Genomic DNA, 57,408 nt, shown 5'->3' with positions numbered 1-57,408 from the left:
CCGGGTGCGCTCCTGGCACAACTCGGTGATCCGCGCGCTCTCCTCGGACAGGCCCTGCGGGGCGCGGGGACCGGGCCCCAGGACGGTGTCCATGCTGAGCTGGTGACGTGGGCGGGTGCGGCCGTCGGTGAGCGCGTACAGCCGCACGATGCCGGCTGTGTCGTCCGGTAACGGGTCCGGACCGGGGCGGGGATTCATTCGACACCGGCGTCCTGACCATCACGCGTGCGGACCGGGGTGGTCATGAACGGGGCGAAACGCTGCACCAGATGGCCGGCGGCGTAGCCCACGGCGCCCAGATTGGCGTCCGGGCGGGCGAGCACGACCAGGATGGTCGACACGGTCTCACCGGTGTCGTTGAAGGCGCTTCCCGTACCGGCTTCGGTCATGAGGAAGAGGGTGTCGGGCCGTTCGATGATGACCTGGCTCGCCGGCATCGTCTTGTCGGTGGGCCCTTTGGTCCCATGTGCCAGCGATGCCACCCCGGAGAACGCTGCGGCCACCTTGTCCGCCCACTCGTCCTCCATGTGGGAGACGGACGCTTGCTTCAAGCCTTCCCGGGTTACCAACAGCGCGTGGGTGACGCCGGCGGTGTCCTTGACGAATTCGTCCAGCAAGCGTGTCACCTGCCCCTGAACCACCTTGGGGGAGTGCACGGAGACAGCGGTCGAGTCGTGGGTCATGGCGATGGGCTCCGGGGGATTCAGGGCTGGGTAGGGCGTGGGGGCTGGAGTCCGGCCTGGAAGCCGGTGCGCCAGTCGGCCGGCGCTTGGGGGTTCGCGGCCGGGGGCGGGCCTGCGGGCTTCTGCCTGGGGGGCGTTGAGAACTGCCCAGGCGTTCGTTTCGGCAGAAGGTCGGCTTCAGGGGGACCGGCCTGCGGCTGCTCAGGAGCACCCGCGTGTGCCAGTTGACGGGCCGGGTCGGGACCGGCCGGTACAGGGATGCTCGCGATGGCCGGCGCGGTGGGCACGAGGTACTGGTTGGGCACGACCACGTTGGCGGTCGTGCCACCCGTCTCATTCATCGACAGCCAGACCCGAAGACCGTGCTTCTCAGCGATCTTGGCCGCTGTGACCAGGCCCAGACTGCCCCTGCGGACCCGCTCCGCGATGTCTGCGTGACTCGGGTTCTTCAACAGCGCGTTCAGTTTGTCCCGCTCGACGGGGTCCATGGGCAGCAGGGCCCGGTCCTCGACCTCGAAGGCCAGGCCGTGGGCCACCTTCTGCGCCCGCACGATGACCTTGGAGGCCGGGTCGGAGTTGTCCAGGCCGTTGTCGATGAGCTCGGCCAGCAAGTGCGTGACGTCCGGGTGGACGTGGGCAGGCAAGGCGAACGCGGAGCCCACGTCGCCGTCCACGGTCCTCACGCGGGGGTACTTCACGACTTCCGACTTCGCTCCGCGCAGCAGCCTGGAGACCACTACGGGAGACCGGGTCTCGCGCAGTGCCTCGCCGTTCAGGACGACGGAGACGCTCTCGACCATGCGGCGCAACCGCGTCGCGAGATGGTCGATCTTGTAGCTCCCGTCGAGCAGTTCCGCATCCTCGGTGCCCTGCTGCTGACGCGTCAGATGTTCGAGCATCTCGCCGATCAGGACATGCTGGCGCCGCGCCAGCTTCTGCTGCATCGTCACCAGGACGGCGGCCTGCGACTCGTCGTGCACCCGCAGCAACGAGTGAGCGCTCTGCAACTGCAGATTGCTGACCCGCCCCAGCAGCCCGTGGAGTTGGTCGTCGTCCGGCCAGTCCGCCTGGGGCGGGAGCGGAGGACGTGCCCCCCGGCACAGCCCGTCCGCCGTCCAGACCACGCTCTGCTCCGCGGCCTTCACCGCTTCCTCGACGCTCTGCAACTCGGTGTTCCGGTGGCGCCGCAGGGATACCGCCACAGCGCGCACGCGGACGTTGCCCACGATGACCGCGACGAGCACGCTGCCCGCGAGGCCAACGGCGATCGGCACCACAGTGAAGTCGAGGGCCCACGCGGTGAGGACGGTCGTGCACGCCAGAACGGAGAGGCAGGCCAGCGGGGGGAACAGGACGCCGGCGACCTCGTCGAGGAAGTAGGTGTCGATCCGTGCGCGGTCTAACCGGGAACGGCGTCGTCTGCGGCGGTGGTCGGCCGGACGAGCAGCGGGTCGGAGGGAAGGCATGAGGTCCTCGGAGTCGATTCAGGCGTACAGGTGCGGTTCAGGCGGGGAGGATGGCCTGCATGTTCTTGGCCTCGACCACGCCATCAGTTCTGGGTGCACATCGCGCTGCTGGGGTGGTTGGCCGCGCACAAGCCGGCCGCTCTGTAGCCCGAGCCGTCGGCATGGGCCATGAGCGCCTTCGTGGTACTGGTCATGGCCTGTCTCCCGTCCGCAGGCCTTCACGGAGGTAGGCGATCACGTACGGCAGGTCGTCGAAGGCGGGGTCCCAGGGCAGGCCGTGATCCATGACGCCGTACCCGGTAGTGCGCAGGAAGCGGCGGACGCGAGCTATGGCGCTGTCCCAGTCCGCCACGGGGGCAGTACTGGCTCCCCTCCACATGATGACCATGGCGGCTGTGACGTACGGCGGCCACAGATGTGTGTCCAGGGAGCGGACGGTGTAGTTGGTGAGGCGGACTTGCTCCAGCGTGGCCGCGAGGAGATCGCGAGGGGACCGCTCGGGCCACTTGTAGGTGGGGTGCACGGCAAGGTGATCCCATCCGTCGGTGGGGCAGGCGGCCGGCGGTGCACCGCCGGGCCGCTGGCGGGACACGATCAGCGGCTGGTACCGGTGGACGCCCGGGGTTCGGCGCGGACCAGGTGCGCGGACCGTGTAGCCGGCGGACTCCAGTCCGGCGGTGACCGCGGCCAGCCGGGTGCGCCAGTGCTCGGCCTGCTCCGCCGCAGGGACGTTCTGGTCTGCGTGCCAGTCGACCTCGACACACAGATCAGCTGTGGCTGGCCACAGAGCCCGATAGAGACCGGTGGCACGGCACCAGCCGTGCCTGGGCGGGATCCGCCGGTCGACGATCCGTAAACCGTCCTGCTCGCCGGTCTGCACCCAATGCTGACCAAGCCGGAGCTCGTCGAGCTGGTGAGTGACCAGGGCGGCGCCGCTGCGAGAAGGGCCCGCCGGGTCGTACACGATGTTCGTGGGCGAGGTACTGGTCATCGCGGCACCAGCCGGTCGTAGTGCCCGCACAGCGTGCGCACCGAGCGGGCCGTCCGCGACGCGATGGCCCCGCGGAGGGCGTCCGTCTCGGCGGGCTCTGCGCGCAGCAGGATCCGGGCCTTGCTGATACACAACAGCGGCGACATGCGGGCGTGTGACAGTCGGGTGTCCGGGGGCATGGTCAGCGTGGTGTTGGTCATGCCGACCGCTCCAATCCACCGACGGCTGACAAACAGTCTTCAAGCGCAGCCTGGAGTGCACTCGAGCCGGTGATCCAGTCGCTGTCCCCGGGGCAGACTCGCCAGTGCGGGCCTGAACCCTCAGTGCGGCGAGCCGGCGGAATGGTGAGGGTGCCGCCGGCGCCGATGGCCTCAGTGCTCTCAACCTCCCAGTCGGCTGCGGTGCCGCGTCTCGGCGCGAGAGTGGCGGTCGGGGTCATGCCGAGCCCTCCTTCCGTCCGGGAGCTACGGACGATGCGCATCGCGCTACTCGCTCAACGCGGCAACGCTTTGCGGGAGTTGTTATCCACGCCTCCTTCAACGTCTTCACGGGGAGGACCGCGGTGCGCTGCGTCTCTGGCTTCACGGGGAACTCCTGATTGCACGTTCTGTGCCTGGTCGAACACCCTCGGCGGGGTTGGCGATCAGGTTCCTCTCACCTAGCGTGGCCTCGCCATGACCTGAGAGGTGTCCTCTGGAGTGCTCGGGAGGGGCGAACGCGGCGCCGGGGTAGCTTTGAAGTGGCGTCTATGCGAGGACTGTTGCCTTGGCGCGGGGTTGCGGCTTCCCCTGCATGAGAAGGGATCGATCCGAGGGCGCCCAGCAGGACTACCGGCGCCGGAAGACTGGGGGCGGAATGGGAGACGTACCGAGGACATTGCTGAAGTTGCTGTGTGATCGGGACAGGCTTTCCTACCGTCAGTTCGAGAAAAAGTTCACCGACATCGGTAATCGCCTCTTCGGGCCAGACCCCAGCAACCCCACCTGTGGCGAGACACAGTTCCGTCGCTGGACAGGTGGCAAACTCGTGCACCTGCCCGGCTCTGCGACGTGCCAGATCCTCGAAGCCATGTGGCCGGGATACACGGCGGAGCAGCTGTTCGGATCACCACCGGAAATCGATCCCCAGGCACCCGCGTTCGACCTGGAAGAGCGAGTTCGAATGACCGCACGTAAAGCACATGACGGCGCTGACGCAACCGCTGCGGCGTCCATCTCCGACACCACAATCGACGAACTGCGAGACCAGGTGGTGACGCTCGCGCAGAGCTACCACCGACTGCCGGCGGTCATGGCGTATGAGGCAGCCGACAGCCTTCACTCAGAGATTGAACGCCACCGCGACAGGACACAGATCCCCGTCCAGCAACAGGAGTTGATCATTCTCAACGGTCAGACAGCCGCGCTGCTGTCGGTCGCCGCCTTCGACCTCGGCTACTTCAAGAGTGCCCGCAGCTTCGCCCGCACCGCTGCTTTGTACGGCGAGAGCTCACGGTTCGTTCCGCTGCGCGCATTCGCCGACGGCACGCTGGCGTACATCGCCTACCACACTGGCAACACGACGGAAGCGGTCGCAAAGGCGAGCCGTGCGTTGTCGTACGGAGGTCTTGGCCACATCGCCCAGCGGCGTCTGCACGCCATCCAAGCGCGCTCGTACGCCCACCTTGGCGATGTGTCCTCTGCCCAGCACGCCATGCAGTTGTCCGAGGAAGGCAACCGGGACCGACACGACGACCTGCACGATGTCGTAGGCGGAGAATTCGGCTTCTCCGATGAGCGCCTGGCGATGTCCAACAGCACTACCGCTCTGTTGGTCGGTGATCCGATCCAGGCCGAGGCCTCTGCGCGCCGGGCGCTGTCCCTCGTCGAGCAGAAGGCGCACGGGGATCAGTCCGCGCACGTTCGGGCAGGCGCGGCAGCGGACATCGCCCAGGCCCGTCTCCTCGCAGATGATGTCGACGGAGCGGCTGAAGCGCTGACACCCGTCTGGGAGGTGCCTGCCGAACGGCGCAACACAGGCATCGTCCTGCGGACAGCCCGTATCGGCCGGCACTTGGCCCGACCGATCTATCACGGGTCGCCGCTGCCCCGGCAACTGCGGGAACAGATCGAAGAGTTCAACCGTGTCTCACCGCCGTACAGGCTCGGTCCTCCGGTGCCCCTGCTCGCGATCGAGTCCTGATCACAGCGAGGCGAGGATCTTCGCCTCCTTTTCCGGGGCGATCCCGTGTTCCGCCCACCGCGGGTGGTCTACGGGACGCCCGTCAGCCGCCCACCATCGCCACGTGTCGCGGATGGTCTCGGCGATCGGACGACAGCTCAGTCCGGCGTCGACAGCTCGGCTGGAGTCAACTGCCCACACCCCGGCATGGGTACGCCAGAGCGGAAGTTCGGTCCACTGCGCCACGCCGTGCTCCTTGAGGACCTCCGGCTCCACCCAGACCGGCGTACCTGTGCTGTCGGTCGCGGCCAGGCATCCGCTGAGGAACTCCTCGAAGCTCGTTCCGACGGGGTGGGTGACGTTGTATCCGCCGCTGGTCGTGCTCGCGGCCTGGTCCAGCGCGAACTGAGCGACGTCGCGGACGTCGACGGGCTGGATACGCTGCTTGGCCGGAGCCGGCGCGATGAAGCGCCCGCCGCGCTTGGCTCGCTCCAGCCACCACGGGAGTCGTCCTACGTACTCACCGGGTCCCAGAATTACCCCGGGCCGCAGGAAGGCTGCCGAGTCCCCGAAGGCCGCGGTGACCGCACGCTCGCCACCCGCCTTCTGGAATCCGTAAAGGGTCGGGCTGCCGTCCTCGCCTGTGTACCCGTACGTCGCGTCGGCGTCAGGCGGGCACTCCAGCAACGGGGAGCCGTCGGTCAGAGCCTGGTGGGGCCATCCTTCGTACACGGAGACGGTAGAGATGTGGACCCACCGCCCGACCTGATCGCGAAGGGTGGTGGTCGCCAGCAGCACATCGCGCGGTGCGAGCTCAGAACTGGAAGTGTCGATCACAGCGTCCCAAGTGCCGTCCTGGGCAAGGCGCACCAGGTCCGCGTGGACCGTTCGGTCCCCATGCACCGGTTGCACCCCAGCCACGTCCTGGCCTGAGCGCCCCCGGTTGAAGGTGGCGACCTCCCAGCCTCTCGCCAACGCTTGCTCCGCGATGGCCTTGCCCAAGAACCAGGTTCCGCCCAACACCAAAATCCTCATGCCCTGATCCTGCCTGCCGACGGTGGGTTAGCGGAAGCCGAAGCCCGACGTGCGCAGTCCAGCGGCGAGCTCGTGAACTCGGATGAGGAGTCGTCGGTCCCAACCCAGTTCGCGGGACCCCTAGCTGCGCTCTCGAGTTCACGGTCGTAGGCCAGGCTTTGCACCCTGCCGCGCAGGCGCACGGTTCTCTCGGCTGTGCCTTACTCACGGAGACCGCCGGCCAGACCCGGCGGGCCGTTACCGCAGCACTCGCAGAGTCCTACCTGCTCGCGGCTCGCATTGAGTTCTTCGACATACGCGATGCGGACCGTGCCGGACATACTCTGCTGTTCGCGCTCCAAGCCGCTGGTGAAGCCGACGATGCGCTGATGGGCGCCGCATTCGACCTGCGTGAGGTAGCTGTAGGAGTACGGGATGCGGCCAGCGAGCCCCCGCAAGGTCAGCCTGGCCAATCTCCGCTGTTCCCTAATGCGGGCACCCGTGTGGTCGTCGTCCAGGTTGGGCATACAGGTCGCCGTTTTAAGCAGCCACTTGGAACGGTACTCGCGCACCGAGCTGCGAGTCAGGCGTCCGTCCCCGTCTCCACCCGGAACGGGGGCGGTTGCATGTGATCAGATAAGACCATGACGACTCCCTCGCCCGTGCTCTACCTCTTCGGCTCTGCCGCTCCGCCTGTCGTCGACGTGGCCGCGGTGATCGAGAACGCTCAGGGCCGCGGCTTCGATGTGTGTCTCGGCCTCACCCCCACCGCCGCGCGCTGGCTCGGCGACCAACTCGGGGACCTGGAGGCGCTGACCGGGCACCCGGTGCGATCCGAGTACAAGTCGCCCGGCGAACCGGACGTATGGCCGAAGGCCGATGCGATCGTCGTCGCGCCAGCCACCTTCAACACAGTCAACTCGTGGGCGCTGGGGCTGACTCACGACTTCGTGGTGGGGGTGGTCGCCGAGGGCCTCGGCAAGGGGATCCCGATCGTGACGATGCCGTGTGTGAACGCGGCCTACGTGCAGCACCGGCAGTTCGAGCGGAGCGTCGCCGAGTTGCGGGCGATGGGTGTCGAAGTGCTGTACGGCGAGGGCGGTTTCGTGCCGAACCAGCCGGGCCAGGGCAAACCCAAGCAGTACCCGTGGCACCTGGCGCTCGTTGCGGCGGAGCGGATTGTCGGTGCCGCCCCGTAGCCTTGTCCTCTGTCCCCCGACTCTGACCGTCCTGGTTCCGTACGGTCTGCTGACGTGGTCAACGAGCTGATCCGTGCACTGTTCCAGCGCTCCGGTGGTCGGCTGTACGGGGAGGACCGGGCCGAGTACGAACGGCTGGTCGCGGAGTGGACGTTGGCGGTCGCGGCCGAGCGGGTCGAGATCGTCGAAGCGGCGTAGAAGCTCAGGGGCCGTCGGAGGCGGCGCCACGAAGGTGCGACATACGCGCGACGAAGAGCCGTGATGGTGGCGGCATGAATCACGACGACGATGAGCTCACCGGCTATACCGGAGACCGCAACCAACCGCCCACCATGGACCGCATGGCCTACCTCCTCCAGTTGTGGGACGCAACCACCGGCCATCCGCAATCGACGAAGCGTCCCAGCGTCCTGACGGACCCACGGATGCTGCCGAGTGTGCTGCGGCGCGATCTTGCGAGCGACCTTCAGAGCCTCGAAAGCTGCGTCGGCCTGCCCGGCCCACAGCTGCGCACGGGCCATCTCGATGTAGAACCCGGACCGGCGCTCGGCTGGAAGCTTGTGTGGAGGTTTCCACTCGTGTGCGACATCCAAGGCGCGACCAGTGCGATCACTGCCAAGACTCACACGGCGACCGACACTTCATGGATGCGCACAGAGTCCGGGCCCAAGGCCATTCCGCAGTACACATCCTCGCCCACCCCATCCCCGAGCGACTGTGCCTCCGCCAGGTGCAGCTTCGCGGCAGCACCATTACCTACTCAGCCAGCAATGACCGCAGCGCGCATGCGCAAGGCGCCGCGGGCAGCAGCCGCAGGAGCGCAGTCGGGGACCGGCGATCGGTCGATAGCCGCTTCCAGAGCACGCAGCCCGGCGGCGTGGGTGACGGCGGCGAAAAGGTCTCCGTCCGTACATAGGCGACGCTCGACTCCAGCACCGGATCCTGAGCCTCGGGAATGACCCACCGCATCAGGTCGATCATTCGGGCAGACAGGACGCGGGCGCCGATCTTGTACGCTGCCGCATCCGCTGAGCGGGCGGCGCTTACCAGCAGGCCGGCCAGGTCCCGGCGGTCGTCGCCGCCTGCTGAGTGGTAGCCGCGCAGCAGTTCCGACAGCAGGCTCGGCCGCGCCCGGGCGATAGGGGTGTACTGCGCGGCAAGCTTCCAGTCCGCGGCCTTCTCAACGGATGCGCGCAGTGCGGACATCGGACGGACGGGGCCGTCGTCAGGGAGGTCGTAGGCGGAAAGTACCGCCGACAGAGCAGGTAGCGCGGCATGGACCCTGGTTTGGGCGGAACCTCGATCGGTCAGCAGCTGGTTGGGATCGATCCTGAACGCATCCGCTATCGCCTCCAAGGTCCCAGGGCTGGGGCGACGTTCGCCCTGCTCGATCTTGCGGACCGCTCCGAGAGACAGATTCGTCGCATCGGCGAGCTGCTGCTGCGTCATCGGTGAGCGGGCCACACTCCGGTAGTAGGCGACTTGATCCCCCACCGTGCGTGCAGTCATACCGGCCAAGTCAGCGGCAGTTGCGCCCCCGAATCGGGGGTTCAGGCAGAGACGACGCCGACGAGGTCGAGGAGACTGTCGATGCGGTAGTCCGCAACGTCCGCCTGCGCGCTATGGGCCCACAGGTGTCCCCACGGGCCGCGGCGAAGGTGCGCGGCTCGGAGCCCGGCGGCCTGTGCGGGGGTAATGTCGTGGGCTGGATGGTCGCCGACGTACAGGGTGGTCTCGGGCTCAGCCGCTGCTGCGGCCAATACGCGACGAAAGAAGTCTGGAGAGGGCTTGGCTACCCCGAGTTCCTCCGAGGTGGTGATTAGGTCGGCGGGCAGGTCGATTCCCCGAAGCAGTTCACCGGCGCGGGCCGTCTGGTTCCCGGCGACGATGATCCGCACTCCGTGGTCGCGGAGCATGGTGAACGCAGGGCGGACGTCCTCGTACAGATCGCTCTCGTCCAGACTCTCGCCGTGGCCTGCAGCCTCCCTGGCGGCGTATTCGGCGGGGATGTCGATGCCCGGGCGGATGAGCCGGAGGGCTTCGGCATTGTCGTCGCCACGTGCGACGACGGCACCGACGAGCGCTGAGAGGGTGTGCCTAGGGAAGCTGAGCCAGTCGGCCCAGGCAGCCCAGTATCGGTCGTCCCGGGTGATCGTCTCCCCGACATCGAAGACCATTACACGAATCATGGCCGCAGAGTATGCGGCTGTGAAAAATGGCCCCTTCCGCCCGAAAGGCAGAAGGGAGCTGCTCTGTTAGGAAGGAGACATGACAGCCAGCCTGGTCAGCATAGAGCGGTTGGAGCAGGCCGCGCACGGTCTGCGCACTGTCGTGTGACACCTTGTCAGTCAGTGGCGGATGGGGAGTTGAGGGGCGCCATGGCACGACTGGTCCTTTGGGACATCGACCACACCTTGATCGATACACGAGGTGTGGGCCGTGAGATGTCGGCTGCGGCGTTCCAGAAAACCAGGGGTCTGCCCCTGCGTGAGCAGGCGAAGATCGACGGCATCACGGAGGCCGTGATCTTCCGTGAGACCGCGAAGCTCCATGGGCTGACCACGGATCGTACGGACTTCGAGCGCTCCGCCGACGCGTTGACTGAGGAACACCTGAAGCGGGCTGCCAACCTGCGCGAGTGCGGCCACGCGCTGCCAGGTGCGGCTGCTGCTCTTGACGCGCTCGCCGCGTTCGGCGTCGAACAGACGGTGGTCTCCGGCAACATCCGCCCTGTCGCCGAGATCAAACTCCAGGTATTCGGGCTTGATCGGCACATCGTCTGGGATCTCGGCGCCTACGGGGAGGAGAGCGATGTCCGCGCCGACCTGGTGCGTCTGTCCCTCCAACGTGCTAACGCGTCCGCCACGGAAGCTGTACTGATCGGCGATACTCCTGCCGACGTGGACGGGGCACATGCGAACGCCGTACGTGTCATCGCGGTTGCATCCGGTCGCAGTGACCAAGCAGCCTTGCGGCAGGCCAGCGCGGAGGTGGTACTGGCAGACCTCCAGGACACGGAGTTGTTGGTCAGGCTCGTACGAGACCACAATCCATGAGTACGCAACACGCGTCAGCTGGCCTGCTGGTGAACCGCGGCGTGCAGCTCGCGGACGCCCGTCGTGCGGGGGTGCCTCTCTGCCAGTTCGTAGACGATGCTGCGGATCGCGGGCCGATCCCGGACTTCTGCGGGACTGGCCCGGTGCGCCGCGAGAAGTGCTTGGGCGGTCTGCTCGGGCCGTTGCCATGCTCACCACGCTCGCGCCATGTCGGTGCCCAGCCGTGCCTTGCGCTCGGCAGTCGGGAACTGTGCGGGGCGCAGGTCCTTCCCCGCTTCCAGGGCTGCGCCGGCATCTCCGAGTGCCCAGTGCACGCCGACCGCATACAAGTCGACGGCGGCCGGGCTGATGGGGAACAGACGGCCCGCCGGGGCGGTCTCAGGCAGACGGGCGGCGGCGCGGCGGGCTTCCACGGTCATCGCCAGGGCCTCAGTGCGGTGGCCGCCCCGGGCGGCAGTGTAGGCCAGGGTGCAGAGCATCTGGGCATACGCTGATGTCGACGCGTCGGTGCGCAGTCCCTGGAAGGTTTCGCGGTAGTCGCGTCCCTGCGCGATGACCGCGCCGAACATTGCGGCGAATGTGTGGCGGGGGACACCGAGCCAGTCAGCCCAAGTGCCGTACTCCCGCGTCTCGTCAACTAGGCATTCACCGACGTCGAAGACCACTGCACGAATCATCGCCGCAGAGTATCCGGCCGTGGGAAAATGGCCCCTCCCGCCCGCAAGGCAGAAGGGGGAACCGACTCGTCAACGTCCTAATTCCCGTGTAACGAGCTCACCGGCCCTCGCCGGTCGGTGAGGTGGTTCGAACGGGTTCTGGCGCCTGCACTCCGCCTGCACTCCGCTCTCCCCCGTAGCGGCGGGCCGGAGTTCCACTCAGAACCTGTGTCCGGGTCCGTCGGGCTGCCGTTTCAGCGGTGTTGTCCAGTGTGTGACTCCCTGCTGGAGCGGGGTGCCGCGCCGCGGGCGGTGTGCTGCTCGTCGGCGTGTCGGGCCAGGCAGTGGCGGCGGCCACGGCGGATTCGACGCCGGGTCGCGGTTGCCGAACTGCTGCGCACGCGCGTCCTGTTGAACGGGGCAGACGTCCCGCGTACGCCGGAGGAGCTCTCGGACTACTTGAGGATGTCGTAGAGCCGGGCGACCTCCGGCAGGTTGAGCCGGCCATTGTAGAGGATGTACTCGCCATGCGAGCGGGTACGGGCGAGGTCGATCAGGTGGTTGCCGAAGCGCTCGGGCAGGCGGCCGACCATCAGGGTGCGGGCGTGTTCGTCCGCTTTGACGAAGAGCTCGGTGCGTTTCACCTCGATCAGCTTGCCGGTGAGGCTGTCCACCCAGCGGATGGAGAGGGCCTTCGCGGCCCGCGACTCGAACGTGCGCAGCTGCTCGGTGTCCACATGGCCCTTCTTCAGCTCCAGGCGCTGCGACCAGTAGTGACCATGGGTCACTCCGGGATCCGCCTCGTCCTTGATCGTGCAGTACCAGATCGCATCGGTGGCCTGCTTCCACCCCTTGTCGGTCAGGAACTCGACGCTCTCCGCCCGGCGCGGCGCCTCCAGCGTGCTGAGCGACAGCTTGACCTCCACCCCGTCGGCGTTCTTCAGGAGCGCGGTGCCTTCCTCGAGGCTTTTGAGTACGGCCCAGGCGCCGCACGCCGCTGCCGCGTCAAGGGCCGGGCTGATTTCGGGGTGGGTCAGCAGCAGATGCTGCACGAGATACCCGACGAACGCCTGCTTGCGGCCCGCGGACGCCAGCTGGGCGCTGGTGAAGTCGGCGACCCGGGAGGCGGCGTCGCGCGCCCAGCGCTCCATGAGCGTGACGACCTCCGCATGGGTGGAGCGCCCGAAGATCTTCGGGTCGATGTTCAGGTCCTTGAGGATCGCCTCCATAGTGCTGCGGGCACTGATGAGTTCCTGCAGGTCGTGCGAGGCATCCTCGACCAGGGAGATCAGGTCGCGCAGCGCCTCGTGCGGATGCGGAAGCACCACGGGCTTCGGGGGCGGCGGCAGCGGCAGACCGAGGTCGGCGACGAGCTTCTGCTTGGCCGCGAGGGCGTGGTCGAGGGCGTCGGCCGCGGTGTCCAGGGCGGGTGCGACCTTGGGGACCGTGGCGTTCACCGCGCCGGTCCGAGCAGGGTCTTGATGTCCTGCACGTAGCCGTAGCCGCGCACGGCATGACGCGCCGCCGCGAGCCGCGTCCCGATCAGTTCGCCGAGGGCGACGAGACCGATGTCCTTGAGGGCCTCGCCGTACACCGTCAGCCGGAACTGGGCGAGCGCGCCGAGCCCGGCGAGCACTTCGGCGCCCTGCGCTGCGGAACCGCCCACCATCAGGCCGGCGACCACCAGCCGTTTCGCCAGCTGGACCTGGGTGTACAGCTCCACGATCTGGTGTGTGGCGACCACCAGGGCCGCGGCCGCGGCGCCCGTCTCCAGGGCGACGGTGAGCAGCGGGACGGCGCCCCAGGGGAACAGGATCAGAGCGGCGATCGAGAGCCCCGCCGCGATGATCTCCACCCACCGCCAGATCGCGCTCTTCTCCGCAGCCCGAGCCTCGTCGGCCTTCTTCCGCTCCAGGAGGGCAAGCCGGTAGTGGCCGGCCACCGCATAGCCGAAACCACCCTGGACCAGGCCCGGTTCGGCGAGCATCCGGTCCCAGGTCTCCTCGTGCAGGAGCGGCAGCCAGGCCCGGTCGTTCTCTATGCCCTCGGCGGCCTTGGTGAGCAGCCGCACTTCGAGTGAGGGTCTGAAGTCGGCGAGATGGACCCGTCCTTCGGGCAGTCGGGTCGCCGAGGGGCCGACGACACCGGGGGCGCGTTCGCCCAGGGCGGTCTTGCGGACGTCGGTGACCGACTCCGTCAGGAGCTGAAGCACCTGGGCGAGCCTGCCCTCGAACTGCTCCTGCGTCGTGTCCAGGTCGACCAGCCGCACGCCGAGCAGCCCGATCGGGCACTCCTTGGTGAACACCGCCGCCTGCAGGGCCGTCCCGGCCCGCTTGGCGTAGCTTTCGATGCTCTCCTTGAGGTCCTTCTCGTCCTGGCTGCCGGGCTTCGGTACGACGGCCAGATGCCGCTTAAAGGCCGCGACAGCCACGAACTCCTTGGCCACGGCCAGGAGCTGGGTGTGCAGCCGGCCGCAGAGTTCGTGATTCTCCAGGGTGTGCCGGTGGACTGGCTCGCTGGTGTCGGGCTCGTCGTCGACCGGGGCGGGGAACCGCCCGATCTGCTGGGTCTTCAGGCCCAGTTGCTTGCTTCCTTTCTCCAGCTGCTCACTGCTGGACTTGAGGGCGTCGGTCGCCAGCTGCGCCGCTCTGGCCTCCAGGTCGACGAGGGTGCGGCCGATCAGGTGCGAGAGCAGATCGCGGACCGCGGCGAAGAACAGCCCGTCCTCGATCTCCGTCTTGCCGCCCCTCTGCAGGGCGAGCAGCGCATCGCGGGCCTGCTCGATACCGGACCAGCCCTGTGTGCTGTACGACAGGACCATGCGACCCAGCAGGCTGCCGTCAAGGACGAGTTCGGGATGTCCGGGCACGACGACGGCGCTCCTGCGGCGGCGCGCGGTGCCGTACTCGCGGGCCAGGACGCGGAACCTCGCGACCGTCTTCTCCTCCAGGTCCCGGAAGGCGGGGGAGCGCGGATCGGGCCTGGGGCCCTCCAGGGGCGTCGTACCCGTCGGCACCCCCGGATCGAGTGCGATGACGACACTCATGACTCGCCCTCGCGCAGGGCGCGCTCGGCCGCCAGGTCCGGCAGCTTGTCGCCGCTGTCGTGCAGATACACCAGTGTCGTCGGCACGACGAACGTCCACGGCTCGCCCTCGGCCTTGCCGCCGAGTCGGTCGTCCGTCTGCTCCCGCATCTCCTCGTGAAGCGATACGAACAGGTCGTCGCCGATCACCGGGGTGCGCCCGCCGGACCAGGGCGCACGGTTCGCCAGGTAGTAGCAGACGGCCTGGCGGTAGCCCGGGGTCACGGCGACAAGGACGCGCGCCATTCCCGCCCGCAAGAACGCCGTGAACGCGGGATCGGCGTCGTCCTGGCGGTCCATCAGCTCCAGCCAGTCCGGCTGCTCCGCCCAGTAGTACGGATAGAAGAGATACGACAAGTGCTGCCACTCAAATGCCTGTTCGAGGAACTGGACAAGCTTCCCCTTGGCCCTGGCCACCTTCAGATCGATCGCCGGCCAGTCGCTCTCCTTCTCGTCCGGCTCCGTCTTGTAACCGGCCGTCGTGGGCGGCACCGGCACCTTCGCCTTGGGGTCCATCGTCTCGTCCACCTCGAAGCGCGTCGTGACCGGCTTCAGCTTGCGGGTGGCGAGGGCGTCGGTCAGGGGCAGTACGTCGTCCCCGGCGTCGCTGTCGAACTCCTTGGTGATCAGGGTCAGACAGTGCTTCTTGATCTCCTCGTCCATGACCGCCTTGTCCGCGGCGTCCGAGGAACCCGCGAGCGCGTCGGCGACGCTCGTCGCCCTCAACTGGGCTATCTCGTCCCGGTATTGAGAGAGCCTGCGCTCGTACTCCGCCGTGCGTGCCTCGTTGACCGCGGCGGTCTTCTTCAGCTCGGCCTTCTTCACCACGGCGTACACGGCGGCCTGCCACTCGGCGCGCCGCTCGGGGGTCAGCCGCAGATGCAGCACCGTCGAGAACTCGTACCACCAGATCTCTCCCCAGAAAGTCAGTCGTACGGTGGTGTCGTCAGCGGGCAGGACCAGGTCCTCCGGTGGTGGCTCGGGCGAAGTGAAGACCCAGTCTTTTTGGAGGGGATGGGTCTGGTCCCAGACCATGCGGTCGGCGATCTCCAGGGTGAACCGGTTGGTGGCCTCCTTGTGGTGGAGGCAGGCGACACCGAGGAAGTCGACGTGTTCGGCCCGGTACCCGGCGATGCCATCGCCATGGCACTCGAAGACCCGGGTGCCGTCCCGCTCGTCCAGGTCTTTCTCCTTGAAGTAGCGGGCGTTCGTGCCGAGTTGGCGCAACGCCACCACCTTCTCCTCGACCGGCACCGGCAGCTGCTCCAGGTCGTAGTCGACGCGCAGCTTCTGGTACGTGGCCGCGTCGATCGCGTCCTGCTCGTAGGGGAACACGGGCTCGTCGTACACCGGGAGCGCCGGCGGCTGCGGGACGGTGAGGCCCTTCTCGGCGTTCCTCAGCCGGGTCTGCACCCAGTACGCGGCGGGCTGCGGGATCAGGAACTCGAACATGGTGCGCTTGCCGTAGTTGAAGATCTGCGCCTTGTAGACCTTGTCGACCCAGCGGTACATGCCCGATACATGCGCCGGGCCCTTGACGTTGGTGAACTGCTGCAGGTTTGTCTCCTCGGTCTCCAGGCGATGGGTCGTCGAGCGCTGGGTCGAGGTCTGTTCGGTGACCCTGCTGACGGCCTTGTCGATGACGTCACGGGCGAAGTTCTGGGCGGTCTTCTTGGTGTCGTCCGAGGCGCGGTTGTAGGAGAACCCCGCAGTGAGCGAGGCCACCACGGGCGTGCTGGTGTAGGTCACGGTCGCGTTCGCCGTCACCCCGAGGGTGGACTTCACAACGGCCTCGGCCTCGTTCTTCACCTCGAAGCGCTGGGTGGACTGGACGTCGCGGGTGTTCTCCTGGCTGTCGGTGGCCGAGAAGGAGAAGGTGTCCTCGGCGTGCTCGGTGCGCTTGTGCTCGCGGGTTTTCGTCTCGCCCTTGAGGATGTTGTGGATGTGCGAGATCTCGCCCGGCCGGTACGCGACGAGCCACTGCCGTACGACCTTGAGGTCGCCGATGCCGATGGGCCGGATGGGGTTGAAGGGGACCAGGTAGCGGAAGAGGCGAGCGAAGAGGCAGTGGATCACCGGGTCTGCGAGCCGCCACCTGGCAAGGGACTTCGAATCCGCGATCAGCGGGAAGCAGGGCGGCGAGCCCTTGAACTGCCAGCCGCGCAGGCCGGGGCAGCGCTCGGCGAGGCAGCCGAGCAGGGCGCGCTCGCCCGCGGTCGGCGTCCCCTGTGTGCGGATGCGGGCGACGATCGCGTCGATGGCGAGGGCTTCGAGGACGTGCAGCGCGCGCAGGCCGTCGATCAGCGGTTCCAGGTCGACGTCGAGCGCGCGGCGCCAGATGTACAGCAGATACAGAGCGTCGAACAGCTCCCGCTTCGCCCGGGCGAAGTCGGCCGAGTGCCCGCAGTCCGCGGTGAACACGACGCGGGTCAGCGGGGCGCCGAGGAGCGTTTCCAGGCGGGCAACGAGGGCGGGGATCGCGTCGGGCGCGCGGACGAGCGCATCCTGGGCGTCCAACAGGTCGATGATGCGTGGGAGTTCGGGGATCAGCGGTACGCCGAAGAGCAGCTCGGGCCGGTCCGGCAGGAGGTAGTAGGTCGAGTCGCGCACGACGTACGTGAACGCGTCGAGCCGCTCCAGGGGCAGCGGATGCCGCATCGGCCCGTTCGTCGACATGCCGCCCTTCTCGCAGGGCCCTGCGCAGGGGACGGCCAGCTTGAGTGACTCATCGAGCAGGACCGCGATCTGTTTTTCCTCGGTGCTCTCGCCCGGCTGCTCGCACAACACTTTGCGGTGGACGAGCTTGCCGATCTCGGAGCTGCTGTCCTCGGTGTGCAGATCGCGCGCCACGCGGCGCACCGCGCTGCCCTGTGCGACGTACACCTCGTCGTGGATGTACGCCTCACCGAGCGCCTGCGGGTCCACCGCGTCCGGCGCCCGCACCACCATGAAGTCGAAGACGGGATCCTGCTCGCCGCCCGCCACGGATCAGCCCTCGGCAAGTGGCGGAGTGGCCCCCTGTGGGCCGGAATTGACGCTCGCCAGCGCCGAACCCCACGTATAGCAACGGGTGATGAGTGAGGCGAGCTCCTCCGCGGAGCCGTCCTCGGTATAGTCGATCACCGCGATGAGCGCCTCGGCGCCGCGCACAGCCGCCCGCTGCCGGTTGCTGAACTGCTCGCGGGTCAGGGGCGGCTGAGCCGGTGCGAGTGTGCGGGTGACCTCCTCGATGAGCTTGTCGCCGTTGGAGTCCGGGAGGTACGGCCACCGTTCGCCCGGCGGCGTCGAGATACCGAAGATCGCGCACACGCCCTCGTTGCGCAGGATCGGATAGGCCCGGTCCCGGGCCGCTCCGGCCAGGGCGCTCTGTGAACTCCACTCCAGGGCGTCCCCGGCGAGCCCCTGCAGGTAGTCCCGCAGCGGCCGGTGCTCGGTGCGCACCCGCTCCCGCAGCATCTCCTCACCGGTGTCGAAGACCCGTTCCGCGTATGCGCTCGCCGCGGCGATCAGCGCGTCACGCAGGCGGGGGAAGTCTCCCTTGCCGTGGTCCCGGACGTGCGCGGTGCGGCCGAAGAGCGGCAGGTAGATCGCGTCGCGCTGCGCCTGGTTCGGAATGCGCTCGTCGCTGCCGCAGCGGGCGGCCAGCTCGGCCAGGGCGGGGGCGAGCGGCGGCCTGCCCAGGGCGGTGTAGAGCTGCGGGCGGGCGAAGAAGTCGGCGGCGACGAGGCCCGCGCAGTGCACCAGGCAGTCAAGCTCCAGATAGAAGTAGGCGGCGGCGGCATGACGCGAGTCCGAGGTGATCTTCCCGAAGGTTGCTGCGTCCGCTATGCGGAAGTGCGGGTCGACGGGAGCCGGCTTGATCGCGGCGGGGGACGCCTTGGCCGCGGCGGACGCCCGGGAAGGCTGCGCCGTGCGCGCGGGCCGGTCCGTGGCGCTGCTGGTGGGTTTGGTGCTCACGATGGGTGCCTCACCTTCGGTGACGCGGCTCCTGGTGCCGCGTTTCTCCGGCATAGCACCGTGCGCCTGCGGGCGATATCCCCGGAGCCGGGAGGGTCGGTTTCTTGCACCTCCCGGCGTCCGCCCCGCCACTGCAGCCAGTCCCGCCGCTCGACATTCATGCCGGGGCACCGCCCCATGGGCCTTGACCCTTGATCTTGGACACACGAGACACTGGATCCTGAGGATCTGAGAACGGACATCTCGTGGTCATGAAGAACTATCCGCCGCAGTTCAAGGCGGACGCGGTCGCGCTGTACCAGTCGCGGCCCGAGGCGACGATCCGGCAGGTCGCTGCCGATCTGGGAATCAACGCCGAGACCTTGCGGAACTGGGTTCGGGCAGCGGGCGCGAGCCGGCCGCGGGGACGCCGGGCAGAGGCCCCCGCCGAGCCGCCAACACCGCTGGAGGCGGAGAACGCCGCTCTGCGCAAGAAGGTCCGCGAGCTGGAGGAAGAACGCGAGATCCTGCGCAAGGCGGCGAAGTATTTCGCCGGGGAGACGCGCTGGTGAACCGCTTCCAGTTCGTTGCCGACCACCACCGCCGCTACGGCGTGAAGCGGCTGTGCACCATCCTGGGCATCGCCCGTTCCAGCTTCTACTACTGGCGCCGGACGGCCGCGGACCGGGTCGCCCGGCAGGCGGCCGACGCCCGCCTCGCAGCCCGGATACGGGCCGTGCACCACGGATCAGGCGGCACCTACGGCGTCCCCCGGATCACCGCCGAACTCCGCGACGACGGCGAGCGAATCAACCACAAGCGCATCGCGCGGGTGATGCGCAGCATCGGCCTGGCCGGAGTGCGGCTGCGTCGCAGGCACCGCACCACGATCACGGACCCGGCCGGGGCGAAGGCCCCGGACCTGATCGGCCGCGACTTCACCGCAAGCAAGCCGAACACGAAGTACGTCGGCGACATCACCTATCTCCCGCTGGAGGGTGGGAAGTTCCTGTATTTGGCCACCGTCATCGACCTCGCCTCACGCCGCCTCGCCGGCTGGGCGATCGCGGACCACATGCGCACCGACCTCGTCACCAACGCCCTGGCCGCCGCCGAACGGACCCGCGGCAGCCTCGCCGGCGCGGTCCTGCACACCGACCAGTTGAACTCGCCCAGTACACCAGCCGGATCTTCGCCGACGCCTGCCGCCAGGCCGGCGTCCGCCAGTCCATGAGCGCGATCGGCTCCAGCGCGGACAACGCACTCGCCGAGTCCTTCAACGCGACGTTCAAACGCGAGACGCTCCAGGGCCGCAAAACCTGGTCCAGTGAACGCGTTGCCCGCCTCGACGCGTTCGGCTGGCTCAACCGCTACAACACCCGCCGCCGTCACTCCCACCTCGGACAACGCAGCCCCATCGCCTACGAGACAGCACTCGACACAACATCAACTACCCTGGCCCAAGCCGCATAGCCCGTGTCCAAGATTCCGGGTCAAGGCCCGTCACCAGCGACACCATCCCCCTGAACGGCCGCCGCTCCTACTTCTCCGAGACCGTGACACGACGGGGGCGATCCCCCCCGGCGGCTCCTCGCCCCCTCGGACCAGGCCGCGTACGTGCGCAAAATGCGGGAGCGACTGGATCTGATGGGCTTACACCTCCTCGACGAAGACCTGTTGCCGGCCTGGCTGTGCGCCGCGGCCAGGCCGGCGTGCCTCAGGTGGCGGTGTGCAGCTTCGCGGCAGTGACCGCTGTGATGGCCTCGGCCGTGACGCCGGGGGCGGTCTCGACGAGGAGCAGGCCGTTGTCGGTGACGTCCATGACGCCGAGGTCGGTGATGACGCGGTGGACGCAGGCCTTGCCGGTGAGGGGCAGGGTGCATTCGTCGAGGATCTTGGGGCTGCCGTCCTTGGCGGTGTGGTCCATGAGGACGATGACGCGCTGGGCGCCGTGGACGAGGTCCATCGCGCCGCCCATGCCCTTGATCATCTTGCCGGGGATCATCCAGTTGGCGAGGTCGCCGGTGGCGGAGACCTGCATGGCGCCGAGGACGGCGGTGTCGATGTGGCCGCCGCGGATCATGCCGAAGGAGAGCGCGGAGTCGAAAAAGGAGGCGCCAGGGAGGACCGTGACGGTTTCCTTGCCCGCGTTGATGAGGTCGGGGTCGACCTCGTGCTCGCGGGGGTACGGACCGGTGCCGAGGATGCCGTTCTCGGAGTGCAGGACGACGTGAACTCCCGGCGGAAGGCGGCCCGGGACGAGGGTGGGCAGGCCGATGCCGAGGTTGACATAACTGCCGTCGGTCAGCTCGGCGGCGGCGCGGGCGGCCATCTGGCCGCGAGTCCAGCTCATGCGAGTACGGTCCCTCGTGTCGAAGACGCGGAAATTCGAAGGTGCTCTATGCGCTTGTCGGCGGCCTGGGCAGGGGTGAGGGCCACGACCCGCTGCACGAAGATGCCGGGGACGTGAATCGCGTCGGGGCCGAGGGCTCCGGGCTCGACGAGCTCCTCGACCTCAGCCACGGTGATGCGACCGGCCATTGCGGCCAGCGGGTTGAAGTTGGCGGCGGCCTTGTTGAAGACCAGGTTGCCGTGGGTGTCGCCGCGCCAGGCGCGGACGAGGGCGTAGTCGGTGGTGATGCCGTGTTCGAGGATGTGGTCGCGACCGCCGAAGGTGCGGGACTCCTTCGCTGGGGAGGCGACGGCGATGCTGCCGTCGGCCGCGTAGCGCCAGGGCAGACCGCCGTCGGCGACCTGTGTGCCCACGCCCGCCGGGGTGTAGAAGGCCGGGATGCCGGCGCCGCCGGCTCGCAGCCGCTCGGCGAGGGTGCCCTGCGGGACGAGCTCGACCTCCAGTTCACCGCTGAGGTACTGACGGGCGAACTCCTTGTTCTCCCCGACGTAGCTGCCCGTCACGCGGCTGATGCGGCCCTCGGCGAGGAGAACGCCCAGCCCCTGGCCGTCGATGCCGCAGTTGTTGGAGACGACCTTCAGGCCGGTGGCGCCCTGGGCGTGCAGGGCGTCGATGAGGGTGGCCGGGATGCCGGACAGACCGAAGCCGCCGACTGCCAGCGAGGCCCCGTCGGGGATGTCGGCGACCGCCGCGGTGGCGCTCGCGCTGACCTTGTTCACGTTTGGGTCCTTTCAGTCGGAGGTCAGTCGGAGGTCAGTCGGAAGCCGACCGCAGGGCGTCGGAGATGGACTTGGCGCCGCCGTGTGCGGTGAAGCCGCCGTCGACGGGGATCTCGACGCCGGTGATGAAGGACGCGTCGTCGGAGAGGAGGAAGACCACCAGCGGGGTGATCTCGTCGACGGTGCCGGTGCGGGCCAGCGGCGTCTCGCGGATGTTCGCCTCGCGGAAGGCGGGCGCGGCGGAGGCGGTCATCTCGGTCTCGATGAAGCCGGGATGGACGGTGTTCACGCGGATGCCCCGTGGGCCCAACTCGACGCAGGCCGCCTTCGACAGGCCGCGCAGCGCCCACTTGCTGGCCGTGTACGCGACCGGGTAGTGCCCGGTGAGCCCGGCGGCCGAGCCGACGTTGACGATCGACGAGCCCGGCGGCATCAACGGCGCCAGGTGCTGGATGCCCAACAGCGGGCCGGTGACGTTGACCGCGTGGACGCGGGCGAAGTCCTCGGGCGCGACCTCGTGGAGCCGCGCGCGCCAGGTGACGCCGGCGTTGTTGACCAGGCCGTGGACCTCTCCGTACTGGCGTCGCAGCCCTTCCGCGAGCGCCGCCCACTCCGCCGCCTCGGTGACGTCCAGACGCAGACAGCCCGGAGCCTCGGTCACATCGGTGGCGACGACCACCGCCCCCGCCCGGGCCAGCGCCTCGACCTCGGCCGCGCCCTGCCCGCGCGCGGCTCCGGTGACGACGACGACCTTGCCGTCCAGCCCGTTCACGGCCCCGCGGTTCACGGGCGCGACCGCGGGCGCTTGCGGGCCCGGGGGACCGGCACCGGTCCGGCGCCGGGCACGACGGTGTTGGAGACGGTGCCGATCCCCTCGACGGTGAGTGTGACGGTGTCGCCGGGTTTCAGCGGCGGCGGATCCTGTCGGCCTCGTACGCCCCACAGCTCGGCCAGGCAGCCGCCGTTGCCGCAGGTGCCGGAGCCGAGCACATCGCCGGGGCGGACGTATGTGCCGCGCGAGGCGTAGGCGACCATCTCCTCGAAGGTCCAGCTCATGTTGGACAGCAGGTCCTTGCCGACCACCTCGCCGTTCACCGAGGCAGTCAGAGCCAGTCGCAGGAAACCATCCGTGTCCCGGTACGGCTCCAGTTCGTCGGCGGTGACCAGGTACGGGCCGAAGGTGGCGGCGGTGTCCTTGCCCTTGCAGGGGCCCAACCCGACCCTCATCTCGGCGGATTGGAGGTCGCGGGCGGACCAGTCGTTGAAGATCGTGTAGCCGATGATGTGGTCGCGGGCCTGCTCGGGTGTGAGGTCGCGGCCTTCGACGCCGATGACTGCGGCGACTTCGAGTTCGAAGTCCAGGACCGAGGAGCCGGGCGGCACGGGCACGTCGTCGTGCGCGCCGATGACGGCGTACGGATTGGTGAAGTAGAAGGTCGGCGCGTCGTACCAGGCGTCGGGCACCCCGGCCGCGTTGTCGATGCTGAGCCGTACGCCCTCGACGTGTTCCTCGAAGGTGACGAAGTCCCGTACGGACGGCGGCTGGAGAGGCGGCAGCAGCCGCACCTGCGAGACATGCGGGCCGTCCGGTACGTCCGGCGTGGCGTTGCCCGCCTCACCCAGGGCCGTGGGGCCCGCCCGGAGCAGGTCGAGCAGCGAGGCGCGGCCGGGGATGGGGCGGAGGGTGCCGTCGTCCTCGACGGTGGCGACGCTGCGGCGGCCGTGGTGTTCGTACGTGGCGAAGCGCATGGCGATCCTGGGGTGCGGCGTAGGGGTGGACAGGGGGCGCGGGGGGAGCCAGGCATGGCTTTCCGCGCCCCCGGAGCAGATGGGGATCAGACCGGCGGGGCGACGAAGACGCCGGGGTCGACGTCGTTGAAGGACTCCTTGGCGACCAGCTCGTTCATCGGGTTCGCCGTGCCCCACTGGTCGGTGACCTCGGGCCGGGAGAAGTCGTAGACGTGCGGATGCCAGGTGTCCTCGTCGAGTTCCTCCAACTCCGTTGTGTACTCGACGGTGTTGCCGTGCGGGTCGAGGAAGTACGTGAAGGTGTTGTCGCCCGCCATGTGGCGGCCTGGCCCCCAGATCTTGCGGGCGCCGGAGCGCATGACGCGCCCCGAGCCGCGCATGTACTCGTCCAGGCCGCGCATCTCGAACGAGACGTGGTGCAGGGAGGTGTGCGGTCCCTTGGCGAGGGCCATCGAGTGGTGCTGGTGGCTGATCCGCATGAAGTGCATGACCTCGCCCATGTGCGGGGAGCTGAGCGTGTCGGACAGCCGGAAGCCGAGGTGGCGCTCGTACCAGGCGCGGGTGGCGTCCAGGTCGGGGGAGTTGAGGACGACGTGCGAGAGGCGGACCGGGATGGCCTCCTTCTCCTCGATACGCCGGTGCTGCCGGGCCCCGACCTCCGCCGAGACCTCGACGGTGCGGCCGTCGCCGTCGAAGAAGCGGAAGCCGTAGCCGCCGCCGGGGGTGTCGACCTTGCCCGGCTGCGAGATCAACCGCACGCCGTCCGCGAGGAGGTGCTCGGCGAGCGTGTCCACGTCGGCGGCTGACGCGGCGCCGTAGGACACGAGGTCGAGCCGCTTCTCGTCGGCCTTGCGGAGCCGTACGACGTACTGCTCGGGGCTGCCCTCTGCGGCCAGGAAGGAGATGCCCGAGTCCTCAGCGACCTTGGTCAGGCCCCAGACTCCGGCGTAGAAGTCGAGCTGCTTGTCGTAGTCGGGCACGGCGAGGTCGACGTGCCGCAGGTGGGTGAGCAGGCGGTTGGGGAGGGCGTCGGTCATGTCGGGGCTCCTCAGGAGAGGCGCAGCAGCGCTGCCGCGTTGCCGCCGCGTACGGCGTGGAAGTGAGGGTCGGGCAGGTCCGTGGCGGCGCGCAGCGCGCCGACCGGGTCCTCGGTGCCCATGTCGAAGGGGAAGTCGGAGCCGAGCAGGACCCGGTCGGGGCCGGCCACCCGGATCAGTTCGCGCAGGACGTGCGGGTCGTGGACGAGTGAGTCGAAGTACAGCCGCTTGAGGTAGCTGCTCGGCTCGGACGCGCAGCCCCGCGTGTCCGGTCTGGCCCGCCAGGCGTGGTCGGAGCGGCCGATGTGGGTGGGCAGATAGCCGCCGCCGTGCGCGGCGATCACCTTCAGGCCGGGGTGGCGGTCCAGCACGCCGGAGAAGATGAGGTGGGAGAGCGCGACGGCGTTCTCGGTGGGCTGCCCGACCGTGTTGGACAGGTACCAGCGGTCCAGGCGCTCGTCGAGCGTGCAGCCGAAGGGGTGCAGGAAGAGCACCGCTCCGGTCGTCTCGGCGAGCGCCCAGAATGTGTTGTACGCCGGGTCCGAGAGCTCGCGCCCGGGTGCGTGGCTGGAGATCTCCACTCCGCGCAGACCCAGGCCCAGGGCGTGGTCGAGGGCCTCGACTGCGAGGTCCGGGTGCTGGAGCGGGACGAGGCCCAGTCCGTGCAGCCGGTCGGGGGCCTGGGCGACGTGGGCGGCGGTGCCGGTGTTGGCCAGTTCCCACACCGTGCGGGCGAGGTCCTCGTCGGCCCAGTAGTGGTAGTGCGACGGGGACGGCGAGACCAGTTGTGTGTCGACGCCGGAGGCGTCCATCGCGGTGAGCCGGGCCTTGACGTCGGTCAGCAGAGGGATGCGGTCGCGGACCATCGGGCCGCTGACTGCGAGCGCGTCGGGGCCGTTGCGGCGGGCGTCGAGACTGCGGGCGGCGGCCAGCCCGGGGTGTCCGGCGACGGCCTTCTCGACCTCGGGAAGCAGGACGTGCGCGTGGACGTCGATGGTGGGGACGGCTGCGGTCTCCGGGGTCGTCAGGATGTCCGGGGTCGTCACGGGGTCTCCTTCAGGACGGACATCGTGCGCCCGATCAGGCCCGGCACGTCGGCGTCACGGACACCGTCCAGCTGCCACTGGCCGAGCTGCATCGAGGCCTCGACGACCATGCGGACACGGTCGATGCGGCGCTCGTGGTAGCGGATCAGCAGGTCGTCGAGGGACCCGGAGGATTCGGGGGAGTCGGGGGATCCATGGGAGTCCCACGACTCCTCCGCGCTCAGCAGTTCGGCCAGTACGAAGGCGTCCTCCAGTGACATGGCCGCGCCCTGCGCGAGGGTGGGCGGGCAGGCGTGGGCGGCGTCGCCGACCAGTACGACCCGGCCGCGGTGCCAGGGCCCCTCGACGAGCAGCCGGTCGAACCAGGTGTAGTTGACCTCGGCCGGGTCGGTGATGCTCGCGGCGATCTCGGGCCAGGCGCCGCCGTACGGGGCTGCCAGGCGCCGCATCTCGTCGGCGTACGAGGCCGGGTCGATCGAGGCGCGGTCGCGGTTGGCCTCGACAAGATAGGCGTAGATGGTGTTCTCGCTGGTGGGGCAGTAGCCGGCGATGTAGCAGGGCCCGCCGTAGGCCAGGTCCGTGCGTTCCACGCCCGCCGGGCGGGGTGCGGCGACGCGCCAGATGGCCATGCCGGTCGGCTCGGGCTTGTCGCCGATGCCGATCATCGCGCGGGTCCGGGAGCTGAGACCGTCGGCGGCGATGACGAGGTCGAAGCGGCCCTCGGTGCCGTCGCTGAAGCGGGCGGTGACGCCCGCCTCGTCCTGGACCAGTTCGTCGGCGGTGGTGCCGAGGCGGACCGTCGCACCGCTCGCCAGGACCGCCTCGCACAGGATCTCCTGGAGCCGGGGCCGCTGCATGCCGATGGTCGCGGGCAGGTCCGTGCCGCCGGTACGGATGTCCTGCTGGACGTGGAACACATGGCCGTCGGGCGTGGCCAGGCCGACGGAGTCGAAGGCGTAGCCGCTCTCCTGAACCGTGTCCCACACGCCCAGCTCGCGCAGTACGCGCAGCGCGTTGCCCTGGAGGGTGATGCCGGAGCCGAGGACGTTCCAGTCGGGCTTGGCCTCGATCAGGTCCACGGTGATACCCGCTCGCCGCAGCAGCACGGTCACGGCGTTGCCGGAGGCGCCGCCGCCTATGACGAGGACGGTGCGGGGGCGGGGGTCGGTCATGGGGTCTCCCTGCGGTGGGGCCGCGCGACTTCGAGCGGCAGGGGGCGGTGGTGCGGGCTGGATGGGTGTGGCTGTCGGGTCGGCCCACTCGGCCGGTCCGGGGTGTTACTTGACGGCGATCGGGTTCACGGGGGAGCCGACGGCTCCAGTGATGGGCAGCGGAGCGGCGGTGAGCCAGAACTCGTACCGCCCGTCGGCCGCGCAGTGCTCGGCCAGGGCGTCGAGGTCCCACATCTCGCCTATGAGCAGGCCGATGTTGGGGATGGCGACCTGGTGCAGCGGCTGGAAGGCGTTCTCGAACTCGTTGGGCCGGACCTCGAAACCCCAGGTGTCGGTGGCGATCCCGGCGATCTCGCTGCCGTGCAGCCAGCCCGCGGTGGTGAAGCTCAGCCCGGGCGAGGGACCGCCCGCGTACTCGCCCCAGCCGTCGCGCCTGGCACGGGCCAGCCGTCCGGTGCGGACGAGGACGAGGTCGCCGCGGCCGACGGTGACGCCGTGCGCCTCGGCGGTGGCGGTCAGGTGCTCCTCGGTGATGGCGAAGCCGTCGGGCAGTTCACCGCCCTGGCCGACGATCCGGCCCACGTCGAGGAGGACGCCCCGCCCGGCCACGTACGGCGCCATGTGTTCGATGCCGGTGACGAGGTCGCCGTCGGAGGTGACGACCTTCTCGGCGGCCCGCCCGTTCCATGCCTTGCCGTGGTCGAAGATGTGGCCGAGGCCGTCCCACTGGGTGGAGCACTGCAGCGGCATCGCGATCACGTCGTCGGCGCCGCCGATGCCGTGCGGGAAACCCTGGTTGCCCAGGGCGGCGTCGGTGCCGGTGTCGAGCATGGTGTGCACCGGATTCGTACGCCGCCGCCAGCCCTTCTGCGGGCCGTTCATGTCGAAGCGCTGGGAGAGCGAGAAGCTGACGCCCTCGCGGACGAGGGCCGCGCCCTCGCGGCGCTTTTCGGCGTCCAGGAAGTTGAGCGTGCCGAGGACGTCGTCCTCGCCCCAACGGCCCCAGTTCGAGTACGTCTTGGCGGCCTCGTCGATCGCGCCCTCGGCGTCTTTCGCATCAGGCACAGTGGTGCGGTCGCTCACGACGTCTCCTCTGCGACGCAGTGGGTGCGCTGGGCACCGAGCCCGGTGACGGATCCGTCCATCACGTCGCCGTCGCGCAGGAGCCGACCCCAGTGCAGGCCGTTCCCGGCCGGGCTGCCGGTCAACACCAGGTCGCCGGGTAGGAGTTGGGCGGTCTGGGAAATGTACGAGACCATCCGCGCCACGCCGAAGATCATGTCCTTGGTGGACTCGTCCTGCATCTTCTCGCCGTTGAGCTTCAGGGTGACCCGCAGGTCGGACGGGTCGGCGACGGACCCGGCCGGGACGATCCAGGGGCCGAGCGGGGTGAAGCCGGGAGCGTTCTTGCAGTGCAGCCAGTCGGTGCCGATGGCGGGCATGTCCCGGCGGAAGATGGTGGCCCGGTCGGTGAGGTCGTTGGCGATGGTGTAGCCCGCGACGTACTCCAGGGCCTCTTCCACCGCGACCCGGTGGGCGGGGCGGGAGATCACCGCGGCCAGTTCCAGCTCCCAGTCGGGCTTCTTGGCCCAGGAGGGCAGTACGACGTCGTCGTAGGGGCCGGTGATCGTGGTCGGCAGGCCGATGAAGACGTACGGGAGGTCCTCGGCGGCCCGCTTGTCCATGATCGCCGCGATCTCGGCGCGTGCCTCCTCGACGGTGCGCGGGTCGTCCTGGGCGCGGTGCGCGACCTCCAGGTCGATCACGTGCTGCCGGTAGTTGGCGCCGGACTGGAAGATCTGCCGGGGCTCGACGGGAGCGTGCACGGACAGGTCGTCCAGCGGCAGCCAGTCACCGGCCGGATCGCCCGCGAGGCGGTGCAGGCGCGGCAGTTCCGCCTCCCAGCGCTCCAGGAGGGAGAGGGCGGTCAGCGCGGGTTCGTCCAGCGCCGTACGCAGGTCGAGCACGCGGCCGTCCGGCACCACGAGGCCGGGGAACGCGGCCCCGCCCGGAGCGGAGAGAGTGCCGATGGCCAAGGGGCCGACGAAGAGGGGCGCCGACGTGGCTGCGGATTTCACGGAGATGTCCTCCCGATTGCGGTGCCACTAATCTGGCCCGTACCCTGCGATCAGGGAAATCGATTCTCTGGATGCCAGGCATCCAGGCCGCGAATACCAAGGCCACAGTCTCCTACTCCGTACAGGGATTTCGCGTGAATCTGGCCAGCCTGGACCTCAACCTCGTCGTCGCCCTGCGCGCCCTCCTGGAGGAGCGCAACGTGACCGTCGCGGGCCGGCGCATCGGGCTCAGCCAGCCCGCCATGAGCGCCGCCCTGGCCCGGCTGCGCCGCCACTTCGACGACGACCTGCTCTCCCGGGTCGGCGGACACTACGAACTGACCGCCCTCGGCCTGGCCCTCCTCGACCGCACCGCCACCGCCTGCGACCTGCTCGAACGCGTCTTCACCAGCCAGGCGGTGTTCGACCCCGCCCATGAGGAGCACGAGTTCACCCTGCTCGCCTCCGACTACGCGGTGGCCGTCTTCGGCGCCGAACTCGCCCGCGTCGTCCACACCGAGGCGCCGGGGATCCGGCTGCGCTTCCGGCAGCCCCCGACGGACATCACCGAGAACACGGGGGCGCTGCTGAGCACCGCCGACGGGCTGCTGCTGCCGCACGGCATCATCGGCGACTTTCCCGCCGTGGAGCTCTACCGGGACCGCTGGGTCTATCTCGTCGCGGACGACAACCCCGAGGTCGGCGAGCAGCTCACCCTCGACGACCTGGCCCGGCTGCCGTGGGTGACGTACCAGCGCACGTACGACGCACCCGCCGCCCGCCAGATCGGCATGCTCGGGATCGAGCCGCGCGTCGAGGTCTCCGTCGACAGCTTCCAGCTGATGCCCCTCCTGGTCGCGGGCACCCGCCGGGTCGCCCTGATCCAGGGGCATCTCGCCGACCGGCTGGACGGACTCGTCCCCGTACGGGTCATGGAACCGCCCTACGACGCCGTGCCACTCCGGGAAGCCCTGTGGTGGCACCCGGTCCACACGCACGACGCGGCGCACATCTGGCTGCGGGAAACGGCGGCGCGGGTCGCCGAGACCATCCACGGCAAGGATGATCGCGATCCGGCAGATCGATCGGACAGAGACTAGGCAGGGCTGGGCCGCTCACTCATAGTCGACCCCAGTTCCTCCGCACGCTCCTCTTCCCGGGGTGTCTGTTCCCCGGTGGCGTGCCGTCCTCCCCAACCTCGCCACGTGGAGTTCCCGCATGCCCGCTGCCGTGCCTGTGCCCCCGCCCCCGCCCGCTTACGTGGAACCAGTGCCGCCACCCGGTGCGATCCTTCCGACGTCCGGTGCCGCGCAGCTGCGCGTCGCTCTCCTCATGGCCGGCAGTTGTCTGCCGATCCTCGGGGCCGTCCTCATCGCCCCCGTGCTGCCCAAGATGCAGGACCACTTCGCCGACGTGCCCGGCGCGACCGCCCTGGTCCCGATGGCCCTCACCGTCCCGGCCCTGGCGCTGGGCCTGCTGGCACCCTTCGCGGGCGTCATCGTCGACCGGCTCGGCCGCAAGCGCCTGCTGATCGTCGCGACCGTTCTGTACGCGGTCTTCGGCACCGCCCCGCTGTGGCTGGAGTCGCTGGGCGCCATCGTGGCCAGCCGCGCCCTGGTCGGTATCGCCGAGGCCGCCATCATGACCTGCTGCACCACGATGATCGGCGACTACTACAGCGGTCGGGTACGGGACCGCTACCTCGCCCTCCAGACCATGTGCGCCTCCGCCTCCGCGACCGCGTTCTTCGTCATCGGCGGTGCCGCGGGGTCGGCCGGCTGGCGGACCCCGTTCTGGATCTACGCCGTCAGCCTGCTCATCGCCCCGCTCATGGCCATCGGGCTGCCGAAGCCGACTGCGGCCACCGATGCCGCCGCCGAGGACGGGGACGGGGAGAGCACGGACACCACGGTCGCGCCGAAGCGCTCCTTCCCCTTCCGGCAGCTGGCCGGGATCTGCGGACTCACCGTGTTCGGGGCCCTCGTCTTCTACACCGTCCCGGTGGAGATGTCCTACCTGCTGGACGACCTCGGCGTGACGGCGACCAGCGTGATCGGGCTGGCCACAGCGATCGCCAGCGCCGCCACCGTGGCCGGCGCGATCACCTTCGCCAAGCTGCGCGGGGCCCCGGGACCCCGGCTGCCATTCGTCTTCGCCCTGTGCTCGGCCGGGTTCGCGGTGATGTGGCTCGCCAACAGCGCGCCGCTGCTGATCGCCGGCGCCGTACTCAACTGCCTCGGCACCGGTCTCCTGCTGCCTTCCCTGCTCACCATCGCCATGTCCAGGCTGGACTTCGCCGACCGAGGCCGTGGCACCGGCCTGTGGACCGCGTCGTTCTTCATCGGCCAGTTCATCTGCCCGCTGGCGCTGATCGCGGCCGAGTCCGCCCTCGGCACCCTGGCCTCCGCCGTCGGCCTGCTCGGCCTGGCCGCGGCCGTCGTCGCGGCAGGCCTCTTCCTGACCGCCCGGCGCGGGGCCGCGGCCGTCGCACCGTTGTCCGAATAGCAGGAAGCCGCCCTCGACGGGCGAGTCGAGGGCGGCGCTGTCCGATACGGACCAAGTCCAGGTGGTGAGGCCGGTTTGCAGAACAGGGGAAGCTCAGACGACCTGGTTCTTGAAGCCCTGGTCGACCAGGGCCTTGCTGGCCGAGCCGCTGGCCGCGACGGCGACCTGGTCGAGCAGAGTGATGCCGGCGGCGTGGTCGTGGACCCTCGCGGCCAGCACGGTGACGGCGATGACCAGGCCGAGGACGTCCAGGGCCAGTCCCCGCTTGCGGCCAGGCACCCGTTTCGCAGCGTCGTGGCCGAGGGGACCCCGGTTGGCTAGGGCGGTGTTCAGTGGGCTCTGGCAGCGATCACGGGGGGCCGTCACGGTCGGTGAAGGGGCTGTTCGATTCTGGCTTGTGAGCCGGGGTGCGCCAGGACGGAATGTGGTGTCCTTGACGCTCCGTCATGTTCTGTTGGCCCGGGCTGAACCGTCCTGGCAGTGTCGACGTCCAGGGCATGGACCATGACGAGATCTCCTGGCAGGACGTGCTGTTCGAGGGCTTCGAGGTACTGGTCACCACTCCGGTGCACGGCATGCGCGGGCTGGTGGTGCGGTTGGCCGGCCGGAGCGGTGAAGGCGTATGTCCGTCCTGCGGCCGGGTGTCGGCGCGCGTGCACGACCGGTACGAGCGCCGGCTGCAGGACCTTCCGCTAGCCGGGCACGCCGCGGTGGCTGGGTCCGCGCCGTGTCCGCAGTGCCGCCAGGAAGTCGCTGGAGGCGCAGGGGGAGGTGGCGTGCTCATTGCGTGGCGGCTCCACAGGTTCCGTGCCGGTTCGGGCTCATCGGCGATACCACGCCGTGGCGTGTCCAGCCCGTTCCTGATCTATGGCCAACTACCCATGCGCAAGGCCAACTATCGCTGAACGTCACAGTGGTTGTGACCTTCAGCGATAGTGGGGCCTCCCCCTGAGTGGTGGACACGCTGATACTGGATCTGCTTGATCCGGAGGAAGCGAGAAGACCGCCGATGGCGATGAAGGACTACTCGGACGAGTTCAGGGCCGATTCCGTGGCCCTATACGAGTCCACACCCGGGGCGACCTACAAGAGCATCGCCGCTGACCTGGGCGTCAACCGGGCCACCCTGCGTGAGTGGGTGCTGCGGGACCGCGAACGCCGTGGCATCACCGCCGCGGTGGCGAAGCCGGGCGGCCCGCCTGGGGAGGCGGTGCCGTCCGTTGATCCGGACGAACGGGTGCGGCAGCTGGAGGCGAGGGTGGCCGAGTTCGAGGCGAGTGAGCGCAAGCTCGCCACCGAGCGGGACATCCTCCGCAGGGCGGCCAAGTATTTCGCCGGGGAGACGAACTGGTGATCAGCCGCTTCCAGTTCGTTGACGATCACCGGGACACCTACGAGGTGAAGCGGCTCTGCCAGGTCCTGGACGTGAACCGGTCCAGCTACTACAAGTGGCTCGCCGGCGCCGAGGCCCGGGCCGCCCGGCAGCACAAGGACCGGATCCTGGCCGAGGAGATCCGCGAGGTCCACGGCCAGTCCGGCGGCGCCTACGGCTCCCCGCGAGTGACCGCCGATCTCCGCGAGAAAGGGCGGCGGGTCAACGAAAAGCGGGTCGCCCGGATCATGCGGACGTTCTCCATCACCGGCAGCCGCCTGCGCAGACGCGTCCGCACTACCGTCCCGGACCCGGCCACCTCACCGCTCTCCGACCTGTTCCACCGGAACTTCACCGCCACCGAGCCGGGGCGCAAATACATGGGCGACATCACGTATCTCCCCCTGGAAAACGGGGAGTTCCTCTATCTCGCGACCGTGCTGGACTGCTTCAGCCGCAAGGTCGTCGGCTGGTCCATCGCCGACCACATGCGCACCGGTGTGGTCGCCGACGCACTGCGGATGGCGGCCTCGACCCGTGGCGGCCTGGACGGCGCCGTGTTCCACATCGACCAGTTGAACTCGCCCAGTACGGCTCCCGGGCCTTCGCCGGCCTCTGCGACCAGCTCGGGGTCACCCGGTCGATGGGCGTTGTCGGCACCAGCGCGGACAACGCGGCCTGCGAAAGCTTCCACGCCTCCCTGAAACGCGAGACCCTCCAGGGCGCCCACGACTATGGCGACGCCGGCACCTGCCGCAGGACCGTCTTCGCCTGGCTGACCCGCTACAACACCCGCCGCCGGCACTCCGCCAACGGCCACCTCAGCCCCAACGAATACGAACGCCGACACCACACCGCTGAACTCACGCTCGCCGCGTGATCAATAACCGCGTGCCCACCTTCACGGGGGAAGGCCCCTTGTGGGACACGCTTGCTGGAACCATCTGGCCACGCTTCTTGCGGCCAGTGGCGAATTGCCATTCAAGTTGGAACCAGTTGTCCACGCCGCATAAATTTCAGCCGCCGTTGGCAGCCGGCCCCTGGCGATAAGGGGGTCGTCGACATCCGGCTCGCGCGCTCGTGCGGTCAGGTGGTTGTCTCGCTTACTGTCCTTGGGCGGTCACCTGAAGTAGTGCCCCTGTTCGATGTCCTCGATGAGGCCGGGGTGGGTGGGCTTCCAGCCCAGGAGATCCTGGGTGAAGGTGCTGGAGGCGGGCATGTCGGTGCTGAGGAGGCGCACGAGCATGCCCTCGAATTCTTCGGCGGGCAGGGACCGGGCGGGCAGGTTCAGGTGCCGGCCGATGGCCTCTGCGATCTCACGGGTGGGCACGCCTTCGTCGCCGACGGCGTTGAGTACTGCGCCGGCGGGAGCCTGCTCGATGGCCAGCCGGTAAAGACGCGCGGCGTCCTTCACGTGGACGGCGGGCCAGCGGCTGGCCCCGTCGCCGATGTAGCCGGAGACGCCTTTGGCCAGGGCTGCGGTGATGAGCTGGGGGATGAAGCCGTGGCGTTCTCCCTGGCCGTGCACAGAGCGGGGCAGCATGACCAGAGAGGTGCGCACGCCCCTGTCTGCGGCCGCGAGCGCTGCCCGCATGTTGGTGATGCGGGCCGCGATAGGCCCGGCGGCGATGAGTTCGTCGCGTTCGGTCGCGGGTCGGCCGGGTGTGGTGAGGGTTGCGCCGGAGATGACCAGGGGCTTGCCGGAGCCGGCGAGGCTGGTGGCAATCGTCTCGATGGCCGTGGCATCGGTCCGCGTCGCTGCCTCGGTCACGCTGGGCACGACGAAGGCCAGGTGGATGACGCCGTCACTGTCGAGGGCACCGGCGCGCAGCACGTCGGTGTCGTTCAGGTCGCCGCGCAGCACCTCGGCGCCCATGTCGGCAACTGCTTTGGCGGAGGCGTCCGAGCGGGCCAGTCCAAGGACCTGGTAGCCGGCGCTAATGAGTTCGGGGACGACGGCCGAGCCGATCCAGCCGGAAGCGCCGGTGACGAAGATACGCATGGAGATTCTCCTTGGTTGTGCTTCAGGTGATGAAGATGCGCAGGTAGAGGCCGCGGCCGGAGTACTGATGCGATCCGGTCGCATCAACTCTAACACCGCCATGCGACGTAGTCGCATCATCACCTACCCGGGTGATGCGATCCGGTCGCCTCGCTTATGCTGTGAGGATGAGCAGATGGGCGCCGGACGCGCGTGAGCGCCTGGAGAGCGCCGCGCTGGACCTGTTCGTGGAGAACGGGTACGAGGAAACGACCGTCGCGCAGATCGCGGATCGCGCCGGCTTGAACCGCGCCACGTTCTTCCGGCACTTCGCCGACAAGCGGGAGGTCCTGTTCGGCGGTGAAGACGTGCTGGCCGAGTTGTTCGCCGACGGCATCCGGGCCGCCGCACCGGATGCCACGCTCACCGAGTGCCTGCAGGCGGCGTTCGCGGCCGCCGAAGTCGCGATGACCCCGCAACAGCGGACTAAGGCCGCAAAGCGCGTGCTGGTGGTCGCGGCGAACAGCGAAGTGCAGGAGCGGGGACTGCTCAAGCACGCCCGGATCGCCAGGTCGATCAGCGCCGCCCTGCGCGCACGGGGCGTAGAGGAGCTGTCGGCCCGGCTGGGGGCGGAAGTGGGGATGCTCGCGTTCTCCATCGCCGTTGAGCGCTGGATGGGGTCGGACAATGACGAACCGTTCCCGGCCCATGCCGCAGCGGCCTTGAGCGACCTGCAGGTGCGCGCGGCTGAGCTTGGCTCCCAGCCCCACCTGTCAATCTGATCTGAGTTCGGCGAAACGCAAACGCCCAGCCCACTCGTGCCTGGAGGACCTCGTCGATGGCGACCTTGCGGGGCTTGGGGACGCGACCGACGTCGCTCGACACGGCAGTCCGCAGTCACCGGCTTGTACTCACCCAAGGCCCGACGATTGCGACGGACCTCACGCGACACGACCACCAGCGAATCCACACCCCACCGAACGGCACACGACGTCACCGGTTCCAACCATCGTGGCCAGGTTCCAACTACCGTGTCACGCCTCAAGGTGCCTCGGGCTTCAGGGCGCCTTTGTGGCCAACTAACGCTGCGACTGGCCAACTATCGCTGCGAGTGTGACCGTTCGTGGTTGTTGGCGATTGAGGCGGGGCGGCTTCACTGCTCGCGCGGTTTCTGTTCATGCGGGTTGGCGGGTTTTGTTCGCGATAGCTGGCGGGACAGAGAGCTTCTTTGGTCACGGAGAGTGCATCACCGGGTTCCGGGTTGCCTTCCGCCGCTGCGAGCCCGGCTGTGTACTCATCGAGGAGTGCTCTGAGGGAGGTGACGCGCCACAACGGACGTGCCCTGGTGACTCAGGTCGCCGCACCGATGCACGTCGGCGCCGACTCGCACAGCATCGACACCCTGGGGCAACGTGTGCGCGCCGCAGGGTGTCGATGCGTCCTGTCAGGAACTTTCGAAGGGGTGCACAAAGCACAGCGTGGGGGCGGATAAGGAGAAGGGCCGAGGCATGCCGGTCACCACCGGCGCGGTGTCCTCTCCCGCCACCACACTCGACGGCGCCGCCGCGCGTGCGGCCCTGCTCGGTCTGGTCGTGCAGCTCGGTATAGAACTGCGCCGCCGGGGGCAGGCCGCGCGTGCTCTCACGCTCATGTTGTCGTTCGTCGGTGGACCGAAGTGGGAGAAGACGCGCCGCCTGACCGAGCCGTCCGCGGACGAGGACGATCTGCGTCTGCTCGCCTACCAGGTGATGGACGCCGCGGGCCTTCAGCGGGGCCGGCTGACCTCTCTCGCGCTGCGCGGCGAGGACCTGGTCGACGGCGAGGTTGCCGAACGGCTCAGCCTCGATACCGCAGGCGCGTCTGGTGGCGGAGTCGACCGCCGACCGGATCCGGGAGAAGTTCGGGACCAACTCGATCGGCCCGGCCGCCACGTACCGGCCCGCCTCCTGACCTCACCCTGCCCGCCCCCAAGGCGGGCGTGTGCGTGGTCAGTCCCCGTATTGGTGACCATGTCGAGGACTTCGACGAGGGTCTGGGTGACCACGACGACCACGACGACCGCGGCGACCTCCAGGCCACCGACAGGGCGAGGGCCAGGGGCAGGACGACCAGGGAGTTGCGGGTCGCGCCGGTGAAGACGATCGTCCGCCTGCCGGGGCGTCGAGGCGGACGAGGGTGCTGTTCAACAGCCTCCACATCGGCGCCGCCGTCAAGCAGATGGCTGCTGAGGGCTTCCCTGTCAGCGACGAATTGCTCGCCCGCCTCTCCTCATCACAGGACGAGCACATCAACTTCAAGGTCCGCGAGGCGGGCCGCGTCGAAGTGGCAGAAGGACCGCCGGGTGTCGGGGGCCCTTCGCCCTCCACAAGATCGGCGTCAGAGCCGGTGGACGTCGCACGAGCCAGTCGCCGGGGCGGTCCGCAGGTCGTCAAGCCCGCCCCCTGCGGGAGAAGACCCACCGCGGTCCATTGCCCTGGCCCGGGTCGAGGACGTTGCCGCGGCGGTGACCACGGACTTGCTGCAGCCGTTCGCGGCCAGGTCGGAAGCGAATGTCATCGCTCTCCGGCAGCCCTGGTTCCGGGCCGGTGCGGGCCGCGGAGCCCGTCGCTTGCGCCGAACGTGGAGGGCTGTCTCGTGCAGGGTGCCTCGTCCAGCTGTCGGTGGCCGAGTGCGAGGACCGTTACCGCCGACCATCGTCCGGAGCCCGCAGCTATCGCCTGGGTCTACGGCCCGAGCTCACTGGTTGGCGTCGCGGAGTGTGCGCAGGATGCGTGCAAAGTGGCAGCGATCTTCGGCTGAGAGCACGGACGTGACATGACTGCGCAGGTGGGAGACATGGGCGGTCAACGCCTTGTTGAGGGCTTCGCCGCCCTGCTCGGTCAGTACGGCGAGTGCCGCCCGCCGGTCGCGGGGGTCGGGCTCTCGGCGGATCAGCCCTTCCCTCTCGATGCGGTCGGCGAGCCGGGTGAAGCCGCCCGAGCTGAAGGACACGGCATCGGCCAGGTCGGTCATGCGCATCCGGTGGCCGGGTGTGCGGCCCAGTCGCAGCAGTACCTCGAACCAGGTGTCGGGGATGCCGATATCGCGGTTCACCAGTGGCTTGATGCATGCGTGGGCCTCCACGAACAGACCGAAGAGGGTCACGTCCTCGTCATTCAGCAGTTGCTCGTTCACCTCACCAGAATGCCAGAATTTCGACACCGGAAGACTCTGCTCTTGCAGACTCTGTAGCGGCAGATATATTGTCTGAGTCGACAGGCACATTTGGTGTACACCCGCTCATGAGGAGCCCGTCTCAAGCGCAAGCACGTGGTGTCGCCCGCCGCGTCGGCAGCGGCCGGGGCTGACGTCCGATCGGGCGCCGCACCCGTCTTTCCAGGACGCACCGCCACATGGCGGAGCGCCGGTTTCCCCCAACCAGCACCTCACGTCAGGAAGCAGCCATGAGCACTCTTTCCTTCAAGGTCCTCGACCTCGACTTCCCGGCCGGCAGCAAGAACAAGACCGCCACCCTCGTCACCGGCGAGAACGAGGCGCTGCTCGTCGACGCCGCCTTCACCCGCGCCGACGGCCACCGCCTGGCCGCCGAGATCCTCGACTCCGGCAAGAAGCTCATCACCGTCTTCGTCAGCCACGCCGACCCCGACTTCTACTTCGGCGCCGAGGTCATCGCCGACGCCTTCCCCGACGCGGTCTTCGTCGCCACCCCGATCGTCATCGAGCACATCCAGCACTCCTACGAGGGCAAGCTCAAGGCGTGGGCGGCGCTCGGCCCGAACCTGCCCACCCGCCTGGTGGACCTCACCCCGCTGACCGGCGACCTCACCCTGGAGGACCACCGCTTCGAGCTCAAGGGCGCCCCCGCCGGACTGCCCGACCGCCACTACCTCTGGCAGGCCGAGCACCGTGCCCTCCTCGGCGGCGTCCTCCTCTTCCAGAAGGAGCACGTGTGGGTCGCCGACACCGCCACCCCCGAGTCCCGCGCGACCTGGATCGGCCTGCTCGACGAGATGGCCGCCCTGCGGCCGGAGCTGGTCGTTCCCGGCCATCGTCTCCCCGGCGCCTCCGCCGACGCCTCCGCCATCACCGGCACCCGCGACTACCTGGTCGCCTTCGAGGAGGAGCTGGACAAGGCCGCCGACGGCGCCGCGCTCACCGAGGCCCTCGTCGCGCGCTACCCGGACAACGGCATGCTGATCGCCGCCCAGCTGGGGGCGAAGGTCGCCAAGGGCGAGATGAAGTGGGGCTGACCGCCATGTCGTACGAGAGCACCGACTTCGCGACCTCCACCGCCCCCGCCGACGTCGTCCGCCGCCAGTACCTGGCCTCGGCGGCCGGTGACCTGGCGGCCCTGCGGGCCACGCTCGCCCCCGACGTCGAGTGGACGGAGATGGCCGGCTTCCCGCTCGCCGGCACCTACCGCACGCCCGAAGGCGTCACGTCCCACGTGATGGAGAAGCTCGGCCAGGACTGGGACGGTTGGACCGCCCACGACGACACCTACGTCGTCGACGGCGAGAACGTCGTCGTCCTCGCCCGCTACACCGCCGTCAACAAGGCCACCGGCAAGCCGATCGACGTGCGCGTCGCCCATCACTTCGTCGTCCGCGGCGGACTCATCGTCCGCTTCGAGCAGTTCGTCGACACCGCGCTCGTCCGCGACGCGATGAACGACTGACCATCGCAACGCCGGTCGTTCCCCGCACCTGTCCCACCCCGACGATGTCGCGGCGACGCTCGCCGAGGCAGTCGCACGGGCCGCGGAACGCGCCTGAACCGAGATCACCCTTCCCCCACACAGAAAGCGAAATCCCGTGACCTACTTGCCCAGCCGACGACGACTTCTCGCCACCGGAGCAGGGGCTGCGCTCAGCCTCGGCACACTCGGCACCACCGCATCCCCCGCCTCGGCCGCCCCCGCCTCGGCCGCCCCCGCCAAGTCCGCGACCGGCAGCGGCCCCGAGGAGACCAGGACCCTCGACGAGCTGTACCAGGCCGCCCTGGCGGAGGGCGGCAAGCTCGTCATCTACTCGGGCGGCGACATCGACAGCCAGGGCGACGGCATCCGCAACGGCTTCGCGGCCCGCTTCCCGGAGATCGACCTCAAGGTCGTCGTGGACTACAGCAAGTACCACGACGCCCGCGTCGACAACCAGTTCGCGACCGACACCCTCGTCCCGGACGTCGTCCAGCTCCAGACCCTCCAGGACTTCACCCGCTGGAAGGGACAGGGCCGCCTGCTGTCCTACAAGCCCGCGGGCTTCTCCAAGGTGTACGACGCTCTCAAGGACCCGCACGGCGCCTGGACCGCCGTCGCCGTGATCGGCTTCAGCTACTCGTACAACGTCGCCGCGGTCGGCGCCGACGTTCCGAAGTCCCCGCTCGACCTGATCGACCCGAAGTGGAAGGGGCAGATCGCGTCGTCCTACCCGAACGACGACGACGCCGTCCTCTACCTCTTCAAGCTGTACGTCGAGCACTACGGCTGGGACTGGGCCGCCAGGTTCGCCGCCCAGGACGTCCAGTTCGCGCGTGGCACGTACACGCCCGGGCTGGCCGTCTCCAGCGGACAGAAGGCGCTCGGCGTCGGCGGCTCGGGCTCGCTCGCGGCGCCGTCCACGGCGGCCTCCCGGTGGGCCGTCGCCGAAGGCCACCCCTTCATGGCCTGGGGCCAGCGGGTGGCGATCCTCAAGCAGGGCCGCAACACCACGGCAGCCAAGCTCTACCTCAACTGGCAGCTCTCCACCGCCCAGCAGCAGAACGCGTTCAACGGCTGGTCGGTACGGACGGACGTCACCCCCGCCGGTGGCCTCAAGCCCGTCTGGAAATACCCGAACGCGAACCTCGACGGCTTCCCCCGCTTCATGGCGGACCGTGCGGAGGTCGAGCGCTGGAAGCAGACCTTCGCGCTGTACTTCGGTGAGGTGAAGGGGGACCCGTCCCCTGGCTGGCTGGGACTGCATCCCGGGGCGTAGCCGAGAGGCGGAGGGGTCGGGAGGGGGCTGCTGGTCCCTCTCCCGACCCCTCTGTTTCATTGCATCTTCACACAAGTCATACAGGCGGTCGCTAGATGATCGATTCCAAGGGATCTGTTGCTAGTGGTCGTAGGCGGTCAGTGAGCGCAGGACGGGTTGGCCGGTGTGGTCGTTGTGCCAGATCGCGGCGGTCAGTGCGAGGATGCGCTGCATGACGCGGGCGATCACGCCGCCCGGTGTGCGGCCTCGGTGCTGTTCGAGGTTGAGCTGGCCCTTGAAGGTCTCGTTGACTGACTCGATGGCCTGCCGCAACGGTTTGAACAGCGGGGCGCCGGGCCGTTCCGGCTCGCCCTTGCGGGCCGGCCGCAGCAGCCGGATGCCGTGCTCGGCCATCTGGTGCTCGAAGTCGCGGCCGAAGTAGTTCTTGTCGCCGATCAGCGTCTGTCCAGGCCGGGCAGCGACGAGGTGCGGTTCGGCGGCGAGCAGGTCCAGCAGGGTCTCGCGTTCGTCGGCCTTGGCCCCGGTCAGGGTGAAGGCGACCGGCAGACCCTGCAGGGTGCACACCAGGTGCAGGCGCAGGCCCCAGAAGAACCGGCTGTGGCTGGCGCAGTACCCGTACTCGGCCCATCCGGCCAGATCGGAGCGTTTGACGGTCTCGCGGGAACGGCCGCACTCCACCGGCGTGGAATCCACGATCCACACGTCGTCGCTCCATACAGAAGTGTCGGTGGCCAACAGCCGGGTCACCCGCCGCAGCAGCTCTGCGGCCTTGCGCAGCCGCTTGTTGTAGCCGGGCTGCTTGGGCAGGTAAGGGAAGAGATGCCGCAGGTGCAAGCGGGCGTGGCGAAGCCACCTGGCCTCGGAGGTGAAGCCCAGCATGGCCTGCATCATGGCGAGCGTGACCAGCTCGGCGTCGGTCAGCTGCGGCACGATGCCTACTGCGGGCCGCCACGGGGCGATATGCGGTGATGCCTTCAGCAAGTCGTCGGTCTTCACGTACAGTGCGGTGGCGAGGGAGTCCAACTCTGTCTTCACACACCGACGTTGAACTCCCTCGTCTTATGCCCGCAGCCGATCCCTTGAAGTCGATCATTCAGGTGGCACGGCTGCTACTGCTCCTTGGCGGAGGGCCGTCGCACCTCGAAGTGGAAGCATCCGTATTCCAGTGCCCTGACGTGTACGAGCACCACGTCCGGATCGTTGAACGCATCGTCGAAGGCTGCATCGAAGCCAGTCGTGGCGTCGGCCGGAATCTCCAGAAGACGGCCGCCTGCGATATGGCCCCGGGCGTCATAGCGGCGCACGGTGCGCAGGGCTCCCGGCCGAGCGAAGGGGTAGTTTTCGCCGGGTGTGAACCCGCCGCAGTCGTCGGCATGGATGAAGACGGGACCCTGTTCGTCGTACGCGCCCGGATCTGCACCCCTCGTGGCGGCCCAGCGACGCAACGGGGCGTACGAAGCAAGGGCGATCCGCTCGCCGAGCGTGATGGGGCGCAGGCAGCAGCGCAGCGGAGAGCCCACGTCGTCGCCGGTCGCGATGTACGGGGCGCAGGGACGGCCCGCGTCGTCGAGAACCCGCAGTTCCTTCAGGACGGCTGCGTCAACAGGGAGCACCGTGTATCTGGTCATGTGCCCATGCTGAATCGACGCCCGGGCGGTTGCTGGCAGGAAACGGACGTCACATTGGTGCGCGCCCACGCAGAAGACCGGCCGGAAAGGTCACACCTGCTGAACGCAGGCCGCCTAGTGCAGCGCCGCGTTAATTCGTTGGGGGGAGGTCGGTGAACCAGGCCGCGGGGTCCAAGCGCAGGCAGCCGCTGCGGTGGCGGGCAGCATGTTGTACTCGCAGCCGTCACGGCTCGACGTATACGCACGAGGTTTGTGTCAGCAGAGACCGTGTCCCCCGCAGGTCGTGTCCCCCGCAGGTCGTGTCGCTTTCGGTCAGGGCCAAGCCTCTGGCGCGTGTCGCGCTAAGACGGACCATCGCGTCCGATTCTCCGTGACGGATGTCACACCTCGCCGAACTTGGTGACCGAGGAGGGCTCTACGGGCGGGAGGCGCCCAGGCGGTTGATTGCGGTGCTGTCTGCCGGTCAGCATTCCTACGAGTCCTGCATCCATGCCCAAGATTGTCGGCCTTTAAGGCCGCTGCGTCAGGAGTGCGTCGAGGGGCTCGTGTGGGGGCCAGACCCCGGCTCGTCTCGCTCCGGACCAGCCAGGGCATTCGTCTCGACGCCTTCAGGGGTGGTCAGAAGGTCAGGCAGGGGGCCGCCCGAGGGCTCCCCGCTGAAAAGCAGAGCCCATAGTCCATGCGCCGTGGCGGATTGTGTGGGGCTGACGATGGTTCACCGGCTGCTGACGGATGTGCTCACTGCGATTGGGGGTGCGCGAGGATGCCTCGGATGAGGATGTCGATTCCCCAGTGGAATCGCTCTTCGCCGGTGCCGGAGAGGATGTCGTCGCGAGCGGCGTGGACGCGGGGGTATTGGCTGGCTGACGTCCGGGCGAGGGCCTGCTCGATCGGGCCGCCGGGCTTGGCCGCTCCTGTGTCCTGGGCGTGTTCCGCCACGGTGGCGGTCACCAACATGGTCAGCAGGTCGATGGCCCAGGCTGCGTTCGCCTGGTCGACGCCGGCCTCGGCGAGGAGTTCGAGAAGGGCTTCGCTGATGCGCAAGGCGTTGGGGCCGACCGCGGTGGTCTGGAACGCCATCCGGGCCAGGGTGGGGCTGCGGGCCAGCACCGTCGCGTAGGAGAGCAGAAGTCCTTCGAGTCGGTCACGCCAGGAGCCTTTACCGCCGGTCTCGACCGCCTGCAGGGCACGGTCGAGGACGAGGGCCTGCAGCTCGCTCATGCCGTCGACGTAGGCGTACAGCGAAGCCGGCCCCGTGTCGAGCGCCTTCGCGATCTTGCGGAGGCTCAGGGGCGCGCTGTCCTCTGTGCTGATCTGGCGCAGCGCCTCATCGACGATCGAGTCCCGGCTCAGCGGCGGTTTCGCCGGTCGGTTGCGGCGGCTCTCCACATGGGATTCGCGGAAGGGATCTCTCTCAGGCACGCGGAGACGGTATTCGTCACGAACGCCCACCGTCAATTGCTTGACGAACACTGTTCGCGACGAATAGCGTTCCAGTAGTGGTTGCCGCTGGACACACGACTGACAGTGCCCGTGAGCGCGCTCCCGCGACGGGGCTCTGCGGCACCTCGTCGGACACCTTCTCCTTCGCCGCAGCCAGAAAGGGAGTGAGTCCATGTCGGGACGTAGCGTTGCCGTCGTCGGTGCAGGCTTGAGCGGCTTGGTCTGTGCGCGGATTCTCCAGCGCCACGGCATTGCCGTCACTGTTTACGAGGCGGATGCGGCGCCGGACGAGCGGCCTCAGGGCGGCTTGCTGGACATCCACGACGACACCGGCCAGATCGCGCTGAAGGAGGCCGGACTGTATGAGCAGTTCCTCGCGCGCACGCACACCGGCGGTGAGGACATACGTCTGCTCGACAAGAGCGGGCGGGTGCATGTCGACCGGCGCGAGCCGCCGGGCGGCCGGGGCCGTCCCGAGATCGGCCGGGTCGATCTGCGGCAGCTGCTGATCGACTCGCTGGAGCCCGGCACGATCGCGTGGGGGCGCAAGGTGACCGGTGCGCGGCCCGCACCCGGTGGGCACACCCTCGAGTTCGCCGACGGTGCGGCGGCGAGCGCCGATCTCGTGGTCGGCGCCGATGGCGCATGGTCGCGGATCCGGCCGCTGCTGACGCCCGCCAGACCCTCCTACACCGGGATCACTGTGGTGGAGTTCCGGCTGTCCGACGCGGCGGCCAGGCACCCGAAGGCGCTGGCACTGACCGGGCGGGGCAACTTCTTCGCACTGTCGGACAACAAGTACATCGGCGGGCACGGCGGGGACACCATCACGCTCGGGTGTGGCCTGCGCGTGGCCGAGGACTGGGCCGCCACCAGCGGTATCGACTGGGATGATCCGGCATCCGCCCGTGCGGGGCTGCTGCGGGAGTATCCCGACTGGGCCGGCGAGCTGACCGATCTGATCCGTGGGTGCGACGACGCGTTCTGGCTCCGGCCGATCTATGCCCTGCCGACAGGTCTGACCTGGGAGCGGGTGCCCGGTGTGACGCTCGTTGGGGATGCCGCGCACCTGATGTCGCCGTTCGCGGGCGAGGGCGCCAATGTGGCGCTCATCGACGGCGCCGACCTCGCACGCGAGATCGTCTCCGGCGCCGACGTGGAAGTGGCCCTGCCCCGCTACGAGGAGACGATGTTCTCGCGCGGGGCGAAGGCTGCCGCGGGGTCGCAGCGGGGCCTGGACCTGATGTTCGTCAAGGGCCGGCCGGGGAAGCTGATTCTGTTCTTCAAAGCCATGGGGGTCGCGGCGAAGGTCGTCAGGCCGTTCGAACGCATCCCCGCTTCCGGGAAGGGGAAGTGACCATGGCACCCTCACGGCCGACCGGGCGGATGGATGCCCAACTGGCTCTCGGATCGGTTGAGTTGACCGTCGCAGACCTTGAGCGCAGCCTGGAGTACTACACGCGCTCCATCGGCCTTCAGGTCCTCGACCAGACTGCGGACAGTGCATCGGTGGGTGTGCCGGGGCGCGTGCTCGCCCAGTTGAGGGAGCGCCCGGGGGCCATTCCCGCGCCTGCTTCGGGGCCGGGGCTGAGCCACTTCGCGCCGCAGGTCCCCACGCCCGGAGATCTGTCGCGGTTCGTGAAGCACTACACGGCCACGCACACCGATGCCAAACTGGCCGACCACAGCGTCGCCCGCTCCTGCTACGTCAATGACCCCGACGGCCATTGCGTGGAGATCACCTGTGCCCGCCCGCGCCGGGAATGGCGCTGGCAGGGCGAAAGCCCGGCCGTCGTCGCGGAACGGCTGACGATGGAGGACTTCACCGGCGAACCCGGCGCCGACGCCCCGTTCGAGGGGCTGCCGGCGGGCACCGAGATGGGGCATGTGCAGCTCAAGGTGACGGACGCGGAGCTGCAGGACAGCGAACCCTTCTACACCGGCCTGCTCGGGCTCGATGTCCAGGGCCGGCTGGGGCAGATGTTCCTCGCCGTCGGCGTCACCCAGCATCGCGCCCTGCTCGTGGTGACCAACTGCTTCAGCACCGGCCGCACCGAACCCGTACCCGAGAACAGCGCGCACCTGATCGGGGTCGACCTGCTGCTGCCGACGGCACAGCAGGTGCACGCACTGGCCCAACGGCTCACCGAGGCCTCCTATCCCCATGTGCTGGCCGGAGCCACGCTGCAGGTGCACGACCCCTCAGGAAACCTGCTGCGCTTCACCGCCAGTGCGGCCTGACCAGCATCTGGCACGTCCCCCGTTTTGACCTGCAGTGCGATGTCCGCTCACCGCCTCGTTGGCGCCATTCCCCACGGCTCAAGACCGTCGGCCCAGCTGGCCGTGCTGCCTCTTTGACCGAGGAACCCTTTGGCCTGCCCGGCTCACCGGGCGGGCCCGCTTCCCGCCATGAGCGGCCGACCATGTGGAGACACCGATGAAGGCTCTGTCGAGGTTCGCGACCAGGCACCGATGGTGGGTGATCATCGGCTGGATCGCGGCGATCGTCCTGATCCAGGTGTTGTCCTCATCGGCCGGCGGCGCCCGGTACAAGGACGACCTCAAGATGCCGGGCACCGACTCCCAGGCGGCAGCCGACCTGCTGGCCAAGGCGCACCTGGCCCAGCAGAGCAACCCGACCGGCACCCTGGTCCTGCATGCCAGGACCGGCACACTGACGAGCGAGCCCGACGGCTTCATCCAGCGGGCCGACAAGGCAGTCTGCGGGGTGAAGGACGCCCACATCGCCACCATCACCACCCCATGGGGACAGGTCGCCTGCACCTCGTCCGACGGCAGGAGCGATACCGCACCCCGGCCCGACCTGCTCAGCCCGGACAAGAAGACGGCCATCGTCGAGGTCGCCTACAACGAGGCGAAACCGGCCGACACCACTCCCAAGGTGGTCTACGACCACCTCAAAACCCTGCGCTCGCACACCCTGCAGATCGAGTTCACCGGTGACTCCTTCGACAGCGTCGACGCACCCACCCCTGTGCTCTCCCCCCAGGTCCTGGGCTTCCTCGCGGCCTTCGTCATCCTCGCCATCGTCTTCCGCACCTTCGGCGCGACTCTCCTGCCGATGATCAGCGCGGCCGCGGCCCTGGGCAGCGGCGTGGGACTGATCGCCCTGCTCACCCACGTCATGCCAGTCACCGACTTCACCTCGGCCCTGGCCGACCTGATGGTGATCGGCGTGGGCATCGACTACGCCCTGTTCATCGTCACCCGCCACCGGCGCAACCTGCTCAAAGGCATGAGCGTCGAGGACTCCATCACCGCCGCGCTGAGCACCGCCGGCCGGGCCGTGCTGTTCGCGGGCATCACCGTCTGCATCGCCATCCTCGGCCTGTGTGCCCTCGGCGCCAGCTTCCTGTACGGCGTGGCCATCGGCACCGCGATCGCCGTCAGCCTTACGATGCTGGCCTCACTGACCCTGCTGCCGGCCATGCTGTCGCTGCTCGGCCGACGGGCCCTGCCACGCTCCCAGCGCGAAGAGCTGCCCTCCGACAAGACTGTCAAGATTTTGCTGTGCGTGATCCCGCCGGTGTGCGTCCTGTTCTGGGCGCTCTACCTTCTGCAGTGGGCGCTGCGGCCGATCACCACGCGGAGGGCCGCACGCCGCGCCACGTCGAACCCGACGCCCTTGTGGACCCGTTGGGCCACCCTCGTCCAGAGGCGATCTGTGATCGCCGGTGTCCTCGCCGCCGCCATTCTGGCCGTCCTGGCTCTTCCGTTCTTCTCCATGCGCATCGGCCACCCCGACCAGAGCAACACCCCCGCCTCCTCCACCAGCCGCAAGGGCTACGAACTGATCCAAGAGGCATACGGGCAGGGCTACAACTCCAACCTGCAGTTGGTCGTCGCAGGACCACGCGCCACCGACAAGACCTACCTGAACACAGTCACCGACACCCTGACCGGCGTCCCCAACGTCAACACGAGCAGCATCACCGCGCTCCCCATCAGCAAGGACATCGCGCTGGTCGCGTTCAAGTCGATCAGCAGCCCACAGGACGCGAGGACCGTCGACCTGGTCAACCACCTGCGTGACACGGCCCTCAAGCCACTGCACCCAGACGACAACACCAAGATCTACGTCTACGGCGAGACCGCGATGTTCGCCGACTTCTCCGCCTCCCTCTCCAGCAAGATGATCTACTTCATCCTCGCCGTGGTCGGCCTGTCGTTCCTGCTCCTCATGGTCGCCTTCCGCAGCGTCGTCGTCGCCCTCACCGCAGCCGCCATGAACCTGCTGGCCGCCGGCGCCTCATTCGGCGCCATCGTCGCCATCTTCCAATGGGGATGGCTCAGCGAACCCCTCGGTCTGGGAGCCGGCGGCCCCATCGAAGCCTTCCTCCCCGTGCTGTTCTTCGCCATCCTCTTCGGACTCTCCATGGACTACCAGGTATTCCTCGTCAGCCGCATCCACGAGGAATGGGTCCGCAGCCGCAACAACCACCGCGCCGTCACCGTCGGCCTGTCCGAAACCGGAGGCATCATCACCGCAGCCGGCCTCATCATGATCCTCGTGTTCAGCGGATTCCTGCTCGGCAACGGACTGACGACCAAGCTCCTCGGCCTCGGCCTAGCCCTCGCCGTCTTCCTCGACGCGTTCATCGTCCGGCCCATGCTCGTCCCCGCCCTCATGCAATGGCTCGGCAACGCCAACTGGTGGTACCCGGCCTGGCTCGACAAGATCACACCGCACGTCACCATCGAGGCGCACGACGAACCCGAAAACACCATCCCCGCCAACGCCTCGAGCCTTCGCCCCGACCCCGACAAGGTCAGCGAACACTGACCCCTCCCCACCCGTCACCCAAGTCCGGTGCCCACCGCAGGTGTGCGGTGGGCACCGTCTGGACCACGGCCTGCGCTGCGGCGGCGCGGCCATGGCCACCGCAGCTGTGCTCGTGGCCGTCCTCCTCCGCTCGGCATCAAGCCAGGCCACTGCGCCCGCCGGCAATCCGACAGAGCAAGACGAACCGGCTTACCAGTAAGAGGAGGACAAGCGAGGATGGAGCGGGCGACGGCGGTGGCCGTGGTGCTGGACGAGGCCACCCGCAGGCAGTTGGAGCGGACCGCCGCGTCCGCATCCGGGCAAGTCCGGCAGGTACTACGGGCCAGGATCGTGTTGGGCGCGGCGGACGAAATGACGAACGGCCAGATCGCTGTTGCCTGCGCCACCAGCGTGAACACGGTGCGCAAATGGCGTGGCCGCTTCGTGCTCCACGGGCTGCCCGGGTTAGACGACGCCCACCGCCCGGGGCGCCCGACGCTCTACGGGCCCCAAGCGCGCGTCCAGATCGTGGCCACAGCCACCAGCACGCCGCCATACCCGGAGTCGACGTGGTCCCACCGGCGGATCGCCGAGCGTCTGGCGAACCTCGGGATCTCGAGCTCCCAGGTCGGGCGGATCCTGAACGACCTGGACATCCGCCCGCATCGGGTCCGCGGCTGGCTCACTCGCCGCGACGACCCCGCGTTCTGGGAGCGGACCATCGACGTGTGCGGCCTGTACCTGGCACCGCCGCCCGGAACCGTGCGGGTCTCGATCGACGAGAAGACCTCCGTCCAGGCCAAATCCCGCAAATACGCCAGCCAGAGCGCCGCCGTGGGCCGGCTCGCACGCCAGGAGCTCGAGTACATCCGCCACGGCACCGTCTCGATCATCGCCGCGATGGACATCGACACCGGCCAGGTCATCACCGAGCCAATATCCCGCAACAACGCGATGACCTTCGTCGAGTTCCTCGGAAGGCTCGACGCCGCCATCGACCCGGCCAATGAGATCCATCTCGTGCTCGACAACGGCTCAAGCCATACCGCGAAACGCACGAAAGCCTGGTTCCAGGCCCATCCGCGCTGGCATCTACACCGGACCCCGCCGCATGCCTCCTGGCTCAACGTGATCGAGATCTGGTTCTCCACTCTGACCAAACGCGTGCTGCGCTACGGCGACTTCCCCAGCCGCAGCGACCTCATTGACAAGATCGAAGCATTCACGATCCTGCACAACGAGACAGCCAGGCCCTACCGATGGACATACGACGGCACCCCGCTGAAGGCACCTTGCCCCTCAACGAATTAACGCGGCGCTGCACTAGGATCGCCAACCCCTTGGAATTGATCATCTAGTCCTTCCGGCAGCAAATCCTCCCGACTAAGTGCGCCGCGGCTGCCGGTGACCACCACTGGGTGCTCGAAAACCGCATCGTTCAGGTGCAGTTCGGCAAAGAGCAGATGCAGCGTAGCTGTCGCTGCCCACCGCGTGCGCCCACAGCTCACCCTGCGGGTGACGATGAACACTGACACCGGTTGGTGGAAGACCGCACCGTCCAACATCACCAACCCACCTGACGTGAAGCTCATGTACGCCGTCATCTCGAACCGCGCCCTGCGGAACCAGGCGCGGTTGGTGGAGGTCGCGAGGGCGAACTCCGTGTCGCCGGAGAAAGTTGCGCTGTCGAACCAGGCGGTGTCCTGGAAGGTCGCCGATTTGAAATTGGCGGTGCCCTGGAAGATCGCCATGTCGAACTCGGCTGAGTCCTGGAAGGTCGCGGAGTCGAACTCAGCGGGGCCGTGGAAGGTCGCAGAGTTGAACTGGGCTGTGTCCTGGAACGTCGCCGATTCAAACCGTGCGGCGCCCTGGAAGGTCACCGAGTTGAACCAGGCGGAACCGAAGCAGGGGTGTCCGGTGGCGGGGTCGCGAAGCGCGTCGAGGAGGGCGCCGAGGAGGGGTTCAGTGAAAGCGGTGCCGCAGTGGTCGATGTCACTGCCGGGGGCCAGGCCAGCCAGGTAGGCGCCGCGGTCGAGGTCGGTCAGGTGGGCGAGGCATGCGGTGTGGCCGGGAACGTGGATGCCGCGGCAGCCGACCGGATCCTCGGATGTAGTTCCGTGGCCGCAGTGCGGCCAGTCAGGCGGAGCCAGGGACGGTGCAGGGCTCGGGTGCGTCATGCCTGGAGGACGATCGAGCACGGCCAGATAGTTGCTCAGACCGCGCGCCCCATAGGGGCATCACTGCAATCATCGGTGCGCCACTGAAGCAAATCGTGCGCTACTGAAATCTTCGATGCGGTCCGACAGTCGACTCCCGCAGTGTGATGATCGAACCCGTGATCAGCATGGGGACTAGACCAGCCGAACGCAGTACGTGGATCGGGATAGCGGCGGCAGCGCTCCCGCTGTACCTGACGATGATCGCCGCCTCAGCTGGTGCTCTGGTCGACACCGCGCTGCTCGGCAACCACGCCACCGCCACCCTCGCGGCCTTCGCCGTTGCCATGGCCGTGTTCAGCCCCGCTACCGCCACGGTGGCGGGCGCGCTGCGCGGCGTGATGCCGTTTGTCACGCCAAGCAAGGAGGATCCTGGCCGTCTCCTGCCCGTAGTGCGCAGCGGGACATGGCTCGCGATCACCGTCGGCGCCATCGCCGCGGCGGCGGTCTCATCTGTTCCTCTGATCGGCCAAGCGGCCGGGGTTCCCCGCACCGCCCTCGACCAGCTGGGGATCTTCCCCTTTCTGCTGGCCGGTAGCGTGCTCGCCATCGCGGTCAGCTCGTCAGCCACGTCCGTTCTGGTGGCACTGGGCCACTCAAAGTTGGTGATGCGGGCCGGACTGCTCGGCACCGCCGCATCCACCACGCTGTCCGTCCTCCTCGTGGGTGGCCCCGGCCCGCTGCCCAGCTACGGCCTGAGCGGGGCAGGCATCGCCATGCTCGCCGCCAGCGTGATCAGCGCCTTTGTCAACCAGGTGGCCATCCGACGCTCTACCGTGCTCGGAGGCCGCTCTTTGTATCCGGGCCGGCCCAATGTGAAGCAGGTCTGGGCATTGGGCACCGTGGGGATTCCGCTGGCCGGCACGGTACTCGTCAAGTTCGCGGTCCTGGGCGTATTGACCTTCGCGGCGGCCAGGATCGGGACGGACAGCGCTGCGGTGCACAGCGTCGGCATCTCCCTGGTCAACGTCATCTTCACAGCCGCAGTGGCGGTAGGCCAGGCCACCATCCCTCTGATCTCCGACTACGCAACGAAGCACGACAGCGCGCGTATCCGGCGCAGCGTTCGGGCGGGAACCGGGCTGGCACTGGTCGTTGTGGTGTTCATCGCGGCAACGGTGATCGTCCTCAGTTCATGGGTCGTTCCGCTGTTCACCCAGGATGTTGGTGTGCGGCCACAGATCACGGACCTTCTGCCTCTGGTGCTGGCCGTGGTCGTCACCGACGCGCTGCAGGCAGTCGTCGGCTTCGGCCTCATCGGTCTCAAGCGCACCGTGCCGAGTTTCGTGTCGACCTTCATCTGCTACGGAGTCCTGGCCGCTGTCGCCGCTCCGGTAGCCACAGCCGGAGGGCTTGCCGCCCTATGGACGGCTCTCACCCTTGCCAACCTCCTCCAGGCAGTGAGCAAGGCCTACTCGTTCTACCGACACAGCACATTCACCGAGAGCCGCGAACACGCACCAGCCGCCACGTGAGAGAGGAACCAACCGGTGTTGCGCTCTCCGCCCTCGACAACAGTCGATGACCCCGCAGCGACGAACGCGAGGCACCTTCTGACTGAAGCACGAGCCAAGAGTCCTAACCCGCTGTCAAGTTCAAAAACACCTACTAAGAGGTCGTTTTAACCAGTGAAATACCACTACCTTATGATTTGAGAGGTGGCAGTGTGTGGTGTTGGTGCGGTGTCTGATGCAGTTGGGGTGCGGGAGCCGGGTGGTGTGTCGCCTGGGGCGGGAGTCGGTTTGCGCCTGTCTCCTTCCAGGACGCCCGGTTCCGCGCGGTGCCCCCATGGCCGCGAACGCACGCCTGGGCGCACTCGATTCCGGGCGGTATGCCCAGGTCATGAGCGAACGGCGCCCGTATCCGAGCGATCTGTCCGATGCCCGCTGGGAGTTGATCGAGCCGGTCCTGGCGGCCTGGCGCTACGAACGCCACGGCCGGGCCCTGGGCTTCGGCCGACCACCCGAGCACGACCTGCGCGAGATCATGAACGCGATTCTGTACGTGGACCGCACCGGCGTGCAGTGGCGCTACCTGCCGCACGACTTCCCGAAGGCGAGGTCTGGGGTGACGTGGTGCCCGGGCGGAGGACGTCCCTGCAACCCGCGCTGGTGTGGCCGGTGCTGTGGGGGAGGGCATGTTCTCGATCGTGAAACCGCCGAGGAACGGGCGGGCGGAGCGGTCGTGGGCGGCGCGGCCGCCGATGCGGCCGCCACGGGGTTGCCAGCCCAGCAGCGCCCAGCCGAGTGCGGCCTGTATCGGGGCTCGGCCGCGGACCTTGGGCTGGCGTACCGCCCAGATGGCCAGCAGCCAGGCGACGATGGGGATCGGCCCCGTCCACGACCACCAGCTGATGGTCTTCACCAGGAGGAAGCCGCCGACGACGGCGAGCGCGATCTGCGCGGGGGTGTACGGCCCGAGGGGAATCTTCCAGTCGGCGACTCTGCCCAGCACCCAGGGGTGACGGCGAGCGGCAGTGTAGAAGCGGCCCACCCGGCCGGCAGCCGCGCTCACAGCCGGCCGCCGACGCGGAGCGAGTGGCCATGAGAGGCCGGGAGTTCGGACTGGACGACGCCGGGGAGGGCAGGGGCGCCCTTGGACGGGTTCTTCACCTCGTCCTCGAACATGCCCGCCAGGGACTCGCGGGAGTTGTAGAGACCGAGCGCGATGATCATCAGCAGTAGGGCGCCGATGCCCGCCTTGAGGCTGAACTTCTGGATCATGATCACGACGACGAGGACGAGCAGACCGGCCTGCAGGCCTCTGGTTGCCCAGTTCTTCAGCATGGTGATCCACGAGTTGCCGAGGTCGTCCAGCTGTCCGGCGAGCATCAGGTGGTGTGCCGTGTTCACCGCGCACCCCCGTTCTGGGCTGTGCCGGTCTGAAGCGCGGCGACTTCCCACCGGCGGGAGCGGGATGTGAGCGTGAGTTCGTATGCCAGCGGCCAGCGCCCGGAGGCATCCCGGGCCTCCACTGCCACGCGCACCCGGACCCTGGTCCCGTCGGCCGGGGCCTTCTCCGCGGCCGCGGTCTGTTCGACGGCCACAATCTGCTGGACGGCTGCCGCGGTGTACGGAGCGGGGGAGACGGCGGTGAGCTTCACCCCCGGCGCGAGATAGCGGTCGACTTCGCCGGCTCCGGTCAGGTAGGCGGCCAGGAACGCGCCGACGGCGGAGGAGAGATCACCGTCGGGGACGGTCACGCCGTACGGCGACGTGGGTATCTCGGCCCGGGCCGGGGCGGCGACCACAGCGGGAGCACCGGTCACCGAGAACGAGGCGTCAGCGGCTACCGGCACGACGTAGTACCTCACCGGTTGGTCGGAGTACTGCGCAGCCACCGTCACCGACCACACGTCGGCGTCACGCTGCGCACTGCGCACCGCGGTCACCGATTCAGGCGCCGTGTGCGCATCAGCGGCCGGGTCGGGCAACTCGACATCCGGAGCGAGTGACTGAGCAAGCAGCGCCTGCGCACTCGTCGCATCGTCCGCGCTGCTGCGCAGCCACGCGCCGACGAACAACTGCGCAAAGCCGCACGGGTCGACGGCGAGTGCGCCGGTGCGCACGGGGGTGGGCTTCACGGAAGGGGCGGCCGCCACGGTGGTCGCCCCGGACCACACTGCGACGCCCAGGGCGACGGGGCCGGCCGCGATCGCGGTGAGCAGAGCCAGCCGGGAGAGGCGGACGTGCCTGCGCATCCTCTCCAACTGGGCGCCCGCAGCCGTCGGGGCGCCAGCCTCGCTCTGCGGGGCCTGCGTGTCAGGGGGCATGGTGGAACTCCCAGGTCAGGGCGGGTACTTGCTGACCTCGAGAAAACCCAGCACCTCCGACCAGACCACCGACCACAAGACCCCGACCACGGTCACGAACCGGGCACAACAGCCATGGTCGGGGTCATGGTCGGGGCTCGACTGGCCGTCGCGACACCTCAGACCGGGACACGCGGGCTCGACGCTCGTCAGGACGATGGCAGGGGGCGGAGGGAACTTCGGGGTCGATCCGCGGCGACGCGCCACGCAACCGCACAGGGGGCGCGACCAGGTTTCGGTGCGCAGACCTCCGCTGGCTGCGCAATCTGGATGCGCATCCGGGCCCACTTACCGTGATGAGGATCTCGGAAAACGGCCGGGGCTGCTCCTCGCTCCAATCGGTCCGGCGTTCAACGGAGTGGGGAGTCTCAGCAAGCGTCATGCGCGTTGTCGCGCCCGGCCGCTCGTGGAGTGTGCGGTCCGTGCCGACCGGTCAAGCGTGCCTCCTGCCGCCCCGGACAGTGCGTCACCCGCTGGACCTGGCTGGCTATTGGGCGGTCTCTCCCCGGGGTCGGCCAAGAGGAGAAGGAGCAAGGGGTGATCTTGGTCCAAGACTGCTGTGCTACGCGGTTGGTCAACGGTCCAGGAGAGAGATGATCCGCCCCGCGGGGAAGGACAGGCGGGCGACCGGGACCACCCAGTCGCCCCATGCCCCGAGCAGTTCGGGGAGCGGCAGGCCGACCGCGGCGGCCCGGGCGGTCACCTGGTGCAGGGCGCCGAGCAGGGAGGTCCACTGCTGGGCCTGAACGGGAGTCATCTTCGGGTCGGCGGGGTTGGACCAGGGACCGCCTGCGGGGTTGCGCTGGGGTTGGAGGTCGGTGCGGAACTGTGCCCAGGTCTGCTGCGGGTCGGTCCGGCTGGTGCGGTGCAGGTGCAGGCACAGGGCCGGCCCCAGTTGCGGGTAGGCGACCAGGGCGGCCAGTAGGACCAGACCGGCGCGGTAGGGATGGTAGGGAGTTGAGGTCGCGGTGGTGGCGGGTTGTTCGGCCAAGTCGTGGGCGCGCTGGGTGCGGCGCAGGGCGGTGAGCAGGCCGTAGCTGTTGGCAAGGCGTTTCACGGCGCGAGGGGTGGAGACGAGTAGCGGGGGCCCCAGGAGGTCCATCAGGGCGATCTCGCCGGGGTCCAGGGTCAGCGGGTCGACCCGTTCGATGACGCGCGGGGCAGGGAGGCGGACGCCCTGCTCCTGCGGGTCCGCCACGGCTGAGGAGGGCCTGGCTGGTGCGGTGGCGGCAGGAGCGCCCGGCGTGGGGCCCGGGGTGGTCGGAGCGGAAGGAAGCGGGGTGCTCTGGTCGATGCGGGTGCCCACCAGGGAGCGGATCATGCGCTGGTACCCGGCGGTGTCCAGGGCGGGCAGGGTGAGGACGACCTGGAAGATCTTCTCCAGGTACTGGGCGGGAGTGGACTGCCACAGTTCCTCGTCGTCGGGGTCCACCAGGCCCTCAAGCGCCCCCGGGGTGTCTGGGGCGGGGATGCCGAGGATGTCGCGGTAGTGCGCGGCGATGGCCCGCAGCAGCCAGCGCGGATCGATGGCGACCACCACGACGAACAGATCCACGGCCAGCAGCAAATGGACGGCTTCGAGCATCTCCACCACCCGGGACGGCGGGCAGCGGTCCAGGTCGTCGATGTAGACGATGATCCGGTCGACCGCCGGGAGCCTGTCGCCCGCGATGTCCTCGGCCGCCTCGCCCGCTCCGCTGCCCGCGTCGGCAAGCAGGGCGGCCATGCGCTGGAAGTCCTCGCGGATCTGCGTCATCAGCCCCAGGTGGGTGCGGTAGTCACCGCCGGCTGCACGCTGGGAGACGAGCCCGGCCAACTGGCCCGCGGCGGTCAGATCCTGCACCTCTCGCTCCAGCGCGGCAACTTCCCCCGCCGCGACGTCGGCTGCCGTCTGCAGCCGGTCCCGCCACCCTTCCACGACGGCCTGCAACCGTTCGCGGACCGGATCGCCCATCTCCTTCGCCTGGCGCACCTTGCCCAGCAAGAATCCGATGTAGGCCAGCGCCGGCAACCCGGCCACCAGGCGTGCCCACACCGGCGGTCCCCAGATCGCCCCCGCCGACATCACCGCCAGGACCAAAACCGACAGCAGGAAGCCCCCAACGACACTGCGCGGATTGCTCCGCACCAGCCGCAACCCGGCGCGCACCGTCCCACGCACCAGCTGGCCCCCGCCGCGCATCCGCTCGTACAGTTCCCCGGGCTCCCCGCTGTCCCCGGCCACCGCCGCCCAGTCCAGGCGCTGCTCCTCGGACAGCTGGGACCAGCGCGATCCGCGGGTGGTCAGGGCCGCCTGGAGCTGGTCGCGGCGCTGGCGCGCGGCGCGCAGCCGGCGTGGGAGCTCGCGTTGGGCGACCAGGTCCGCCGACAGTCGCGAGAGCTGGCGCTGGGTGGTACCGCTGTCCTGGGCAGGGGCGGCGGCGAGCTGGGCGAAGAGCTCGGCGACCAGGCTGGCCCACAGCCTGGTCTCGGCGTACTGCCAGGCGTTGAACCGCACCTGGCGCACCGAGTGGTGGGCCAGAGGGTTGTTCAACCGAGCGACCGATATGACCTGCTGCTGCATCAGTTCCAGAAAGTGGCTTTTGCCCTCGCCCCAGTCGCCGAACAGTCCCACCGCCAGCGGCGGCCTGGCCGAGCGGGAGGTCACCAACTCCGCCAGCGCGCGGGCCTCGCTAGCCCGAGACAGGTCATCACCCGTCGACGTCGCATCGGAACGGTAGGAGGGGAGCCGCTCCACCGGCCGGTCCTCCACCACCTCCCACAGCTGCACCCCGTCGACGTAGCCGCCGGTGGCCAGGACAGGTCTGCCGTCAATGACTGCCCAGGCCATCGACAGCACCGAGCCGTTGGGGACGGTCAGGGGCTGCCCCAGGGGGGTGGGTGCGGCGGGGTCGCTCAGATCCCACAGCCGCACCGTGGCGTCGTCACCGCCGGTGGCCAGGACAGGTCTGCCATCGATGACCGCCCAGGCCACCGACAGCACCACACCCCTATGGCTGGTCAGGGGTTGCCCCAGTGGGGTGGGTGCGGCGGGGTCGCGCAGATCCCACAGCCGCGCCGTATCGTCGTAGCCGCCGGTGGCCAGGACAGGTCTGCCATCGATGACTGCCCAGGCCACCGACAGCACCTCACGGCTCTGGTCGGTCAGGGGTTGCCCCAGTGGGGTGGGTGCGGCGGGGTCGCTCAGATCCCACAGCCGCACCGTGGCGTCGTCACCGCCGGTGGCCAGGACAGGTCTGCCATCGATGACCGCCCA

Annotated in this window: 47 protein-coding genes and 9 pseudogenes (1 of these 56 only partly in view); 21 read left to right on the top strand and 35 right to left on the bottom strand. The window is 68.8% G+C overall.

What is annotated here, in order from left to right; genetic code table 11:
- The 5 genes from M2283_RS43995 to M2283_RS43975 all read right to left on the bottom strand — a co-directional run.
- A protein-coding gene (locus M2283_RS43995; RefSeq protein ID WP_280882207.1) for a DUF742 domain-containing protein crosses the window boundary here: on the bottom strand, positions 1-198 show its beginning. It extends 198 nt beyond the left edge of the window; the window shows 198 of its 396 coding nt (coding positions 1-198); the start codon lies at positions 196-198; its stop codon lies beyond the left edge, outside the window.
- Positions 195-683: a roadblock/LC7 domain-containing protein gene (locus tag M2283_RS43990; RefSeq protein ID WP_280882206.1), complete on the bottom strand. Its 489-nt coding sequence runs from the start codon at positions 681-683 to the stop codon at positions 195-197. Before M2283_RS43990 ends, M2283_RS43995 begins: the two co-directional genes overlap by 4 nt.
- Positions 684-703: 20 nt before the next feature.
- Positions 704-2,149 (bottom strand): sensor histidine kinase, encoded by a 1,446-nt coding sequence (locus M2283_RS43985; protein WP_280882205.1) that lies wholly within the window; start codon positions 2,147-2,149, stop codon positions 704-706.
- 190 nt (positions 2,150-2,339) lie between these two features.
- Complete coding sequence (locus M2283_RS43980; protein WP_280882204.1) at positions 2,340-3,140, bottom strand: hypothetical protein; 801 nt, start codon at positions 3,138-3,140, stop codon at positions 2,340-2,342.
- Positions 3,137-3,340 carry a hypothetical protein gene (locus tag M2283_RS43975; protein ID WP_280882203.1) on the bottom strand — a complete coding sequence of 68 codons (204 nt, stop codon included), beginning with the start codon at positions 3,338-3,340 and terminating at the stop codon, positions 3,137-3,139. Before M2283_RS43975 ends, M2283_RS43980 begins: the two co-directional genes overlap by 4 nt.
- Positions 3,341-3,995: 655 nt before the next feature.
- On the opposite strand from M2283_RS43975, the gene M2283_RS43970 reads away from it, so the two are divergent.
- On the top strand, positions 3,996-5,321 hold the full coding sequence (locus tag M2283_RS43970) for a DNA-binding protein (protein ID WP_280882202.1): 1,326 nt from the start codon (positions 3,996-3,998) through the stop codon (positions 5,319-5,321).
- Here M2283_RS43970 and M2283_RS43965 read toward each other — a convergent pair whose 3' ends face one another.
- Positions 5,322-6,335, bottom strand: coding sequence for an NAD-dependent epimerase/dehydratase family protein (locus M2283_RS43965; protein ID WP_280882201.1), 1,014 nt, complete (start codon positions 6,333-6,335; stop codon positions 5,322-5,324). It lies immediately after the preceding gene.
- A gap of 149 nt (positions 6,336-6,484) precedes the next feature.
- Between M2283_RS43965 and M2283_RS43960 the strand changes: the two are divergent.
- Positions 6,485-6,763 (top strand): annotated as a pseudogene (locus M2283_RS43960) (transcriptional regulator); the annotation flags it as partial.
- Here the strand turns inward: M2283_RS43960 and M2283_RS43955 are convergent.
- Positions 6,706-6,841: pseudogene (locus M2283_RS43955) on the bottom strand (transcriptional regulator); the annotation flags it as partial. The pseudogenes M2283_RS43960 and M2283_RS43955 overlap by 58 nt on opposite strands.
- Positions 6,842-6,958: 117 nt before the next feature.
- Between M2283_RS43955 and M2283_RS43950 the strand changes: the two are divergent.
- Together M2283_RS43950 and M2283_RS43945 are read left to right on the top strand one after the other, a co-directional pair.
- A complete protein-coding gene (locus M2283_RS43950) occupies positions 6,959-7,513 on the top strand; it encodes a flavoprotein (RefSeq protein ID WP_280882200.1) in 555 nt (184 codons plus the stop codon).
- A gap of 54 nt (positions 7,514-7,567) precedes the next feature.
- Positions 7,568-7,711, top strand: coding sequence for a hypothetical protein (locus M2283_RS43945; RefSeq protein WP_348538967.1), 144 nt, complete (start codon positions 7,568-7,570; stop codon positions 7,709-7,711).
- Positions 7,712-8,269: 558 nt separating this feature from the next.
- On the opposite strand, the gene M2283_RS43940 is transcribed toward M2283_RS43945, so the two are convergent.
- A complete protein-coding gene (locus tag M2283_RS43940; RefSeq protein ID WP_348538966.1) occupies positions 8,270-9,022 on the bottom strand; it encodes a helix-turn-helix domain-containing protein in 753 nt (250 codons plus the stop codon).
- Positions 9,023-9,063: 41 nt separating this feature from the next.
- Positions 9,064-9,702, bottom strand: a complete 639-nt coding sequence (locus tag M2283_RS43935) for an HAD family hydrolase (protein ID WP_280882199.1) — start codon at positions 9,700-9,702, stop codon at positions 9,064-9,066.
- A 189-nt stretch (positions 9,703-9,891) separates the two neighbouring features.
- Here M2283_RS43935 and M2283_RS43930 point away from each other — a divergent pair, with 189 nt between their 5' ends.
- Positions 9,892-10,569 carry an HAD family hydrolase gene (locus M2283_RS43930; RefSeq protein WP_280882198.1) on the top strand — a complete coding sequence of 226 codons (678 nt, stop codon included), beginning with the start codon at positions 9,892-9,894 and terminating at the stop codon, positions 10,567-10,569.
- Positions 10,570-10,583: 14 nt separating this feature from the next.
- Here the strand turns inward: M2283_RS43930 and M2283_RS43925 are convergent.
- From M2283_RS43925 to M2283_RS43900, 6 genes and pseudogenes are all read right to left on the bottom strand, one after another.
- Positions 10,584-11,087 (bottom strand): annotated as a pseudogene (locus M2283_RS43925) (transcriptional regulator); the annotation flags it as partial.
- A pseudogene (locus M2283_RS43920) lies at positions 11,079-11,246 on the bottom strand (haloacid dehalogenase); the annotation flags it as partial. The pseudogenes M2283_RS43920 and M2283_RS43925, both read right to left, overlap by 9 nt.
- Positions 11,247-11,680: 434 nt before the next feature.
- Positions 11,681-12,682: a hypothetical protein gene (locus M2283_RS43915; protein ID WP_280882197.1), complete on the bottom strand. Its 1,002-nt coding sequence runs from the start codon at positions 12,680-12,682 to the stop codon at positions 11,681-11,683.
- Complete coding sequence (locus tag M2283_RS43910) at positions 12,679-14,271, bottom strand: hypothetical protein (protein ID WP_280882196.1); 1,593 nt, start codon at positions 14,269-14,271, stop codon at positions 12,679-12,681. Before M2283_RS43910 ends, M2283_RS43915 begins: the two co-directional genes overlap by 4 nt.
- Positions 14,268-17,294, bottom strand: coding sequence for a hypothetical protein (locus tag M2283_RS43905; protein WP_280882195.1), 3,027 nt, complete (start codon positions 17,292-17,294; stop codon positions 14,268-14,270). The genes M2283_RS43910 and M2283_RS43905 overlap by 4 nt, the downstream gene beginning before the upstream one ends.
- Before the next feature lie 3 nt (positions 17,295-17,297).
- A complete protein-coding gene (locus tag M2283_RS43900) occupies positions 17,298-18,266 on the bottom strand; it encodes a hypothetical protein (RefSeq protein ID WP_280882194.1) in 969 nt (322 codons plus the stop codon).
- Positions 18,267-18,511: 245 nt separating this feature from the next.
- Between M2283_RS43900 and M2283_RS43895 the strand changes: the two are divergent.
- A pseudogene (locus M2283_RS43895) lies at positions 18,512-19,718 on the top strand (IS3 family transposase).
- 244 nt (positions 19,719-19,962) lie between these two features.
- Here the strand turns inward: M2283_RS43895 and M2283_RS43890 are convergent.
- From M2283_RS43890 to M2283_RS43850, 9 genes are all read right to left on the bottom strand, one after another.
- Complete coding sequence (locus tag M2283_RS43890; RefSeq protein ID WP_280882193.1) at positions 19,963-20,598, bottom strand: CoA transferase subunit B; 636 nt, start codon at positions 20,596-20,598, stop codon at positions 19,963-19,965.
- Positions 20,595-21,377 (bottom strand): CoA transferase subunit A, encoded by a 783-nt coding sequence (locus M2283_RS43885; protein WP_280882192.1) that lies wholly within the window; start codon positions 21,375-21,377, stop codon positions 20,595-20,597. Before M2283_RS43885 ends, M2283_RS43890 begins: the two co-directional genes overlap by 4 nt.
- Before the next feature lie 34 nt (positions 21,378-21,411).
- The gene (locus M2283_RS43880; protein ID WP_280882191.1) at positions 21,412-22,164 is read right to left on the bottom strand and encodes an SDR family NAD(P)-dependent oxidoreductase; all 753 of its coding nucleotides are present in this window, start codon (positions 22,162-22,164) and stop codon (positions 21,412-21,414) included.
- On the bottom strand, positions 22,161-23,126 hold the full coding sequence (locus tag M2283_RS43875) for a fumarylacetoacetate hydrolase family protein (RefSeq protein ID WP_280882190.1): 966 nt from the start codon (positions 23,124-23,126) through the stop codon (positions 22,161-22,163). The genes M2283_RS43880 and M2283_RS43875 overlap by 4 nt, the downstream gene beginning before the upstream one ends.
- An 86-nt stretch (positions 23,127-23,212) precedes the next feature.
- Positions 23,213-24,163 carry a VOC family protein gene (locus tag M2283_RS43870; protein WP_280882189.1) on the bottom strand — a complete coding sequence of 317 codons (951 nt, stop codon included), beginning with the start codon at positions 24,161-24,163 and terminating at the stop codon, positions 23,213-23,215.
- An 11-nt stretch (positions 24,164-24,174) separates the two neighbouring features.
- The gene (locus M2283_RS43865; RefSeq protein ID WP_280882188.1) at positions 24,175-25,209 is read right to left on the bottom strand and encodes an amidohydrolase family protein; all 1,035 of its coding nucleotides are present in this window, start codon (positions 25,207-25,209) and stop codon (positions 24,175-24,177) included.
- A complete protein-coding gene (locus tag M2283_RS43860; protein ID WP_280882187.1) occupies positions 25,206-26,381 on the bottom strand; it encodes an FAD-dependent oxidoreductase in 1,176 nt (391 codons plus the stop codon). Before M2283_RS43860 ends, M2283_RS43865 begins: the two co-directional genes overlap by 4 nt.
- Before the next feature lie 105 nt (positions 26,382-26,486).
- A complete protein-coding gene (locus tag M2283_RS43855; RefSeq protein WP_280882186.1) occupies positions 26,487-27,464 on the bottom strand; it encodes a cyclase family protein in 978 nt (325 codons plus the stop codon).
- Positions 27,461-28,459, bottom strand: coding sequence for a fumarylacetoacetate hydrolase family protein (locus M2283_RS43850; protein WP_432423213.1), 999 nt, complete (start codon positions 28,457-28,459; stop codon positions 27,461-27,463). Before M2283_RS43850 ends, M2283_RS43855 begins: the two co-directional genes overlap by 4 nt.
- 134 nt (positions 28,460-28,593) lie before the next feature.
- On the opposite strand from M2283_RS43850, the gene M2283_RS43845 reads away from it, so the two are divergent.
- Complete coding sequence (locus tag M2283_RS43845; RefSeq protein ID WP_280882185.1) at positions 28,594-29,538, top strand: LysR family transcriptional regulator; 945 nt, start codon at positions 28,594-28,596, stop codon at positions 29,536-29,538.
- A 118-nt stretch (positions 29,539-29,656) separates the two neighbouring features.
- Positions 29,657-30,943, top strand: a complete 1,287-nt coding sequence (locus M2283_RS43840) for an MFS transporter (RefSeq protein WP_280882184.1) — start codon at positions 29,657-29,659, stop codon at positions 30,941-30,943.
- A gap of 96 nt (positions 30,944-31,039) precedes the next feature.
- Here the strand turns inward: M2283_RS43840 and M2283_RS43835 are convergent.
- Positions 31,040-31,243: pseudogene (locus tag M2283_RS43835) on the bottom strand (transposase); the annotation flags it as partial.
- A 197-nt stretch (positions 31,244-31,440) separates the two neighbouring features.
- Here M2283_RS43835 and M2283_RS43830 point away from each other — a divergent pair.
- Both M2283_RS43830 and M2283_RS43825 read left to right on the top strand, forming a co-directional pair.
- Entirely contained in the window at positions 31,441-31,848 is a 408-nt protein-coding gene (locus M2283_RS43830; protein ID WP_280882183.1) for a transposase family protein, read from the top strand.
- Between the two features lie 104 nt (positions 31,849-31,952).
- A pseudogene (locus M2283_RS43825) lies at positions 31,953-33,195 on the top strand (IS3 family transposase).
- 240 nt (positions 33,196-33,435) lie between these two features.
- Here the strand turns inward: M2283_RS43825 and M2283_RS43820 are convergent.
- Positions 33,436-34,317: an SDR family oxidoreductase gene (locus tag M2283_RS43820; RefSeq protein WP_280882182.1), complete on the bottom strand. Its 882-nt coding sequence runs from the start codon at positions 34,315-34,317 to the stop codon at positions 33,436-33,438.
- Positions 34,318-34,484: 167 nt separating this feature from the next.
- Here M2283_RS43820 and M2283_RS43815 point away from each other — a divergent pair, with 167 nt between their 5' ends.
- Together M2283_RS43815 and M2283_RS51775 are read left to right on the top strand one after the other, a co-directional pair.
- Complete coding sequence (locus tag M2283_RS43815) at positions 34,485-35,078, top strand: TetR/AcrR family transcriptional regulator (RefSeq protein WP_280882181.1); 594 nt, start codon at positions 34,485-34,487, stop codon at positions 35,076-35,078.
- Positions 35,079-35,804: 726 nt separating this feature from the next.
- Positions 35,805-36,431, top strand: coding sequence for a hypothetical protein (locus M2283_RS51775; protein ID WP_348538965.1), 627 nt, complete (start codon positions 35,805-35,807; stop codon positions 36,429-36,431).
- Between the two features lie 601 nt (positions 36,432-37,032).
- On the opposite strand, the gene M2283_RS43800 is transcribed toward M2283_RS51775, so the two are convergent.
- Complete coding sequence (locus tag M2283_RS43800; RefSeq protein WP_280882180.1) at positions 37,033-37,470, bottom strand: MarR family winged helix-turn-helix transcriptional regulator; 438 nt, start codon at positions 37,468-37,470, stop codon at positions 37,033-37,035.
- A 269-nt stretch (positions 37,471-37,739) separates the two neighbouring features.
- Here M2283_RS43800 and M2283_RS43795 point away from each other — a divergent pair, with 269 nt between their 5' ends.
- The 3 genes from M2283_RS43795 (at position 37,740) to M2283_RS43785 (ending at position 40,271) form a co-directional block, all read left to right on the top strand.
- Complete coding sequence (locus M2283_RS43795; protein WP_266842436.1) at positions 37,740-38,546, top strand: MBL fold metallo-hydrolase; 807 nt, start codon at positions 37,740-37,742, stop codon at positions 38,544-38,546.
- 5 nt (positions 38,547-38,551) lie between these two features.
- On the top strand, positions 38,552-38,974 hold the full coding sequence (locus M2283_RS43790; protein WP_280882265.1) for a nuclear transport factor 2 family protein: 423 nt from the start codon (positions 38,552-38,554) through the stop codon (positions 38,972-38,974).
- Positions 38,975-39,110: 136 nt separating this feature from the next.
- Positions 39,111-40,271: an ABC transporter substrate-binding protein gene (locus M2283_RS43785; RefSeq protein ID WP_280882179.1), complete on the top strand. Its 1,161-nt coding sequence runs from the start codon at positions 39,111-39,113 to the stop codon at positions 40,269-40,271.
- Positions 40,272-40,391: 120 nt separating this feature from the next.
- Here M2283_RS43785 and M2283_RS43780 read toward each other — a convergent pair whose 3' ends face one another.
- From M2283_RS43780 to M2283_RS43770, 3 genes are all read right to left on the bottom strand, one after another.
- Positions 40,392-41,306, bottom strand: coding sequence for an IS982 family transposase (locus M2283_RS43780; RefSeq protein ID WP_280882178.1), 915 nt, complete (start codon positions 41,304-41,306; stop codon positions 40,392-40,394).
- Between the two features lie 74 nt (positions 41,307-41,380).
- Positions 41,381-41,899: a DUF1203 domain-containing protein gene (locus tag M2283_RS43775; RefSeq protein WP_280882177.1), complete on the bottom strand. Its 519-nt coding sequence runs from the start codon at positions 41,897-41,899 to the stop codon at positions 41,381-41,383.
- A gap of 738 nt (positions 41,900-42,637) precedes the next feature.
- On the bottom strand, positions 42,638-43,321 hold the full coding sequence (locus M2283_RS43770) for a TetR/AcrR family transcriptional regulator (protein ID WP_280882176.1): 684 nt from the start codon (positions 43,319-43,321) through the stop codon (positions 42,638-42,640).
- Between the two features lie 193 nt (positions 43,322-43,514).
- Here M2283_RS43770 and M2283_RS43765 point away from each other — a divergent pair, with 193 nt between their 5' ends.
- The 4 genes from M2283_RS43765 (at position 43,515) to M2283_RS43750 (ending at position 49,436) form a co-directional block, all read left to right on the top strand.
- On the top strand, positions 43,515-44,699 hold the full coding sequence (locus tag M2283_RS43765; RefSeq protein WP_280882175.1) for an FAD-dependent oxidoreductase: 1,185 nt from the start codon (positions 43,515-43,517) through the stop codon (positions 44,697-44,699).
- 2 nt (positions 44,700-44,701) lie between these two features.
- Positions 44,702-45,583, top strand: coding sequence for a VOC family protein (locus tag M2283_RS43760; RefSeq protein WP_280882174.1), 882 nt, complete (start codon positions 44,702-44,704; stop codon positions 45,581-45,583).
- A 196-nt stretch (positions 45,584-45,779) separates the two neighbouring features.
- Complete coding sequence (locus M2283_RS43755; RefSeq protein ID WP_280882173.1) at positions 45,780-48,146, top strand: MMPL family transporter; 2,367 nt, start codon at positions 45,780-45,782, stop codon at positions 48,144-48,146.
- 216 nt (positions 48,147-48,362) lie between these two features.
- Positions 48,363-49,436: an IS630 family transposase gene (locus M2283_RS43750; protein WP_280882172.1), complete on the top strand. Its 1,074-nt coding sequence runs from the start codon at positions 48,363-48,365 to the stop codon at positions 49,434-49,436.
- On the opposite strand, the gene M2283_RS43745 is transcribed toward M2283_RS43750, so the two are convergent.
- Positions 49,433-50,302: a pentapeptide repeat-containing protein gene (locus tag M2283_RS43745; RefSeq protein ID WP_280882171.1), complete on the bottom strand. Its 870-nt coding sequence runs from the start codon at positions 50,300-50,302 to the stop codon at positions 49,433-49,435. The genes M2283_RS43750 and M2283_RS43745 overlap by 4 nt on opposite strands.
- Positions 50,303-50,448: 146 nt before the next feature.
- On the opposite strand from M2283_RS43745, the gene M2283_RS43740 reads away from it, so the two are divergent.
- Positions 50,449-51,816, top strand: coding sequence for an MATE family efflux transporter (locus M2283_RS43740; RefSeq protein ID WP_280882170.1), 1,368 nt, complete (start codon positions 50,449-50,451; stop codon positions 51,814-51,816).
- A gap of 367 nt (positions 51,817-52,183) precedes the next feature.
- Positions 52,184-52,393 (top strand): annotated as a pseudogene (locus tag M2283_RS43735) (transposase); the annotation flags it as partial.
- A 90-nt stretch (positions 52,394-52,483) separates the two neighbouring features.
- Here M2283_RS43735 and M2283_RS43730 read toward each other — a convergent pair.
- From M2283_RS43730 to M2283_RS43715, 4 genes and pseudogenes are all read right to left on the bottom strand, one after another.
- Positions 52,484-52,855, bottom strand: a pseudogene (locus tag M2283_RS43730) (hypothetical protein); the annotation flags it as partial.
- On the bottom strand, positions 52,852-53,193 hold the full coding sequence (locus M2283_RS43725; protein ID WP_280882169.1) for a hypothetical protein: 342 nt from the start codon (positions 53,191-53,193) through the stop codon (positions 52,852-52,854). The gene M2283_RS43725 and the pseudogene M2283_RS43730, both read right to left, overlap by 4 nt.
- Entirely contained in the window at positions 53,190-54,113 is a 924-nt protein-coding gene (locus tag M2283_RS43720; RefSeq protein ID WP_280882168.1) for a conjugal transfer protein, read from the bottom strand. The genes M2283_RS43725 and M2283_RS43720 overlap by 4 nt, the downstream gene beginning before the upstream one ends.
- A 613-nt stretch (positions 54,114-54,726) precedes the next feature.
- Positions 54,727-57,408, bottom strand: a 2,682-nt coding sequence (locus M2283_RS43715) for a P-loop NTPase fold protein (protein WP_280882167.1), incomplete at its 5' end; no start/stop codon positions are given.

Source organism: Streptomyces pseudovenezuelae (assembly GCF_029892565.1).
Lineage (GTDB): Bacteria > Actinomycetota > Actinomycetes > Streptomycetales > Streptomycetaceae > Streptomyces > Streptomyces pseudovenezuelae_A.
This window is presented reverse-complemented; position numbering and strand designations above follow the sequence as displayed.

What these genes read in the sequence shown, in the direction of transcription:
- M2283_RS43740 (WP_280882170.1), top strand. Translation starts at nt 50,449, where the DNA reads ATGATCGAACCCGTGATCAGCATGGGGACTAGACCAGCCGAACGCAGT.
- M2283_RS43760 (WP_280882174.1), top strand. Translation starts at nt 44,702, where the DNA reads ATGGCACCCTCACGGCCGACCGGGCGGATGGATGCCCAACTGGCTCTC.
- M2283_RS43930 (WP_280882198.1), top strand. Translation starts at nt 9,892, where the DNA reads ATGGCACGACTGGTCCTTTGGGACATCGACCACACCTTGATCGATACA.
- M2283_RS43965 (WP_280882201.1), bottom strand. Translation starts at nt 6,335, where the DNA reads ATGAGGATTTTGGTGTTGGGCGGAACCTGGTTCTTGGGCAAGGCCATC.
- M2283_RS43820 (WP_280882182.1), bottom strand. Translation starts at nt 34,317, where the DNA reads ATGCGTATCTTCGTCACCGGCGCTTCCGGCTGGATCGGCTCGGCCGTC.
- M2283_RS43875 (WP_280882190.1), bottom strand. Translation starts at nt 23,126, where the DNA reads ATGCGCTTCGCCACGTACGAACACCACGGCCGCCGCAGCGTCGCCACC.
- M2283_RS43935 (WP_280882199.1), bottom strand. Translation starts at nt 9,702, where the DNA reads ATGATTCGTGTAATGGTCTTCGATGTCGGGGAGACGATCACCCGGGAC.
- M2283_RS43890 (WP_280882193.1), bottom strand. Translation starts at nt 20,598, where the DNA reads ATGAGCTGGACTCGCGGCCAGATGGCCGCCCGCGCCGCCGCCGAGCTG.
- M2283_RS51775 (WP_348538965.1), top strand. Translation starts at nt 35,805, where the DNA reads ATGCCGGTCACCACCGGCGCGGTGTCCTCTCCCGCCACCACACTCGAC.
- M2283_RS43815 (WP_280882181.1), top strand. Translation starts at nt 34,485, where the DNA reads ATGAGCAGATGGGCGCCGGACGCGCGTGAGCGCCTGGAGAGCGCCGCG.
- M2283_RS43795 (WP_266842436.1), top strand. Translation starts at nt 37,740, where the DNA reads ATGAGCACTCTTTCCTTCAAGGTCCTCGACCTCGACTTCCCGGCCGGC.
- M2283_RS43985 (WP_280882205.1), bottom strand. Translation starts at nt 2,149, where the DNA reads ATGCCTTCCCTCCGACCCGCTGCTCGTCCGGCCGACCACCGCCGCAGA.
- M2283_RS43970 (WP_280882202.1), top strand. Translation starts at nt 3,996, where the DNA reads ATGGGAGACGTACCGAGGACATTGCTGAAGTTGCTGTGTGATCGGGAC.
- M2283_RS43980 (WP_280882204.1), bottom strand. Translation starts at nt 3,140, where the DNA reads ATGACCAGTACCTCGCCCACGAACATCGTGTACGACCCGGCGGGCCCT.
- M2283_RS43790 (WP_280882265.1), top strand. Translation starts at nt 38,552, where the DNA reads ATGTCGTACGAGAGCACCGACTTCGCGACCTCCACCGCCCCCGCCGAC.
- M2283_RS43860 (WP_280882187.1), bottom strand. Translation starts at nt 26,381, where the DNA reads ATGACCGACCCCCGCCCCCGCACCGTCCTCGTCATAGGCGGCGGCGCC.
- M2283_RS43775 (WP_280882177.1), bottom strand. Translation starts at nt 41,899, where the DNA reads ATGACCAGATACACGGTGCTCCCTGTTGACGCAGCCGTCCTGAAGGAA.
- M2283_RS43720 (WP_280882168.1), bottom strand. Translation starts at nt 54,113, where the DNA reads ATGCCCCCTGACACGCAGGCCCCGCAGAGCGAGGCTGGCGCCCCGACG.
- M2283_RS43755 (WP_280882173.1), top strand. Translation starts at nt 45,780, where the DNA reads ATGAAGGCTCTGTCGAGGTTCGCGACCAGGCACCGATGGTGGGTGATC.
- M2283_RS43975 (WP_280882203.1), bottom strand. Translation starts at nt 3,340, where the DNA reads ATGACCAACACCACGCTGACCATGCCCCCGGACACCCGACTGTCACAC.
- M2283_RS43830 (WP_280882183.1), top strand. Translation starts at nt 31,441, where the DNA reads ATGGACCATGACGAGATCTCCTGGCAGGACGTGCTGTTCGAGGGCTTC.
- M2283_RS43765 (WP_280882175.1), top strand. Translation starts at nt 43,515, where the DNA reads ATGTCGGGACGTAGCGTTGCCGTCGTCGGTGCAGGCTTGAGCGGCTTG.
- M2283_RS43750 (WP_280882172.1), top strand. Translation starts at nt 48,363, where the DNA reads ATGGAGCGGGCGACGGCGGTGGCCGTGGTGCTGGACGAGGCCACCCGC.
- M2283_RS43950 (WP_280882200.1), top strand. Translation starts at nt 6,959, where the DNA reads ATGACGACTCCCTCGCCCGTGCTCTACCTCTTCGGCTCTGCCGCTCCG.
- M2283_RS43910 (WP_280882196.1), bottom strand. Translation starts at nt 14,271, where the DNA reads ATGAGTGTCGTCATCGCACTCGATCCGGGGGTGCCGACGGGTACGACG.
- M2283_RS43745 (WP_280882171.1), bottom strand. Translation starts at nt 50,302, where the DNA reads ATGACGCACCCGAGCCCTGCACCGTCCCTGGCTCCGCCTGACTGGCCG.
- M2283_RS43940 (WP_348538966.1), bottom strand. Translation starts at nt 9,022, where the DNA reads ATGACTGCACGCACGGTGGGGGATCAAGTCGCCTACTACCGGAGTGTG.
- M2283_RS43990 (WP_280882206.1), bottom strand. Translation starts at nt 683, where the DNA reads ATGACCCACGACTCGACCGCTGTCTCCGTGCACTCCCCCAAGGTGGTT.
- M2283_RS43840 (WP_280882184.1), top strand. Translation starts at nt 29,657, where the DNA reads ATGCCCGCTGCCGTGCCTGTGCCCCCGCCCCCGCCCGCTTACGTGGAA.
- M2283_RS43870 (WP_280882189.1), bottom strand. Translation starts at nt 24,163, where the DNA reads ATGACCGACGCCCTCCCCAACCGCCTGCTCACCCACCTGCGGCACGTC.